We start from the raw sequence: 57,671 nt of genomic DNA, 5'->3' as shown, positions 1-57,671 counted from the left end.
AAAGATCATCAATACACAAAGGCTTGTAATAAACATTGCAAATATAATTTCCATGCTGCGTTTCATCTTTTATACTTTCTAAGTTTTTTGCAACATCTGATCTTGAAGGAATTCCCTTTGAAACGCTTTCTGTTAATTTTTTAATGCTTTCATCATCAGGGCTGAAACTTAGTCGTCGACTTTTAGCGGAATTTTGAGAAGTATTAACATGACTGGCAAGCTGTTTCCATTGGCTATCAAGACGCTTCCAAACCTTTTGGGCCAGCTTACTTTCATCTAAGCCATTATCTGAATCCGCAAGCGCAAAGCCAGTAGCAAAGTTTATGCGATTTTTAAATTCTTCTGGTAACTCATCCACTTCTTGTTGTAATTCTTGTCTGATTAGCGATAAGGTGGAGGTAAAGTTTTTTGCGAAGTTGTGGAGTTCTGATTGAACAGATTCTAAAGAAACAACTTCAGAACTTTGCGTTTCTTGAGTCAGTGGGAATTGTTTTGAAGAAGCTCTCTTTACTTTTCTGTCTATAAAATCAGAAGGTCCTGATTCAGTTTTGGTTGAAGAAATAGAAGAACGCCTATTTGCCGGAGGTTTTTGAGCACTAGCTTTACTCGATTGAGTTATTGGATTAACATTTGTAAAAATCGCTTCTGTTTTTTTTGTTGTCGAACTAGAGCTACTAGAAGGTTTGCTGAAGCCGAATGGATTAAAAATACCACCACTTTTCTTTGTTGCAGGAGCAGTAGGTTTTTTTGGCAAAGTTCTTTTCGGATCTAAAGTTGATGCAGGATTAGAACTTGACGGGGGCACAGGTTGAATATGAGGACTAGACATTTTTACCTATACTTTATTTAAAATTAAGCTTAATAATTGAATTTTTAAAATAAAATTTTAATATATTTAGATTTACAGTTGCAAAGCATATTTATTTTTTCATAAATATTCAATCACTATGATTGATCTTCTGTCATGTTTAATTTTCAAATATTTATTCTGTTTGTAAAAATTAATATTTTTTTATTCTAAATAGAAAATTAAATGTTAATCATATTTTTATATTTTTTATGAATTTCGCCATTAATCTGGAGTTGAATACAGAGAATATTAAATTTGAATTTTTTTTAATGACTAAAAAAATTGTTTATCGATTCAAATGAAAGAGCAAAAATAAATGAGCCTTTAATAGGAGAAAAAGATAAAGATTAAGGCTGATGATCCATTTTCTCGACATTTAAAAAACCCCAACGATCAAGAAGTTGTTGATATGTGTTATTGTCTCGAATTTTTTTCAATCCCCTATTAAATAATTTGATCAATTCGTGTCCATTTTCTGTTTTTAAGGCTACCAGGCGTAGACTCTCATTTGTAAGAGGAGCAGTAACAATTTTCAATTTTCCTTCATAAAAGGTTTGAGTATAAACATAAGCAGGGATAGCAGGAAAGATGGCTCCATCAATTCGCCTATCATCCAAATCTGATAAAGCATTTAAGATATTGTCATATAAACGTAGTTGAATGGTTGGATCTTTTTCCAAATTAAGTTTATCTGATGTGCCGGGTTGTATACCGATGAGCTTGATCGCTTTTTCATTCCAACCTTTCAAAGGACTTTGCGAAGAAATAATAAGCACAGGACCTAAAGGAAAATAAGGTTCTGAAAATGCGTATAAAGACTGATTAATTGGTGTAGGAGAAAGGCTGGAAATAATACCATCTAAATCCCCACTTTCAAGTCGCCTCAGCAAAAAGTTTCGAGGAGTAGATTGCAAACTGAAGAGAGTTCCTTCTTCTTTGGCAATTGATGTAAGTAAATCGAGATTGAAAGCCGATAATTGTCTCTCTTTATTCATCACATCAATAGTTGACCATTGTGCATCTTGACCGATGGAGTAAGTATGTTTTGTCAAATCAGAGGAAGAGCACCCTCGCATAAGAGAAAAAATAAAAATTAAAACGATTGCTAAAGCTAACCAATAAAGTCTTTTTACAGAAGCAAAAAACTGACTTATTTTATCTTTTAGCTTAGAAAAATCGAACATGAACACAGCCTATATCTCAATTATAAAACAAATTGTCATCATAGTTGATGAGTCAATTTTTTCCCTATAGAAACACGAGTTTTATATGAGATGAATAAAATACCAGACAAAAACATTTTTTACATTTTTCATTTCTCGTTTTTTGAAATTATTTTACATTTTACAGAGAGAAAAAAAAATTTAAACTTGATAGTCTTTGCTTTTAATAAAAGCTATGCTACGGTTCATTTTTTGACCGAACTTTACCCCATGGGCGAGAAAATGAATACATTAACAATGTTAAGGCAGCGTTCTTCTCAAGTTGTAGAAACTTCTGATTATCAATCAGTTGATATGCGTCAAGTGGCTAGTTTAATTTTAAGTGGAGGAGAAGGAACACGATTACACCCCCTAACTTTAGCACGCTGCAAGCCAGCTATTAATTTTGGTGGGAAATATCGTCTCATTGATGTTCCTATCTCTAATTCTTTACATGCAGGTTGCAAAAAAGTATTTCTACTGACGCAATTTCTTTCGTCTTCTTTGCATCAACATGTTTTTCAAACATACATGCAAGGACCAGGCGCCGGTTCTATTGAAATTTTAACAGCAGAACAAAAACCTTCCAAGAAGAATTGGTTTCAAGGAACCGCTGATGCAGTTCGTCAAAATATTGATTATCTTTTAGAAAGTCCTTTTGAATATTTTTTAATTTTATCGGGAGATCAACTTTATAATATAGATTTTCAGGAAATGGTTCATTTTGCTAAAAAAAATGATTCCGATGTTGTTGTTGCAACTATCCCAGTCAATACTCAAGACGCTAAACGGATGGGAATATTAAAAGTTGATGAACAAAATTCTATTACATCTTTTTATGAAAAGCCGCAAGATAATGATTTATTACAACAATTGCGAAGTCCATCGAATATTCTTGAAAAAGCAGGAGTCGCGCCAGCAGGCGAGCGAGTCTATTTGGGATCAATGGGGATTTATTTATTCAAACGAAAGGCATTAGTTGATCTTCTTTCTGAAGATATTCGAGAAGATTTTGGTAAACATTTGATTCCCACAAAAGTTGCCTCTGGGAAAATCTCAGCCTATCTTTACACAGGTTACTGGGAAGATATCGGAACGATTGAAACATTTTATCAGGCCAATCTTGCTTTAACTGAAACTAACCCTGTTTTTAACTTTCATAATGAAGCACGTCCTATTTACACATATCGATATGATTTACCACCTGCTAAATTTACTACTTGCCAAATTCAAAAAAGTATTCTCTGTGAAGGCTCTATTATCGAAGCAGACGAAATTACTCATAGCCTTTTAGGTCCGCGGACAGTCATTGGTTCTGGGGCAATCATTCGTGATTCTTATTTAATGGGAAATGATTATTATGTTTCTCCTGTAAATGATCATTGTAAACTTCCGTCTGAACCTCAGATTGGAGAAAATTGTATTATCAAAAAAGCTATTATAGATAAAAATGTTCGTATTGGAAAAGGCGTCCAGTTGATCAATAAACAACAGTTGACTCGCTACGAAAGTGAGTTTGTTTTTATCAGAGATGGTATCATTGTTGTTCCACGCGGATCAGTCCTTCCAGACGGATTTATTTTATAATTAATATTATCTATTTCATCACTCACCGAACGTATTTTTTTAAGTGAGTGATTAATTTTTTTTAGAGTTCATATGTTCTCAATTTGGGCAATTGCTGACCTTCATCTTCCTTTTGGTGCTCCTAATAAACATATGAGGATCTTTGGCCCACAATGGGAAGAATATACTGACAAAATTAAACAATCTTGGCTTGAATTGGTTGCTGAAAATGATTTGGTTTTAATTCCAGGTGATATTTCTTGGGCTATGCGCTTAGAAGAGGCTCGATTGGACCTTGATTGGATTGGTCAGCTTCCAGGGACAAAAGTATTGCTTAAAGGAAATCATGACTATTGGTGGGGATCATTATCCAAGATTCAGTCAATTTTGCCTCCTTCTTGTCATTTGATTCAAAATAATAGTTTTTTTTGGAATGGGGTAAATATTGCAGGAGCTCGCCTTTGGGATATTCCAGGAATCAGTTTTAATGAGTGGATTGATTTTAAGGATTTTGCGTGTATCAAAAAAATTAATGACGAAGATCGTTCAGAGGAAAGTCAAAAAATCTATGAACGTGAATTAAAGCGATTAGAAACAAGCTTGAAAACGATGCATTCTCAAGCAAAATTGCGTATTGCCATGACTCACTATCCTCCTATTGGAGCGAATTTAGAAGAAACAGAGGTAAGTCGTTTATTAGAAAAATATCACATTAATATTTGTGTATTTGGGCATTTACACAATGTTAAAGCTGACCGTGAAATTTTTGGTATGCATAACGATATCCGTTATCAGTTAGTTGCTTGTGATTATCTTCACCAATTTAAACCTATTAAAATAGCGGAACTTTCTTCTTTTTAACTATTTCAGTTTTAAAAAACGTATTTAATCATTGGCAAAAAAATCGACCTTCGGCTTGACCAAAAAAATTAACTTGAAGAAAGCGATTTTTTTCACATCTTATCTCTTCTCTTTGCCGCAATTGATAAAAAGCAAATTGGCTGCTTTATTTTAGATGAAGCCAAAAATAACCAAAAGATAGATGAGAGATGCATGTTATTGAAAAGGTTCTTATTCCTGATTAAAAATTGTTGAAATTCATCTATTTGAAAGTATCAATCAGCGAGCAAGTGTTTTTTGCGAGTGTAATATTATTAAGGTATGGGTACCATCTTGGGCAAATTTTAGATGCAAATAAATACGAATGAACTTTGAAAGATCAATTTTTTGAAATACGAAATACTGGCTTTTAGCTGAAGTTATATAAGATCAATTAAAATAAACAAATTAGACTAAAACTTAAAATAATACCGGCTTTTTCTTTTTTTTGTTTGTATATCGATAGACGATGCTGGTTTTGCAGCAGCATCGTCTAAAAGAATATTATCGAATAGGGCAGGCGCCATTAGCACAGGCTTCGGCTAAATCATCATCGCGAATATGAATACCGGAGTAATCAATATCTGACAATTTTGCGCAGTATGTTTCATATGCTTCTTTTGTGACAACTTCTTGAGGCAGATAAGCATAGCCTAAATCTTCAGCATTTTTAGTTGGATCGTTTCTAAATAAAAATGACACTCCAACGTAGCAGTCCCAATTTTTCATGAACCAGTCAATAATGGCGGGAACTTCAGATGGATCATAAGAAATGGTGTTCGAAACGTTTTGTTCGCACCAAGTCGTTTGAAGAATGCTGTATAGTTCTAGCTGAGCTACAGCTGAATCGGTATTGATTTCTACTTCTTCTATTTTTCCATTTTTTCTTGTCACCGTTGTGCGTGTGAAAGGCACATTTTCAAATTTAACGGGAAATTTGACTAACACAGATTCTGGTTCATAAGGTTTTTCAATAACGGTATAACCGGCTGCGCGGAATTTTGTGACTAGAGGGTCATGCTTAGAGTAAGTGATGTTATTAAATAAATACTTTCCAAGTGGCATGTGAATACCTTCAGGTACTTCTCCCCATTCTTCTGTTCCCATAATTTTGCTTATGGTTCCACTGGGTTTGATACAAGTCACATTTTTTGGTAAGGGGGAATTCAGCTCATTCGCCATGCTATATGCAGCACTAACTGTAATATTACGCATTCGTTTAAAATCATAAGCTGTCAAATCAGGACGTGCCCTTACACCAGTTAATCCTACCCCACAAAGATGTAAGAAGTCATTATTAAGATGCCAAGCTTCTTGTAGAATTTCGTCCCGTAGGTTAACCATCGTTTGGCGGTAGTTCATACGACCAGCAAGATAAAGAGCTCTTTCTAATCCAACTTTATCTCCTCTAAAAGCTAATACGTTGACTTCTGTCAAATTACAAAAACTTTTGTTACCCAAAAGTATTTCGACGCAAGGATTGCATCCTTTAAACCAGGGTGCTCTTCTTTCAGCTTCTGCAGCGTTGATAATACCAGGTTCAGATCCTCCTGAGTCCAACATTAATTGAAAAACTCTTTCTAATTCTTCTCGATTTGGTTTTGAGCGGAAAAGAAGGCTATTATTAGATTGTTGACGATGAGCATTGCCTTTTATCCACCATTCTTTTTTAGCGATGGCAAAATCTTCCCATTCTGGTTGATCATATTCAAATAAAGCAATTTGCGCTGAGCGCCGGCTAGATAAAATAGTTCCCAGCCAATTGACAATATCGAGGATATCCATACGGGTCAATAATTGATCCGATCGATCAGATAAAATTTTCGCAATAGCTTTAAAAGCTTTAGCAATTTGTTCATCTCCAGAAGAAATCCAACCATAACCTTTTAAACGGGTTCCCGCCGGACGGATTTCTGAAAAATCGAGAACAAGAGTTTGAGCAGGAAATTTACCAGCTACCAATTTACCGACAGCTTTTGCCCAAGCAATGGCAGAATCTCCAACTTTAATTGTCCATATATGTGTTTCTGGATCATAAGTTTCAACGTTATTTTGAATACCGCCTTTTTCAGTTCGATTTGAACGAATAACTTTGATTTCTTGAAGAGGTCTTCTAAAACCATTTAAAGTTCCTGTAATTGGTCTAAATCCAACACCACAACCTTGAAGAAGCAACCATAAAACATCCACTACATCATAAACTGTTTCGACATGTGTATATGAGCAATTAAACATGCTAGATTCGCGCGTGCGACTTAACTCAGTTCCACCTAACCACAAAGTACGGCCCGCAGGTGCGATTTGTCGGTTTGAAATGAGAGAGCGGATTTCTTCTAATTCGTCCTCTTGAGCTTCGTTAAGAGTGCGTCCTAGTGATCGTTCCCATAACCATCGTTGGTGAGAAATAACGCGTTCAACAACCTGATCCCAATTTTCTAGTTGTGTATCCCCTTCTTTGACGGGGCGATGATAAGTGCGTAAAGCGGTAGCCATCGCTCGAGCTGTTGGTTTGGTCATAGTGGTCCTCTATCTCTTTTAATTATTAATACAAGATCTTGTAGTTGCTTACTCAGAAAATTACAACGGGTTGTAGTAAAACTGCTTTTGTTATCTATTTTTTCAACTATAAAGTCAAGATACAGAATTTATTTTAACCTATTCAGAGTGTCTTCTGAAGCCTTTTTTAAGCTGTTGATTTTGAAGCATTTCGAATAAATGAAAAAAAAGTAAGATGATTTGAAAGCCTTGATAGCGAAGTAATTAGCAATTTTTGAGGGGTTTTATCATAATTATTTAAATATGAATTAGTTAAGAAAATTTAAGTTGTGAAAAAGTGATCCATCAATTTTCGAGGGCTGATCTCACAATTAAATTTAAAACTTGAATGATTACTCAAAAATATGTAATAAAATCTTTAGAGCAGGATCATTGGAATTGAAAGGATGGAGTAATTCTTTATTTGACCGTTGATGGATAAGAATATGAATAGATTTTTCTTTGTTTTCTTGATCGAGTCGGTGACAATAGTCTGCACAGATAAATAAAAAATCTTGAAAATCTTCTTCCGTCTGCAAAAGAGGAAGCGTGTTTTGTAAAACTTCTTTAAATGTATAGGGATCCCCAATTTCTGTCATAAATGAAAGCAGCTCTAAGTTAAACTCAAGGTCTTGCTTATCTAAATAATCTTCTAAAAGTTGAGAAAGTTGTTTAGTTGCGATTTTTCGATTAGAAAGACTCGAAAGTCTTGCCCGCAATAAATCAAACCACTTATTGGTTCCCAAATAGGTAGAAAAATCGTCTAATAAATCTAAAGCATAAGCTTCATTTTCTTCTTCAATTCTTTCAGAAATAAAATCGTAAAGGAAAGTTTCAATGTCATTTGCACAATAGGTAGAAACTCCGGTAAAAACTTCTTGAGGAGGAATTCCTTGATCTGCATTTTCATCTAAAAGAGTAATAAATTGATTTAGTTGATCTTGTAGTAACGTAGAGTTTTCAACTTTTCCTTGATCGTATTGATAAATGAGTTGATCAAGCTCATTACATATAATTGATAAAGAAGGTTTTTCACTTAAAAGCCTTCTCCAAAGCTCAAAAATTAATAAATAAACCTGATCTTCGTTTTGAGCTTTAAGCTCCCGATCTCCCACTAATTGTTCTGTCAAATCTTCGGGCGATTCGCACTCATCGGCATAAGCAATAAAACTACTTTTATCGAGATTAATGTTTAATTTCTTTAATCGTTCAAATAGTGTTTCAGTTGAAAAAATGCGATAATCGTCTACTTGCCAATGATCGACTTTCATCTGAGGATTATTAAGCCAGTTCATGCGTAATAGATTATATAATGCGCGTCTTTCTATTGCTGTCATATGATTAATTAATTTAAAATGTGAAGAAATTGAAATTAAAAAGATTCATTTTTCGATATGAAAAGATTTTAGATTATTTTAAGGCTAAGTATAAAATAATAAATAACTTAGCTGTAACTTGTTAACTCGAAAAGGTCCAAACTGATTATAACAAAACAGATAATAAAAATCTCATATTTATTAAGCTAAATTTTAAAAGAATTTTTAATTGTTCATCACATAATCAATTAAAAATTCTCTTAAATAATTCGAACGGATTGACTGGGTACGTAGCCAATTTGATGATTATCATCTATTACTTTTAGCCAGTAGCCTTGATGGACTATATCAATCACTTGGATTTTTTGCCCTGCAAGGAAAGGTATTGTAGACAATTGAGGTTCTTCCAAACTAGGAGCTCGATATAAACTAGTGGAAGTAATAAAAATAGCATAAATTGGAATAATATATAATGAAATAATTAAATTTAATAAGCTGTATAAGACGAAGCTACCTGTCAAAAAAGAAAGAATTTTAGTAAATTGCGTTCGAATCCAAATAAAAATTGTCATAAAAAGGACAAAAGAAAGAAAAGAGTAAAAAAACATATAGAATTTATCAGAAAAAGAAAGATAGGAAGAGAGTAAATAATCATTAATTCGAGAGTTTTTCATAGGTGATAATCCTAGCTTATTGTGGGTAATATAAAGATGCTCTTGAATAATTAAATTGCGAGGATTTTGTTCTTTAGCACGTTCATAGTACAAAATAGACCAAGGATATTCTTCGAGTTGGAAGTAAGTATCAGCAATTGCTTGGTTAAGTTTGCTAGAGCTTCCTTGTGCATTTTCGATGCTTAAATACAAATGAAGGGCTTGATTGAAAGCATTTTTTCTTTCTTGAAAAGTAGATGCTCGCAGGCCATTTTCATAATATTGATTGGCCTGTTGGAGCGAGGCCTCTTGATAAGCTTCTAAAGGAAAAAAGAAGAAAAGGAAACTTACAAGTAACATCATGGTTTATCTATAATAATCCAAAAGAGAATGAAAGAAAAAAGAACCAAAGCTGCTGTAATTAGACCTAAACCGAAGAATGAAGGATGGTCTGAAATAGGATTTGAAAAACTAATTTTTTTCAGACTTTTCCGATAACTATTTAATGCAAAAAGAAAAATACAGATTCCCCATAAAATAAGGAACTGTCCCATTAGGTGAGCTGTTTTTTTGTGAGAGGTAGTTTGAAAAAAAACAAATCGCGCAATTGCAATCCCTATTCCAATACCAGTTAACCCAGTCCTAAGCCATGCTAAAAAAGTCCTTTCAGCAGCTAAGCGAGTCCTTTCCTGAGCGAGAAGGTTTCGTTCATCTACAGAAGGTTGAGGATCAGTCATTTTTGTCCTTATCATCTCAATTTAGAATAAATGAATTCAAAACTTAACTTAATAATTTTTGGGCTTGTACTTTAATATCAGCTATTTTCATCCCTATACTTGGGCCATACTGTAAAGACTGCAACTGGTAAATAAACTGTCTCATTTTTCCGGCTTTCCCTTGAGTAGAAAGATCTTCTAAAGAAGTAACTTTTATAGGGAGAATGCCTTCTTCCCATACTTTCCACCAAGTAGCTTTTTCAAGCAACTGCAAGATTTCTTTTTCCGAGCTTTTTTTGGTTTTTAAAGCTTGCTCTAAAAGAATTAAACTTTGCTTTTTAATTTTTTTAGGCTTTAAATCCCATAATTTTTTCCAATATGATTGAAGGGTTAGCCAACTGATTCCCAAAGGAATTACTAATAAAATCCATGGAGTTTGCGTCCAATTATGGCCCAATCTAGGCAAATTTTGTGAATCTTTGATTTCAAGAGGACTAAGTGGCCATGAAGAAGAGTTCCACAGAATTTTTTCGTTGGGGATTTCATTTTCTTTTTCTAAAGAAATTGTGGGATAAGGTGCCATTGGCATTGTTTTAAGATCAATAGGAATAGGATCTGTTCTTTTAAGGATATAGCGGCTCGTTACAGGATCGAAAGAGGAAATTTCAAAAGAGGGAATCGTATTAATAAATGTAGAAACGGGAATAAGTTCGATTTGAAAATATTTTGAAGATTCTTTTATTTCTCCTGTCAGAGGGAGGTCATTGAATTGAAAAAAACCACTAAATCCAGGCTGACAATAAAAATCTGGAAGTTGAAAATCTTCTAGATTTTCGACGCCAGAAATATACATATCTATCAAAATTTTATCTTCTAATTGTCTTTCGGAAGATGTTCTCATTTTGATTTTAACATCAACGACACCCAATGCCCCATTAAAAGAATAGGGCTTGTTTTCCAAAGGAAAGGGCTTTACTTGCAAGTAGACAGCTGGAGCCTCCGCTTTGAGGAGTGGCTGTTGATAATTTTTCTTACCGAAAAAATTAGTTTGGTAACTATAACCCGAAATTGAAGAAGGCCCTAACTTAAAACTTCCTATTTGGTTTGCTTCCACTTCTTGAGAAATTTCTTGCACTGTGATCTCACCATTTTGAAAGTCTCTAATATGTGCATCCCCAATTTTTTTGAAGGCGTCAGCATGAATGAAAGGAAGAAGAGACTCTGTTAAATCAACACTTTGATTATAAGAAATGCGGTAAAATAAATTGGTACGTTGGCCTGGATACAGTAAAGTAGGGCCTTTAATACTTGCCTCTAATTTGAAAATCAAAGCATTAGAAGGAGAGGAGCGTTTTAATTGTATAGAAGCAGGGGAAAATTTAGAATTTTTTGGGTTTAAAAGTGAACTTTTCAGCCCTTTCACTTCATAAGAACTGGGAGGGCTACTTTGAATTTTATCTCTTATTTTAACTGAAATAGGAGGTAAAACATACAGTCCTTTAGCTTGCGGAGAAAGAGTGAAGTGATAAAAAGATACAATAGTTTTGGGTAATTCTCCAGAAACATTTACATTTTTAATAAAAGTAACTGAAAGAGGCTTTCCCTCTATTTGAAATGAATTAGAATCAATTTCGTCTTGAATTTGATGAGTAATACTAATTATTCCTGAAAGAGGATGATTTTCTTGATTGTTTTGAGAATCAATAGAAGCCTCAACCTTTATGTTTACGGCTGATAAAGTTGACATAAAGGAAAGAAAATAAATGCATAAAGCTCTAATCATTTTTTTACCATGAATGTCTCACTTTAGAAGTTTGACCTTTTTGGGGTTGATCATTTGATTGCATTTCTTGGAGAAGTCGAAGGGTTTCTTGAATGTCTTGACTTGTTTTTGGCTTACTATTGGAATGAGAAGGATCTGGATTAGGATTAGGGCTTTGCTCTGAAAATGAAGGAGAATTTTCTAATAATTTTAAAGCTTGTTGCCAATTAATAATGGTTTTTTGTTGCTCATTTAAAATAGCAAAAAATTGTAAAGGTAAACTTTTCATCCAAATTTCAGTTTGCTTAGCTGCTAGTAATCCATTTTCAAATAAAGGAATGACTTGTTCCCAGGGGTGTTTTTGACAAGCTATTTTAGAATCTCTTGCGTTAAAATTCATTTTTTCTTCTTTTAAAGCGTTTGGAATAAAAGATAAGGATTGCTGAATTACTTGATGTTGCTTAGCTTGAACATCTTTTAGCATGATTTCCTTGTTTGCAAAATCTTCAGATAATGTGACAAGTTGTGTGAGCTCATTTCCTCTGATAGCGGTTTGTAGAGCTTGTTGAAGAATTTGTTTGCAAGTTTTTTCTTCATTTTCCTCAGCTTGTAAGTTCTCAATCTCACTCAAAGCACGAATGACATAAAAACGGGAAATAAATGGACGATTAATTTGAATTTCTTCCATGGCTTTTTTTAAAAATTGTGAGGATGGCTTGAGGAAATCTTTTTTATCAAAAGAAGTTTGTGTATCTAGCAAACCTTTTAAAATGACTTCATCCATCCTATTCAAAAGCGTTAACTGGTAGCGTAATACAAGAGTTTCTAAATCGGATTGTGAAGCAAATTTTTGAAGAGAATCCTCTGAAAATTGGAGGTGATTCTGAACATTTTCCCAATTGCTGTTTAGTGAAGCATCTAAAGCATTTGTGAAGTTTTCGAAAGCAATTGTGATTATTTTTCGCTGATCATCAGATAAAGGAATTTTTTTTAAACCATCCCAAAGGGGTTCTATTGTTTTCATTTGAAAAGTAAAATATTTTAAATAAGCAGCATTAAATTCATGAGGAATTATCTGCTTAGTAAAAAATAAGGAAAAATGAAGAGCTGTAGCAAGACTTTGTCGCAGAATCGTCAATAAAGAAGCTAAATCAAGATTAGCAAAAAATTGATCTTTGAGCTCTTTATTAATCTGGTTGAGCGCTAACACCCCTTTATTTTGAAGAATATGAATATCTATTGGAACTAAGCAGTCAGAAAGATTTTGTTCAACTTTTTGGATACGACAATCAATATCTTTTGCGGTTTCTAATTCTTTTAAACTTTGCCAAATGAGGTAGCGTCTTTCTCCTAATGAATTTGTATTATTTTGTGCGGATAATAGCTTCGCTTGTCCTAAACGTGCAGCGGCTCGATTGAGAGTTACAGATCGTAAAAGTTGAGGAGAAGAAATTGAAGAAAGGGCAATTTGATTAAAAATTTTTAGGCCAGCCTCCCACTCTTGCTGAAGAACTTTTACTGTTCCCCAGTTGTATAAAATAAGAGCTTGTTGCCAATCAGGTAAGCCTTGTGTGGAAAGCTTTTCATAAAGTTGACTTGCTTGTTTTAAATCGCGTGTTTCGGCAAATGCCTTTGCCTGGCTCCCCAATTGCGAAATGGACTCATTAGATTCCAATCCTTGAAAATATAAGATTCCCATTCCCATATAAAGAAGAAAAATTCGTTTTTTCATGGTCGCCGTGCATCAGGTAAAATTAAGTATAAAAGAAGAAGAAAAATACTTATTCCTAAAGGAATTTGATAATATAAATCTGATAGAAGTTCATCTTGTTTTGCAAGACGAACTTTTCTTTCGAGAGATTGGGTTGGTTCGGTTTGTTTACGAACGGATTCGTTTAAAAGCTGTTTATTTAATTCTTCCGTTAAGTTTTTATTTGTCCAGGATTCAGCGAGATAGTATTTACCTTGATAGTGGGTAGCAAGCTGTTCTAACAAAAAGGGCTCTAATTTAGAATAAACAGGTTTACCTTCCAAAAGCACGTGTGGGATAAGTTGAGGTTGAGATGATCCCATGCCAACTGTCAAGAAATATAAATGATCTTTAATCGGATCGGGTAAAATACTTAAGATATTTTGAATCGCTTTTTGTTTATATGGATCTTCTAATTTTTCAAATTGTTCATCACCTCCGTCACTAAATAAAATCAATGTCAATAATTTTTCTTTTGGAAGTTCAAATAATTTTTTCTTGAGTAAAGTAAGAGCTATTTCAAAGTTTGTTCCTTCTACATCTCCTTCATTAATGGATAAGCCTTTAATCATCATCCGTGTAAATAAATAATCGTTTGTTGAAGGGACCATAGGAGTTAAAGTAGAGGTAAAAGCATAAAGGGATACCGTTTGTCCTGTTAATAAAGAAATAAGGTTATCCATGATATCTTTTGCACGTTCTAATCGCGTTTCTCCATTTGGATTATCTTTTACATCCATCGAAGCTGAGGTGTCTACTAATAAAATAATTTCATGCGAATGAATTTGTTTAGCCAAATCAATTGTTTTTGGTGAAGGAATTCCTCCTGCAAAAGAGAGGTAGCGAAGATTGCCTTGAGGATTCATTAAAGCTAAACAAGCAAATAGCCAACAAAGTAAGCAAATCATCATTTTGCAGAGATGGACAAATTTTGAACGAGGAATTAACAAAGATTTTAAGACTTTGTCAGAAGCAAACGCTATTGTTTGTTTTTGTCGATAGTAAAAGAGACAACCTTGCAAAAATAATAAAGGCAACAAAAATAGAATCAGAAAGCTTGCTTGGGGAAAATCAAAAAAGAGATTACGGATAGACATCATCACCTCTTTCAACACAAATTTTGAATAAACACTGAATCGTTACAAAATTTCTTTTTGAAATAGGAAAAAAAAATGCCATATGATCTTCATTTTTTTTATTCAAAATTTGTATATTCATGGAAATTTTCTCAACCAAGTACTCTCTAAAAAAATAGCTAAGAACAAACAACTTAATCCAGCGGCAATGAAGTAAGGATAAAACGATACTCGATGTTTAATCACCGGGGAAGAGATAAATGAATCCAGGGGTAATGAACTTTTTTCTAATCGATCAATAGTATCAAATACACGTTTTAAGTCTTTCTCTTGATTGGCTAAATAAAGTTGACCTCCTGTTGATTCTGCTAAAGTCTCTATTTGTCGCCTATGGGGCGCAAATTGTGGGGAAGAAAACTTTGGATCTACATTAATAATATAAAGATGAATTCCTGCATTTTTAGCATAAGCAATGGCTTCATCAAGCTCAATTGTGCGTAATCGATTACCATAATCCAATCGATTAGGATCTTGGAACCCATCAGTTAAAACAACCATAATAGCATTTTTAATTTCGTAGGCAGGCTTACCCTTTTTTTGTAATTCTTGTGCAAAATGTTTTGTAGCAACAATTAAATGAGCTGTTTTATAAATCGCATAGCCCATTGCTGTTCCATCTTCTTCCATGGAATTGATGGCTTTTAAATCATTTAATTGATTGATAAGCATTTCATGATCTAGGGTCAGAGGAGATAAAATTTTAGGGACTCTAGCAAAAGCAACGAGTCCGATTAAATCTGAAGGACGATGTAAAATAAACTGACCAGCCATTATTTTAAGTAGATCAATTTTAGTAAAAGACCTTCCTCTTTCAAAAAAACTGTTTGAAGAAATTTTTTCGTTCATAGAACTAGATTGATCGACGATCAAATAAATCGCAATTCCTTCTGTAGGAATTGGTAAAGAGGGTTGTGCTAATGGATCGTTTTTAATAAATAAAAAATGAGGATCTATAAAAGCTATGCACCAAAAAAATAAGGTTAATTGATAAAGTCTGTAGGGTAAATGAGAGAAATGGCGTCGTTTAGAAGAACGATTGATTGATTCTAAATCAGAAAATGCTAAAGAAGGAAGATAAGGAGTTTGCCATTTTTGCTGAAGCCAATATGCCATAAACAGGAAAATTCCTAAGATAACTAAAGCTAGATAGTCAATCGTCAATGGCAAAGATTCCTCCTTATTTTAAATTGTTTTTTTTATATCTGTTCTTTTTTCTCGAGTCTATTTGTTTTTTATATAAAGTATAAGCATAAGGGGCCATTCTTACAGTTTCTTTGCTTGAAATTTCAATTATAGTCAGACATACTATTTTTTTATCACAGAAAGTAACGTGGATAGAATTAAAGACAATTTCTGTGAGTTTATATTTTAAAACTTTCTTTTCTGGTTTTTCATGATTCATCCTTCGGTAGTAGCAGCTTTTGATTTTGACAAAACATTAACAAATCGGGATTCATTGCTTCCTTTTCTTTATGAACAGACAGGTTTTTTTCAAGCTTCATGGAAAATAATTCAATTAGCTCCCGTTTTCTTAAAATTTTTCTTTGGCAAACTTTCTAGACAAGAAATAAAAGAAAAAATTTTAACACAGTTTTTCAAAGGTATACCTATTCGACAGCTTAAGGCTATTTGTAAACGTTATGCAGACAAAAAATTAGATGTTTATTTAAACGCTCAAGCTATTGAAAGGCTAAGATGGCATCAAAGGCAAGGCCATCGTTGCATTCTTGTGAGCGCATCTATTGACCTTTATTTACGTCCTTGGGCAGAAAGATATGGGTTTGAAGAAATTCTTGCTTCGACATTAGAAGTAGATTCTAAAGGGAATGTGACAGGAAAATTAAAAGGAAAAAATTGTTGGGGAGTTGAAAAAACTAAACGCCTTACGAATTACCTTGGCCCTAAAGAAACTTATCAACTTTATGCTTATGGGGATAGTCTAGGCGATCAAGAACTTTTAGCATTAGCCGATTACCCTTTTTATAGAAGCTTTAAAACTAAAATTTTTTAATCTATTTTATCTGCAACCTGTATGATGTTTGTTTAAGTGAGTTGAGATCAAACACAAGGTTTGGCCAATTGTTTGACAAAATAGCATTAATTTTCTCCACCCAATTGTTGTAAAAGTTTAGCATTGTTGTAAAAGTTTGGCGATAAGAGCTGTCCATCCTGTTTGGTGATTTGCTCCATGCCCTTCTCCTGTATCCCCATGGAAAAATTCAAAAAAGAGAAAAAGATTCTGCCAATCCTCTTCGTGATTAAAGGGGCTATTTTTTGGGTAGATAGGACGCATTCCATCAGCACGTTTTAAAAATAAAGAGATAAGACGATTAGAAAGTTGTTTAGAAATTTCTCCTAGGTTCATGAGATTTCCCGATCCAGTCGGAAATTCGACTTTAAGTGAATCTCCATAGTAGTGATAGAATTTTTGTAATGATTCAATTAAAAGATAATTAATAGGAAACCAAATGGGGCCTCTCCAGTTAGAGTTACCTCCCGCAATAAGGCGAAATTCTGCCTCTCCTGGATGATAACTAATAAAGTGTTCTTGATTCCAAATTTTTAATGAGTAGGGATGCTTTTCATGATATTTAGAAAGAGAGCGAATCCCATATTCCGATAAAAACTCGTTTTCATCAAATAAATAGCCTAAAGTTTGAACCAGACGTTCTTTATCTAAAATAGATAAAAGATGTCTCGCTCCTGTACTCGTTTCTTCTACCGAAGCTAGTTTACTTGTATAGTCCGGCCTTTCTTTCAAGAACCATTCTAATCTCTGTTTGTAAATGGGTAAAGCATCAAGAATTCGACGGTCAATCGTTTCAACAGCTAAAATGGGTAATAAACCAACTAATGATCGAATACGCAAAGGAATGACATCACTACTTGTGTGAAGAGCATCATAGAAAAAACCATCTTCATTACACCATAGCGAATATCCCTTTTGCTCGGGTTTGATCATGGCACTGGCGATACGTAAGAAATGTTCAAAAAACTTTGTGGCAGAATCTTGATAAACGGGATTTGTTCTGGCCAGCTCGATAGAAATTTTCATCATTAAAATGCAGTAAAAACTCATCCAAGCTGTTCCATCCGCTTGATCAATGCGAGCATCATTAAGAGGGGAGCTTCTGTCAAAAATACTGATGTTATCTAAACCTAGAAAGCCTCCTTGAAAAACATTATTCCCTTTTTCATCTTTTTGATTAACCCACCAGGTAAAATTAAGCAAAAGTTTATGAAAAATGGCTTCTAGAAAATTTCGATCGGGTTTTCCTGTTTGTTTCCCGTCAATTTTATAAATCCTCCAGGCTGCCCAAGCGAGAACGGGAGGATTGACATCGCTAAAGTTCCATTCGTAAGCGGGAAGTTGACCATTCGGATGCATATACCATTCTCTTGTCATAAGAATCAGCTGACGTTTGGCAAAGTCTGGATCAATCAATACTAGTGAGATACAATGAAATCCAAGATCCCAACTGGCATACCACGGATATTCCCATTTGTCGGGCATTGAAATAACATCAAAGTTGACAAGATGAATCCAACCTTGATTACGGTCATTTTGACGCTCCAGAGGAATTTGCTTATCTCCTCTTAACCATTGTTCAATATCATAATAATAGAGTTGCTTGGACCATAAAAGTCCCGCAAAGGCCTGTCTTTGTAAATTTTTTGCATCCTTATCTAAGGCTTGATTTTGAACTTGTTCATAAAAAAGATCCGCTTCATGTTTTCTTAATGAAAAGATCTCATTAAATCCCTCAAATGGGTGTTTAAGAGAATTTTTACATAAACGGAGGTGAAAAATTTCTGTGTGTTTGGCAGGGAGGATCGATTTATATAATGCAGCGCCTTTGGAACCTTTTTTAGCAGGATTTACTGCTGTTTTGTCTTGATGGACTAAATAACGGTCAAAAGCATCTTTCACATAAGGTGTTGGGTTGGGTTTTCCCATTAAACGTTCAAAGTTTGTATCATTTTCTGTGAAAATCCAATCGGGATTGTCTTGAGCATAAAGATAATAGGTGCGTAAAGCAGGATGTTCGATTTTAATAAACGAACGATTGCCTTCTTGTTCTTGAAATAAAAAAGGCTTCGTCGGTACATCTTCCATGGGACCTTCAGGGTATCCCCAACTCCACGTATTTCGAAACCAAACAGTCGGTAATAAGTAAAGAGGAGCAGCTTCAGACGCTTGATTAGTAATTGATAGACGAATAAGGATATCTTCATGCCCTGCTTTTGCATATTCTATCTGGACATCGAAATAGCATTTATCTTGAAAGATGCCTGTATCGATTAGTTCATATTCGGGATCACGAGAAGAGCGTCTTTGATTTACTTGAATAAGCTGTTCGTACGGGTAAGCTTGATGTGGATATTTATAGAGCATTTTCATATAACTATGAGTCGGAGTATTATCTAGGTAAAAATAATACTCTTTGACATCTTCACCATGATTGCCTTCTTGAGGATTTAAGCCAAAAAAACGTTCTTTAATAATCGGATCTTTTCCATTCCACAAAGCAATTGCAAAACAAACGTATTGATGTCGGTCTGAGATTCCTCCAATTCCATCTTCATTCCAACGGTAGGCTCGCATTCTAGCATGATCATGAGGGAAATAGTTCCATGCATTTCCTGTTTCACTATAATCTTCACGCACAGTTCCCCAAGCACGATCACTTAAGTAAGGCCCCCATTTTTTCCAATTCGAATGACGTTGATGATGCTCTAGTAAACGTTGGTGCTCTGGAGATGAAGTCATAAATATTTGAAGCAAAAGCTTAATTTAAATTTAAATTTTTTTGAGTACATATTTGTCTTACTTGACTCATAACATTTATTGGAATTTATCAAATCAACATTGCGTAAATTATTTATTAAAAATTAACTTGTTTTTATTTTTTGACCAAATTTCTTCAAATTATTTTTTGAAATTCATAAAATTTTTAGAACTTTTTTAAGAATCAACTTTTTAAAAAGGAAAATTTAAGCATTTTTAGTTTCAACTGACAACTGCCCAATCAATTAATTAGGTCTTAGAAAATATCGCTGCCATTTTTCTTTTAGTAGGAGGAAGTTGAGATTATGAATATCACGCTAACAAACATATTTGAAAGCCCAGATAAAATTGAAATTAGGCGGCCGTAGGTACAAATGAAAAGCATATCCTGTCTCAGTTTCTAATAGAGAATTTATTATTGGTATTGGCGGGAGGCTCTGCTTGTTATATTTGTGGGGTTTCTTATTTTATCAATCAATTTTTACGTTTATTTAGTCATAAAAATTTAATTTGTGATGAGTGTTATTTTTTTGAATCAGCCTTAAGCTTGGAACTCATGAATTTTCTACTCTAAAAATTCGGTACTGAATTAATATCGTCTGCAACAAAAAGCGCTCAATAGCATTCACTATCGGTAGAAATTGTTAAGGGAGAAATATGAAAGGAATTGTTCTAGCCGGAGGAAGTGGCACAAGACTTCATCCATTAACATTGGGAGTGACTAAACAGCTACTGCCAGTTTACAACAAACCGATGATTTATTATCCCCTTTCAGTTTTATTATTAGCCGAAATAAAAGATATCTTGATCATTTCCACTCCAGAAGATATGCCTGTTTTTAAACGACTGCTTGGGGATGGATCTCACTTAGGTGTTCGTTTTACCTATGAGATGCAGCCAAAACCAAACGGTCTCGCCGAAGCTTTTATTATTGGTAAAGATTTTATTGGAAAGGATTCTGTTTGTCTGGTGCTGGGAGATAATATTTTTTATGGGAGCCATTTGAGCAATCTTTTAAAAAGTGCCAAGGAAAAAAAAGAGGGGGCTACTTTATTTGGTTATGAGGTAAAAGATCCTGAAAGATATGGTGTCGTTGAATTTGATGGGCAGGGTAAAATTTTGTCGATCGAAGAAAAGCCTAAAATTCCGAAATCTTCTATTGCTGTGACAGGTCTTTATTTTTATGATAATCAAGTCGTAGACATAGCTCATGGCTTAAAACCCTCTGCACGAGGAGAATTAGAAATCACAGATGTCAACCAAGAGTATTTAAATAGAGATCAAGCATGTGTTCATGTGATGGGAAGAGGATATACTTGGTTAGATGCAGGGACTTATGAAAGCCTTATGCAAGCAAGTCAGTTTGTTCAGGTGATTGAGCAAAGACAAGGACACTGCATTGCTTCTTTAGAAGAAATTGCTTACAATCAAAAATTTATTTCTCAAACCCAGTTAAAATTGTTGGGTGAAAAACTCGGGAAAAGCTTGTACGGACGTTATTTAATGGAAATTGCAGAAAAAGGACCTTACTATGGAAATCATTGATTTGCAACTTAAAGGGTTAAAATTGGTGAAGCCTAACGTATTTAAAGATAATAGAGGTTTTTTTCTAGAAAGTTTTCAGCAACCTCTTTATCAAAAAATGGGGATTCAAGAGATTTTTCTACAAGATAATCATTCTTTTTCTCAAAAAGGGTGTATTCGTGGAATGCATTTCCAATCTTTTCCAGGTCAGGCAAAACTTGTGAGAGTGGCTGTGGGAAAAATTTATGATGTGGCTGTTGATATTCGTCCTGAATCTCCTACATTTGGACAGTGGGAAGGGATTGTTTTAGATGATAAAAATCACCATCAACTTTTTATTCCAGTAGGATTTGCGCATGGATTTTGCGTTTTGAGTCAAGAAGCCCATGTAATGTATAAAGTGAGCACTCCCTATGATCCTCTCTATGAAAAAGGTTTTCGTTGGAATGATTCACAAGTAAATATTCAATGGCCTATAGAGCAACCAATAGTTTCTGAAAGAGATAAACAATCTCCTTCCTTTCGTGAAAGCATGCTTCAATTAACTGAGATTAGAAAATGAAAAAGATTTGGGTATGTGGCGCATCGGGTATGCTTGGTTCCCATTTTAAACGTTTATTAAACAAACGGCAACTGTCTTTTGTTGCCAATGATGATAAAAAAATTGATATTACCAATTTAGAAGCCGTTTTAGATTTTGTAAGAACAGAACAAATCACTCATATCATCAATTGTGCGGCTTACACACAAGTTGATAAAGCTGAAACAGATCTCAAACAAGCTTATCTCGTCAATGCCTGTGGACCACACCATCTTGGAATTGCAGCTCGGCATCAGAATGCACATGTCATTCATTTCTCGACTGATTATGTGTTTGATGGAAAAGAAAACTTGCCTTATACCGAAGAACATGCTTGCGCTCCCATTGGAGCTTATGGAATGAGTAAATTAGCTGGGGAAATCAAACTCTTAGATGAATTTGATCGCTCTTGTGTCATTCGCACATCTTGGTTATTTGGCTTACCAGGCAAAAATTTTGTTGAAACGATGTTAAGATTGATGAATGAAAAAGCACAGATCAAGATTGTTTGCGATCAGATGGGAAGACCGACTTATGCGCAAGATTTAGCTGAAGTTGCTTTACAATTTTTGGATAAGTCGGGAATTTATCACTTTGCTAACTCTTCTGAAACTAACTGGTATGAGTTTGCTAAAGAGATTTATAGACAAGGAAAGGAATTTCAATTGATTCAAAGAGATTGTCAAATAGAACCTATTATGACTCATGAATATCCAACACAGGCTAGACGACCTGCTTATTCTACTTTAAATACTCAAAAAATAGAATCTGTGCTTAGATGGAAACCACGTCCCTGGCAAGAGGCATTAAAAGATTACTTGACGATATATAAAAATTTCCAAGGTAAGCAACAGGTGAGCTAGTTATGCAACCAAGAAAAGTTCAAAATATTCTCGTGACTGGAGGGGCAGGTTTTATTGGATCAGCTTTTATTCGTTATTTACTTGCCCCTGAAACTGAATTTAAAGGAACTTGTATCAATTTTGATGCTCTAACATATGCGGGAAATCTAGAAAATTTAGCTTCCCTTTCAAGCGATCCTCGTTATATTTTTGAACAAGGCAATATCTGTAATGAAGCATTTATTGAACATGTCTGTCAAGAGCATGCAATTGATACAATTATTCACTTTGCGGCAGAAAGTCATGTAGATCGTAGTATTTTAGGGCCAAAAGTGTTTATTGAAACAAATATTTTAGGTACTTTTTCTTTATTAGAAGTAGTGAGAAAAAATCCTCACATTCATTTTCACCACGTTTCAACAGATGAAGTATATGGAACATTAGGGGCAGAAGGTTATTTTACAGAAGAAACAGCTTATCGACCTAACTCTCCTTACTCCGCTTCGAAGGCTTCATCTGACCATCTTGTTCGCGCTTATCATCATACCTATCATTTATCCACTTGCATTTCTAATTGTAGTAACAATTATGGACCTTATCATTTCCCTGAAAAATTGATTCCAGTCATGATTTTGAACTGTTTGGATCGTAAACCCTTACCTGTCTATGGACAGGGAGTTAATGTGCGTGATTGGTTGTATGTAGAAGACCACGCTAAGGCTCTTTACTTATTGCTTCAAAAAGGAAGAAGTGGGGAAACTTACAATATTGGTGGAGAAGCAGAATGGCGAAATATTGATTTGATACATGAAATCATCAGACAAATTGCAATTACTCAGCAAATAGAAGTTTCTGAACTTGAAAAGCTCATCACTTATGTTAAAGATCGGCCTGGCCATGATTTGCGTTATGCTATTGATTGTTCTAAAATCAAAAATGAGTTTGGCTGGTCTCCTTCCCACCGTTTTGAAGAAGGTCTCCATAAGACTATTCAATGGTACATACAAAATGAACAGTGGGTAAAAATATCCAAACGGGCAGTTATCGGAGATGGATAGAGCTTAATTACGCCGATCGTTAAATGAAGAAACTTTTTTTCGAAAGAGATCTCATTAATCCATGGCGACTTGCTGAGTTTTATTTGTGGTATTTTTTTTGCATAACCAAATTAAAGGAATGCAGGCCAAGAACACCCATCCTGTTAGCCAAAAGACATCATTAACAGCTAATAAATACGATTGAGCGGACAATAAATCTTCCAAAATAAGATTGGATTCAGGTTGACTTAAGCTAAGTGATTGTTTTAAATTTTCGTAAAATTCCCATGTTAAAGGATCATAAATTGTCGTTGCTTCTGTTAAACGGCTATGGTGAAAAATTTCTCTACGATCCCATAAAGTAACATACAAAGCCGTTCCGAATCCTCCTCCAGCAATTAATCGAATAAAATTAAAAATTCCTGAGGCGCCCGCTAATTCGTGATTAGGAATGGGAGACAATGAAATTGTTACAAGAGGGATAAAAAAGAAACTGAGACCGATTCCTTGAAAAAAGCGAGGAAGCATCAATTTAAATAAACTGACAGAAGGAGTCAATTCACTAAACCAAAAGAATGTTAGTCCAAAACTGATAAAACTAAATGTTGTCATGATTCTTGGATCAAATCGACTAACATTTTTTCCGATTGTAGAAGATAAAAATAGAGGAATTATTCCAATTGGCATAACAGCAACTCCTGCCCAAAAAGCCGTGTAACCCATTTCTGTTTCTAACCAAAGGGGAAGTAAGACAGCGCTTCCAAAAAACATGAGAAATCCTATCGCTCCCAAAATTGTTCCGATTGTAAAGTTACGATGTCTAAAATAAGAAAAATTCATGACTGGATGTTTCGCATAATAGTTCCAGGGAATAAAAAGTGTAAAAGCGATTACGCAAGTCACGATAAGGACACGAATAGTCAAAGAGTTTAACCAGTCTAATTCTTGCCCTTTATCTAAAAAAACTTGCAATGAGCTAATGCCAATGGTCAAAAGTAAAAGGCCAGTCAGGTCAAGAGGAACTTTAGATTTTCCTTCGTGAGGAGGATCTTGAATTAAAAGACCTGTCATCCAAGCCGATAAAAAACCAATGGGAATGTTAATATAAAAAATCCAGGGCCAACCATAATTATCTGTAATATATCCTCCTACAATTGGTCCTAAAATAGGGGCTACAATAACGATCATCGACCAAAAGCCAAGTGCGACCCCTTTTTTTTCTTCCGGATAATTTGTTAACAATAAAGCTTGTGATAAAGGAATTAAAGCCCCTGCAGATGCCCCCTGTAATGTTCGAAAAAGAATAAGTACATTCAAATCCCAAGCCAAACCACAAAGCCATGAAGTGATTGAAAAAAGACTAGTGGACCAAATGAATAAACGAACCCGCCCAAAACGAGCTGCTAACCAACCTGTGATAGCTAAAACGATTCCGTTGCTAATGGCAAATGAAGTAATTACCCATGTTCCTTGGTTAGGGCTAACGGCTAAATCACCGGCAATGTGAGAAATTGATACGTTAGCAATTGAACTGTCTAAAACCTGAATAAATGTTCCAAGACCTAATGCAAGTGTTAAAATAATTAATGCCGCTGGGCTTAAAGTTTTAACTGGCATATCAAGATTTGTGGTTTAAATTAGCTTGAATAATACTATCAATAAGTTCTTGAGCAGGCTGCATAGGAATATCGTAAACAGAAGTTGTGAGTATGGGGTTGTAAACAGGATTGGAGGCTAATCGATCGCCTAGTTGATTTTTCGTGTCGACAACAACATAGGTGGATAGACCTAAAAACAGGGGGAATTGTTTAAGTTCGTTAGAATCAAGAGAAATTCTAACTGGAACACGTTGAACAATTTTGATCCAGTTTCCAGTAGCATTTTGAGGAGGTATTAAAGAAAAAACACTTCCAGTTCCAGCTAATACTCCTAATACTTTACCATGATAAAGCACGGAAGAGCCATACATGTCACTTTTAACAGTGACGGGTTGTCCTATTCGAATATCACGCAATTCTGTTTCTTTGAAATTGGCATCTATCCAAATTTGATCGAGAGGAATAATACTCAATAGAGAGCGTGTTGTTGAGACCCATTCTCCTACTTGTATTTTTCTTTGAGAAATAAAACCTGAGACGGGAGCTAAAATTTTGCATCGCTTTAAATTAACATAGGCTTGCTTCAGTGCAATTTCTTTATTCTGAATATTGGGATGATTTTCCAATGATGTTGCGCCTATAGCAGCAATGGCGCTATTTAATTCATGTTTTGATAAGTTCGTCGCAGCTTGTGCAACAGTTAAATTAGCTTGTGCATGATTGAGATCTTCAATCGAAATAGCTTCAGTATTTCTTAAGGAATTACGACTTTCAAAATCTTCTTGAGCTCGTTTTAAATCGGCTTGTTTTAATTCAAGAGCGGCTTTTTTTTGTTGGACAGTTTCATAAAGTTGTTGAACTTCCCTGACAGCTAAAGCTAGCTCAACTTGAGCTTGTTCAAAAGCTAATTGATAGAGTGTTGGATCAAGTTCTATCAGTAGCTGGCCTTGTTTTACAAAATCTGTATTATCTGCATAAATAGCTGTAATGGTTCCTTGTTCAGGAGACATCAAATTAACAATGTTACCATTGACATAAGCATCATCTGTCGATTCATGAAAACGAATGAACAAATACCAATAAATAGTTGTTAGAATAGTTAATAATAAAAAAACAAAAAAAATCTTTAATAAAATTTTATTCCTTTTTTTCTTATTGAGAAGATCTAGATTAGGAGAAGAAAAATCTTGATTAGTTGTAGGTTCTTTTTCAGTCATATTTTTATTATCTTATATCTTTTTAAGAAAGGGGTAAAATTTCTAAATAAATTTGTAGTTGACTAATGTTCAAATTAGGATGTTTAGGGTTTTGAGAGCTAATTGGTTCAATACACACAAATGATGCGTCTTTAGGATGATAAAGTTGCCAACAATTTTCTTCACAAACAGATTGATAACGTGTTTTTAAAGAATAAGTATCTGTTTCTAATAAAATTTCTCCCATTAAAGGGTCTGGGAAAGGCCTAAAAGTAAAATCTGCTTCTTCTTTTAAATCAAAAACTAATTGTTGTTGCAAATCAAATGACCAAGATGAGGGAATCGATTGAAGGTAATTTTCTATTCTCACTTTATCTTGCACAAAACTAGTTATTTTCCCTCGATGATTGGGAAGAGAGTAGTAATAGTGAATACCTACGAGGGAATTTGTATCACTAATAATAGAAAGTTGTAGAGAAAGTCCAGTCGGCGTTAAATCAGCTTGTAATTCAAACTTAAAATTCTGTCCTTCTAATGTGGAAAGAAGAACCCCATTCCAGAGATCTTTTCCTGTTAGCAGGCCATTTAATTGAGTTTGAGTAAATGTCGTTTGCCAAGGAGCATAACGAGCAATGCCATGTGAAAATGGGTCTTGAGTCCCTTTTGCCTTGACTCTACCAATGTGGGGAAAAAGTGTTTCATCTGCAATTTTAGGAAGGCTTTCTGCTCGCCGGCGATGAAAGTGTGGACCAATTAATGCTCCTAAACCAGCAAAGCGCTCTTCAAAAAGATTCCAAGTCGATTGTTCAATGACTTCAATATTTCCTCTTTTGAAGCTGATGAGATTTAATCCATGGTCAGGAGTAAAAGTAGCCTCTAGTTTTTCTCCGTTTTCAGTTCGATTTTCTAGTTTAATTATATTCATGGAGCAATCAACTATCGGTTAGATTCTTTTAAATGTGCATCATGAATAAGAAATCTTTTTTAACAAAGTAAAAATTTAATTTTTATATAAAATTACTTGACGGTCAAGCCAAAGTAAGTAAAAGATAAGGACCCACAAAATGAGGGTGTAAAAAAATTTTTTGAAAGGAAAATTTTTTTCCAAAGTAGAGAAATTAGGAGTTGAAGAATCAAACCAAACTTGTAAATTAGCATTTGCTAGCCTATCAATAGCTTCTTTTGCTGCGAATGGATTGAGATAATGTTGTTGAAAAGAAGTGTAACCTGAAATTCTTTCTCCTTTGTAGGTGAATTGATAAAAACCTTTGGGAACAAATGTTTCATCATTAACTTTTTTTATTGACCATTTAATTTCGTTTGCTGGACGAGAGCAATTCAAGCGCTGATAATGATAGAAATCTAAAATAGCATTAATTGTGTAAAAAAACGTAACGATAATGATAAGACTAAAAAATGCAATCCAAATAGGGTTACGGTGTAAAATCATTTGGGAATCAATCGGTAAAATTCTTCGGGAATCGGGGATTCGATACGAATGATTTTTCTACTGATAGGATGTTTAAAAGCTAATAAATGAGCATGTAGACAGAGTCTTTTTAAAGGGTTGGTATGAGCTCCATATTTTTTATCTCCCACAACTGGATGTCCAGCAGATTGGCAATGAACGCGGATTTGATTTTTTCGTCCTGTTTCTAAAGTAAGTTCAACTAAAGAATATTTTTTTAATGTTTTCAAAGTTCGATAGTGGGTAATGGCTAGACGACCATAGGTTTCATCTTCGGTTTCATGAACGAAATATTGGCTATCTTCATAAAGATAGCTTTTCCAAATTCCCGAAGGGGAAAGTAATTGACCTTCTACAATAGCTGTATAAGAGCGGCTAATATCATGAACTTCAAATAAATCTTTCAACCCCTTACAAGTCTTTTCATTGAAAGCAAAAACCATGACACCTGAAGTATCTTGATCTAAACGATGAACAACAAAAACTTTTCTAGGTTTATAATGAGCTTTTAATAAAGCATGAGTAGTTTCACCCTTTTCGAAAGCTGTTGCTACACTTAAGAGTCCTGACGGTTTATAAATGATGGCCAAATCAGCATCTTCGTAGAGAATTTGAATGCCACTCCCGACGATTTTTTTTCTTTGGTTTAGGCTTATGACTTGTCCTTCTAAAACTTCAAAATGATTATTTTTTACAACAATTCCATCCACTTCAATTCGACCTTCCTTGATCCAAGAACGAAGAGTGTTTTTAGAACTTTGTGGGGAAAGAAGTGTTAAAGCTTCAAAAATCGGGAGATTGGTCTGACAAGTTAATTTCATAAATTCTTTAAATTTTTAGGTTGGTAAGGGCATCATTTTGCTAGGAATGAAACTTTTTTCCAAGATAATTGTATTTTAAGTTTCGACTATTTTATTTGCTTTATCATTTCTATTTGGAGAAAACAGATGAAATAAGCCAATGAATTAAAAAAAATATTTTAATAAGTATTGGAGGCAAATAAAATAAGCTTGATTTTTTGCAGCAACAGGGGAAAGTTGACTAATAACAACCGACTAAAAGAAGAATAGCTTTAATTCTGAGTACAGGGGAAATGAATTGCGATCTAAAAAATGATTTAGTTTGGGATTAATTCAATAAAAATGGCGAAAAGAAAGCTAAAGGGTTAACTAAGACATCTCTCGATGTTTTTGTGGCATTATTAACTCCTTATAAAGGCAGTTATTATATTTGGCCAATAAATTTTAATCTATCAACTCTGGAATAAATTAAGTAATCTTTGACGAATTAAGTTGCATTTCCTATAATTAAATCCTCCAAATGAAAAGTTATTAACCCTTAGAGGAAAAATGGCAAAACAAGAAGTAGCAGCAAAGAAAGTAAAGCGGCCAACAGCGCTTAAGCGCGATTTGCAAAACAAGAAAAAACGTCTTAACAACAAAATTTACAAATCACGTTTTCGAACAGCTGTACGTTCTTTTCAAGAGTCTTTAGTAAAAGGTGATGAAACTTTATCTAAAGCTAAACTAGATGAAGTGTATAGTATCCTAGACAAATGTGCGAAAAAAGGTGTTTTTAAGTTAAATAAAGTTAGCCGCACAAAATCTCGTTTAGCTGCTCGTGCTGCCGCTAAAGCGTAAGTTGCTGATTACTGATAACCCAAAACTTTAGACCTTAAAATATAAAATCTCTTGTATAACTTAATTTGGATAAAGTTGATGTTAAACAAGAGATTTTGTGTATTTATAGATTTTAAATTTATCTACAAAACAAGCTTGTGATGATGATTCGTTTATATACATGTATTTTTGTATTTCTTTTAAATATTTTAGGGTCTGAGGAGCTTAAACCAGATTTAACAATCATGGTTCCCATGAGAGATGGAGTATCTCTTCCCACAGATCTTTATTTGCCAACTCCGGAAGCTCGAAATCTTCCTTGCATTTTGATTAGAAGCCCTGCTGGTCGCGATTCGACATGGAAAAGTTTCGCCTCAATGGCAAAAGCAGGATATGTGATTGCAATTCAAGATACGCGTAGTGTATTAGATCTTGAAGGAAAAACATTTCCTTTTTTGTCAGATGGATGGGGAAAATTGCAAGATGGATATGATGCGGTAGAATGGCTGGCTAAAAGTCCCTATACGAATGGAAAAATTGGAACCTGGGGTTCTTCAGCTGTAGGAATCACGCAACTACTCCTGGCTCCCACTCAACCTCCGCATTTGGTTTGCCAATACATTATTGTAGCTGCAGCGAGTTTATATCATCATGGACTTTTTCCTGGAGGACTTTTGCTCAAGCATCAAGCTGAAAGTTGGCTTGGTTATTACGCTCGTGACACTGGTGTTCTTAATTACGTTTCTCAACGGCCTTTCTATAACGAGTTTTGGAAACAATTGAATACCTCTGAAATGGCCCATCGAGTAAAAATTCCCGGAATGTTAGTCGCGGGGTGGTATGATACTTTCTTACAAGGAACTTTAGATGCATTTGAAGCAAGGCAACGAGAAGGTGAAGAAGGGGCTAAAGGAAAACAAAAATTAATTATTGGCCCTTGGACACACTTTTGGCCTTTATCTAATCATTTTGGTGATTTTAAAATCCCTGTTGCAGGGGAAAATCCTCCTATGGATATTTCTCCAAAACGTTGGTTTGATCATTATTTAAAGGGAGAAGTAAATGAAGTTGAATCTCTACCGCCCGTCCTTTATTATGTGATGGGGCCATTTGATGGATCAACTTCAAGCGGAAATATTTGGCGTACATCTGAGGTATGGCCTGTACCCACTTTGGCTACAGCTTTTTATTTAACTTCTCAACACACACTTCAACAAACCCCTCCCTCTCTAGGCCTTTTAGCTTATACGTATGACCCAACTAACCCTATTCCCACTAGAGGTGGGCGTAATTTATTTTTAGAATCAGGTCCTGTAGATCAACAAAATATTGAAAAAAGAAAGGATATTCTTGTATTTACAACAAATCCTCTAAAGGAAGATCTAGAAGTAACGGGAAAGTTATCGGCAAAATTGTTTGTTTCCTCAGATCAACAAGACTCAGACATTGTTGTTCATCTTACAGACGTTTATCCGGATGGTAAAAGTGTTTTGATTTCAGAAGGGGGTATACGTTTAGGAGTGTTTTGTTATCAAAATGATTCAAAAATTGATTTGAAATCAGACCAACCAGTTGAAGTAGATCTCGACTTATGGTCCACAAGTTTAGTTTTTGCGAAAGGACATTCAATTCGGATTTCTATTAGTAGTTCTAACTATCCTCGCTACGAAAAAAATCTTAATGTGGGATTAATTGGCAGCCAGAGAGGAGAATTTAAATCTGCACACAATACCATTTATATGGGAGAAAAATACCCTTCACAACTTATTTTGCCTGTTGTACGTAAGGGAGAAACTTGGTTGACAAGAGAGCAACCATCTGTCAAGCTAATGGAAAACTCCTTATGAAAGTCGTAATTTTAGCAGCAGGAAAAGGAAGTCGATTAGATCATTCAGAAGGACATGATCCTAAAGCTTTAACTCGTTTAATCAATCGTCAAACAATTTTAGAATATCAATTAAATGCTTTAAAAACCTGTATTTCATTAGATCAAGTTTTCATTGTCGTTGGTTATCAGAAAGAAAAGATCATGGATATTTTTCCTGAACTTCTGTATGTTTATAATCCTGACTTTGAGCAAGAAAACACAGCTAAGAGTCTTGCAAGAGCCCTTAAAAAAATTGATGAAGACGTTTTATGGATAAATGGAGATGTTATTTTTTATCCTTCTATCTTAAAAACTCTTCTGGAATTTGATCAAACAGCCATGATTGTGAATCGTACGAAAGTAGCGGAGGAAGAAGTTAAGTATCGGACTCATAAAAACGGCCAGATTATAGAAATTTCTAAAACAGTCGAATTTCCTGAAGGGGAAGCTCTTGGCATTAATTTTTACAAAAAAAGAGACTTAAATTTGTTAAAAGAGTCTCTAAATATTTGTGAAAATCAAGATTATTTTGAAAAGGCTATTGAGAAATGTATAAAGAAAGGACAAATTGTTCAACCCGTCTTAATTGAAATTAATCAATGTGCAGAAATAGATTTTCCCGAAGATCTAGTTAAGGTTAATCAACTTTTGCAAGCTTGGCAAAATTTTTAAAATCTTCGTTTTTATTTAAGGATTAAATCGTGTCTCGCTTTCGTCGTCAAAAACGAATTGATTTTAATCATTATGATATTCCGACTAAAGCTAATCGAATTTTGAATTGTATTTTGATAGCGATGATTTTGATTATCATTAGAGTTTGGAATTTAGCTGTCATTCAATATGATCAAAAGTTGGAAGAGTCTCAAAAGCCGCAGCGGAAAGTTGTCATTGAACCTGCGACGCGAGCAACTATACGAGATCGATTCAACCTTCCTCTTGCTCTTAACCGCCCACAGTATCAAGCCACTATTCTTTATTCTCAATTAAAAGATATTCCATCTTTTGAATGGCAAAAAAATGAACAAGGAAAAAGAGTAAAGGTTTTCAAAAGAAAAATATATATTCGTGATTTAGCTCAATTACTAGCTTTTGAATTAAATTTAGATGCTGAACGCATTGAAGATTTGATTCACTCTAAAGCGTCTTATTATGCACAAGTTCCTTTTGTCATCAAAGAGCAAATAAGCGAATCGGAATTTTATCGCCTTAAAATGTTAGAAAAGGATTGGCCTGGGATACATACTCGTTTGTTATCTAAGCGATACTATCCTAAAGGAAAAGTAGGGGCTGATATTATTGGATATATGGGAGCGATTAATAAACAAGAATATGAAAAAATTTTTCACGAAATTAAAGGATTACAAACTTTTATTCGTGAACGTGAAGAAGGGATAGAAACTGAGTTACCCTTGGGTATTTCAAGCTCTTTTCATGCTCGAAAAAGACTTAAAGATTTAGAAGAAAAAGCCTATACGATTCATGATTATATTGGTAAAACTGGAATAGAAGGTATTTATGAAGAGGATCTTAGAGGTTTTTATGGCAAACGGAACTACTATTCTGATTCAAGAGGAAATTTTTTATGGGAACTCCCAGGTTCAAGAACCCCTTTGTCCGGTCACAGAATACTTTTAACGATTTCTGCTGAATTGCAAGAGTATGCCGAACAATTACTTGCACAAAACGAAGAATTAAGGTTAGTACGTAAATCAGCTTTAGGACCTGTAAAAAAAACAGTAATTGCACAAAAAGAGCCTTGGATAAAGGGAGGAGCTATTGTGGCAATGCAACCTTATTCTGGGGATATTATCGCATTGGCTTCTTACCCTCGTTTTGATCCTAATGATTTTATTTCATTTGGAAAAGGAGGTGATTTTAAGCAAAAAAAAGGAAACATTAATCGTTGGTTTGAAAATGACGTATATTTAGCTGATCTTTGGAATCAAACTTTACCGTTGCAAAGAGAGCGTTATGATCAATTGACGCAAACATTTTATGATGAAAAAAAAATATTAACTTGGCAAACGTACCTAGATTTTATTCTTCCAGCAAAGAGTCTGTTAAGATCTAAAATGGACCATATGCAAACCATTGGCCAAGCGATTCAACTCCAAAGATCAGTCGAAGCTTTGCGTGCTCTTTATCCTGACTGGAATCTTTATACTTTATTTAACTGTCTTTATGCAGATGAAAATCACGAAGCTTTTAAGCCTATTTTAAAGTTATCTGAAAAGCAAAAATTGTTAATTGATTTTCAAAAACATCAGGATGAAGTTGCGCTCATTAAAAAAGATTTAGATCCCTATTTAGAAGAGCTTTCACAAAATTATGATAAAGTTTTGTTTATAGATTTATGTCGGCTTGCTTTAGATGAAACTCGTTTTTCAGAAGATCTTTTAAGGGAAGTTAAAGATCAATCACTAGCCAATTTTCGAGATTGGACAGGAAGCTTTGTCAAAATTCAGTCAGTTGTCAAAGAAATGACAAAAGAATTATTCCATGATATCGATTTTAAAGATTGGCGTATCCACGAAGAAAAATCTTTTTTAAAACAGAAGCGGCTAGAGGAGAAGTCGGCAAAAATTTATCCAAGGCCTTATTTAGATTATTTAGATCAAAAAGAAAATAAACTTTTTCAGAATTTTTGGTTAACCTATCAGTGGGATTTAATCGAAGCTTTTTTAAATGGAAAACAATTTTTAACAGAAAATACGCATTTAATGATTTATCTTGACCATTTCCGAAAATGGCATCAAGAGTTAATCCAAGGGGCTCATCAAGCTGTTGAATGGAAAAAAGAATTTGATCATTTGCAAAAATTGCCTAACTTAACATCGGATAATTTTGTTAGTTATTTACAAACAATGCGTTCATATGACGAGCTTAAACGTCCTCTATTTGGTAAATATCGGTATTTAAGAAATCAAAAAGAGCTATTAGAAAAGCATTTAGCAATGGCTTTTTATCCAGTTTATGGATTTGGATATGCTCGTTCTCATGCTTATCGACAAGCAACAATTCAAGGATCATTATTTAAACTAGTGACAGCTTATGCGGCGTTAACTCAACGTTACCAAAAACTTGATAAAAAAGTTGTGACATTTCATGATTTAAATCCTTTAACAATGATTGATGAGATTTTTCATATTGGAAATACCCGTTATATTGGTTATACAGATGAGGGAAAGCCTATTCCACAATTATATAAAGGAGGACGGCTACCGCGAAGTTTAGCACATCGGCATACAGGCAAGTTAGACCTTATCAAAGCTTTAGAAGTTTCTAGCAATCCTTATTTTTCTCTTTTAGCGGCAGAACATCTAGATCATCCCACCGATTTGGCTGATGCAGCACGCCTTTTTTCTTTTGGAAGTCGTACTGGAATTGAATTATCTGCTGAAATTTCAGGCAAGGTTCCGACTGACCTGGAATCAAATCGAACTGGTTTATACGCTATGGCAATAGGTCAACACTCTCTTGTTGTAACTCCTTTGCAAACGGCTGTGATGTTAGCTGCTATTGCAAATGGAGGAAAGATTTTGAAACCTAAAATTGTGCATTTGACTGCAGGTAGAGAACCTTTGCGAGGAAATGATCAAATTTCATGCCCTCCCCATTTTCTTTATCAGAATAGTTTTGCTTTAGTGGGATTAGATTTTCCTCTTTTTACAGCAATTTCTAATCAAAATCAGGAAAGTTTAGTAAAAATTATTGCCACAGAAGTTAAACGAGAAATTTTTATGCCTGAAATTGTTAGACAGATGCTTTTAAAAGGATTGAAAGCCGCTGCTATGAAATCTCACCAAGACAATCTTTCTAGTTTGACAAGAATTTACAAACAGCATCCTGAAGCTATTCGACAATTTACTGAAATGAAAGACCAACTTCTTGGAAAAACAAGTACTTCTGAATCTGTAGAAAATATTGATTTAGATTTAACAGAAGGAACAAACATTTATACGCATGTTTGGTTTGGCAGTATAGCCTTTGACCAAGGGAAAAGTGAAAAACATAAAAATGTTTTTATTTTTAAAGATGAGTTCGGTCAACCAGAACTTGTTATTGTCGTCTATTTACGCTATGGGGGATATGGGAAAGAAGCGGCTCCTTTAGCTGCTCAAATGATTAAAAAATGGCGGGAACTTAAGCTGAAATATCAGAATTAAACTTAAGTTAATGATAAGAATTCGAAAAAAGCCTGTTGCATAAAAATAATTAAATAGGAATAATATTGCTCATTCCACGCGCCTGTAGTTCAATGGTAGAACAGTAGCCTTCCAAGCTACGAGTGTCAGTTCGATTCTGATCAGGCGCTATAGATTCGTACCAAACTGGTATTATAATCTTTATGAGCTTCAATCGAGGCCATATTTACCAATAAAAACATGTTTAACCAAGACCGAAATCTTGCGTATCAGCAAGATGCCGTCGTCAACATAAAGGGACAAGGCTTGGCTCAGAATAAAAACCAAACACTACCTATTTCCATTAAAGATTTGCTAGAAGCAGGGGCCCATTTTGGTCACCAAACTAGCCGTTGGAATCCGAAAATGAAGCGTTTCATTTTCGAAGAACGCAATGGTCTTTACATCATAGATCTTGCAAAAACATTACAACAAATTCGTAATGCGGTAGACATTGTAAGAGATGTTATTGCTAAGCATAAATCTATTTTATTTGTCGGAACAAAAAAACAAGCAAAAGCTGTTTTACGTGAATTAGCTGAACAATGTGGTGAGTTTTATGTTTGCGAAAGATGGTTAGGTGGAATGCTTACGAACCTTTCAACTATTCGCCAATCTGTTAAAAAACTAGAGCGTATTGAGAAAAGAATTTCTACTGGCGGCGAAGGTTTAACTAAAAAAGAAATTTCTTTGTTAACGAAAGATCAAATTAAGTTGGAAAAAAACTTATCCGGTGTACGATCTATGCGTAAATCACCTGGATTAGTCATTGTTGTTGATCCAAGTAAAGAACATTTAGCGGTAGCAGAAGCTAATAAATTGGGTATTCCTGTCATGGGATTAGTCGATACAAATTGTGACCCAGATCCAATCGAACATGTTATTGCTTGTAATGATGATGCTTTAAAAAGCATTAAGTTGATTCTTGAAACATTAGCAAAAGCTATTATTGATAAGAAAAATGATATTAAAGTTTATGCTAGTAAAGAAGAACAAACTGAAGAAGCTGAAGAAGAAACTTTATCTTCTAAGTATCGTGAACAAGATTTTCAAGAAGCTAAGAGTGGTGCAAGAGGAGAAAAATAATATGGCGGCTGTAACTCCTGCGTTGATTAAAGAACTGCGCGAACGCACTGGCGTTGGCATGGGAAAATGTAAAGAAGCATTAGAAGAAGCAAATGGTGATATGGAGTTGGCAATTGCCAATCTTCGTAAAGCTGGAATGGCTTCTGCAGTAAAAAAAGAAGGCCGCGAAACGAAAGAAGGTATGATCGGTACAGCTGAAAATGAAAAAACAATAGCAATTGTTGAAGTCAATGCTGAAACTGATTTCGTTGTGAAGAACGAAAGATTTAAAGAATTTCTTGAAAACATTGCTCATGAAGTAGCAAATACTAATCCTTCTTCTCTAGACGCATTTTTACAGCAAAAGTATTCAAAAGAACCTTCTTTGACTGTTGACCAATACAGAGCAACAATCGTTCAAACGATTGGTGAAAATATTCAGATCAAACGTATTATGACTCTACAGAAAAGCCCAGAGCGTTCATTTGGTATTTATTCGCATTTAGGCGGAAAAATTGTAACGATGGTGGAAATTACTGGTAGTAATCAAGAAGAAGCCTTAGCTAAAGATATTGCGATGCATATTGCGGCTACTGCACCTGACTACTTATCTCCAGAAAAAGTTCCGCAAGAAATTATTACAAGTGAAAAAGACATTGCAAAAGGTCAAATTCAAGGAAAGCCTGCTAATATTGTCGATAAAATCGTAGAAGGAAAAATTAATGCATTCTATGATACTAATTGTTTAGTGCGCCAAAAATACATCAAAGATGATAGTTTAAGCATTACAGATTTAGTAAATCAACGTAGCAAAGCGGTTGGCAAAGAATTAGCTGTTACAAACTTCATTCGTTGGAATGTGGGTCAATAATAATCATTTATCTTAATGATTTCATTCAAAGGGTTTAGATAAAAATTTATCTAAACCCTTTTTTATTTAAAGTGCCTTTATTCATCAAAATTTACTAAGCACATTTGAAACTTCTCTTTGTATAAACTAAAAGTTTATAAATTCGGTAAAAAGAAAAATAAGGGCGCTAATTTTAAAACGACCTTTTCAGAATCCAAAGATTACTTTGATTGCAAATGACATTAAAAATTAAATTTAAAAAAATCATTGCAAATAATTTTTAAAAAAAACTACAGTGAAAAACTGGTAATTATTTTGCATTTATTTTAAGTTTTTGATTATAAATCATTTATGTATTCAACAATAAAGTTTTTTATGAACACCAAAAAATTCTTTTTCAAAATCCTGATCCTTCTTACTGGATTTTACTCGTTAGAAAATAGTGCACAAGCGCAGACCGATTTTTTTTATGAAGATTTTTATACCAATGATACTGGTATTTTCCCTGCTTTGAACCAATCGGAAGAGTTTTTGGTTATCCATGAACCTGGCGGTAAATTAATCACCTATTATCATCCATCAGGGACTAACATTGTCATTAAAGAAATTAAGCAGCAGTCAGATAAACCTTGCTTAGCTAGTCTATATTTAATTGAAGATCAAGGTATCTATGTAAAAACTGTCACTGATGCCGATTCAGTTGAGACTTTAGAAAGAGATGATAAAATCATTTTGGCTCTTCACGAAGCTATTTATGCCAATTCATGTGAAAAATTAGAGTTATTATCTTTAACTAAAAATTTGGAAAAAGATCCAAGGACATTAGATAATGTTGTTAATCTTTTAAGAAATTCTTGTCATAGCAAAAAATGTCCTAAAGGTCCTCCTGGACCTCAAGGCGCAACAGGTCCACAAGGCCCTCCGGGTCCAACAGGTGAAGGTGCAGGTCTAACAGGCCCAACTGGTTTGACGGGAGCCACAGGTTTGACAGGAGCAACGGGATTAACTGGAGCGGATGGTTTCCCAGGATCTAATGGTATGTCAGGGTCTAATGGTTTGACAGGAGCCACAGGATTAACGGGAGCCACAGGTTTGACAGGAGCAACGGGATTAACTGGAGCAGATGGTTTCCCAGGAGCTGATGGTTTATCGGGGACTAGGGGGTTGACAGGAGCCACAGGGTTAACTGGTGCTAGTGGGCCAGCTTTTGGCAATAATTATGTTTTTGCCTATGGAATAGAGACACAATCGGTAAATCCATCTCCAGTTAATGTGAGCTTTAATGTTTGTCCAATTTTAGATGGTTGGGTGCGCCCAACTAACACAACGTTCACTTGTAAACAAACAGGAATTTATTTAGTTCAAGTGAGAGGACAATTTACTCTAAATGTAATGGATGCCACATGCGCTCTTTGGGCAACCTTTAATGGCTCCCAAGTTGAAGGAACCCAGGTTTTTGGGGAATTGAGTGGAGAACTAACAACAGACACCATTCCATTGACTACAAATTTTTTATTGAATGCGACAAGTGGCCAAGATCTTATTATCCAAGCTGTCGCTAATCCTGGTGGTCAGCTTATCACTCCAGTTGGACAAGGCAGCCCTCCAACAGCTTGTTCAATCACTATTATTAGGATTTTATAATTTAACTCCAAACTCAATATGACTATTGAGTTTGGAAGCTAGCTATATATAAATTCTGGGGTTTCTTTAGAAATTTTGATAAACAATTTTTTTATTTTTTATAGATTTAAAAAGTTGAATCTTGAGAAGGGAAATAAGAATATTTTCGAAATAAATCAGCTAGCTCTTGAAGTTTGAAATAGGCAAAAATAGGAGCCCCTGAGGGGCTAAGATAAGGCATATCGCACATAAAAAGTTGATCGACTAATCCTTGACCTTCATCGATTGATAATTGGATATTTTTAGAAAAAGAAGAACGGCTAGCAGTTAAAGCAAGCTTTTCTGTTATTTTTATCTGGAGTTGCTGACTCTGTTGTAAAGTTGACAAATCTTGAATCATTTCTAACAAACAAGTTTCAATTTCTTGTTCAGGGATTATAGAAGGAAAAGCATCTAATACGAATGTTTGATTTCCAAATTCACGCATCGAAAAACCTAACTGATTTAAACTTTCTAAGTGTGCCTTTAATAACGTAGTTTCTGGAATAGAAAATTGGAACGTCAGAGGGACAATTAATTGCTGAATAGCTTGCTTTCCTTTGAGATTAAAAAGCAATTTTTCATATTTAATACGCGAATAGGCTTGTTTTTGATCGAGCAATAGAAGTCCATTCAATTCTTGATTGCTACTAAATGTTTCTTTTACTTGACAAGCATCTAACAAACAATAGCCTGTTAAAGTTTGTAATACTTTAGGCGCTTTTTGTTGATGGGAAATAAAAAAAGTTGGTTCTTCTTTAGTAGGAAGAGATCTAGTTTGGATAAAAGAAGAGGGATTAAAAATTTCATTTTTTAAATCTAAATTTTCTATGTTTTTAATAAAAGTGGGGTTTTCATCGATCGGTGTAGAAAATTTGTGATTAGGTTTGAATTCCCATGACTCTTCTTTGACCTGAAAAGGAGTTTGAAAAGAGGGGGCTGACCAAGGATAAACGCAAGTTTCATTTTGAACTTGGCTAGCCATTTCGGAAAAGGCTTGATGGGGATTTTCTTGTCTTAAGGCTTTTTGAACAGCATTGATTAAAGTTTCTTTAAGTTTTTGCTCCTGTCTTAAGCGCACTTCTTTTTTTTGTGGGTGTACATTAACGTCAAAAAGTGAGCCTGGAAGGCGGAGATGTAAAATAAAAACGGGATACCTATTTGTACCGAGCATAGTTCCATATCCTTCTCGAATAGCTACCCCAATAAGAGGAGAATAAACAGCACGGCGATTAATGAATAGGTATTGACTGGTTCGGTTAGGTTTATGAATAGAAGGTAGTCCAATGTAGCCTTCTATTTCATAAGGAGGAGAAGAAAAAGTAAGAGGGCAGAGAGAATGAGAAAATTCTTTACCTAATAATGTTTCGATTTTTTTTAATAATTGCTGTTGATGATTAATATCGATTGAAATAAGAGGCATTTTCAAGATGGATTTTTGATCGCTAATTAGCTCAAAAGCAATGTTTGGATAAGCTAAACTCAAATTTGTCAGAATTTTAACGATTTCTTGTGTGTCATAATTAGGTGAACGTTGAAATTTACGTCTGACTGGCACATTAAAAAAAAGTGATTTAACTTCAATTGTTGTACCAGGAGAACGAGTCGCTTTCCCATGTGATTGAATACGCCCACCTTCGACAATTGTCAAAGACCCTTGCATTAATTTATCAATTGAACTAACGCCTGATTGGGGTGTTGTAAGAAGTGAAAATTTCGAAATCGAAGCGATTGAAGGGATGGCTTCTCCTCTAAATCCCATAGTAAGAATATTTTCAATATCGTCCACATTTTTTATTTTGGATGTAGCGTGTCTTTCTAAACACAAAAGAGCGTCATCTTCGCTCATTCCACATCCGTTATCAGAAATACGAATAAGTTGTCGCCCTCCTCCCTGTATTTCAACGCAAATCTCTGTTGCTCCAGCATCCATAGAGTTTTCAACTAATTCTTTGACTACCGAAGCGGGGTTTTCAATAACCTCTCCAGCAGCAATTTGATTAATAGTTTGTTCAGTTAAAACATGGATTTTAGGTAACGAAGCCATAAGCCTGCCTGATTCGATTGAAAATGGGCCTTTTAAAACTAAATCAGAAACTTTTAAATCTTATTCAAAAATCGCATTTTTTTAGAAAATTTTAGTTATCCAATGTAGCGAAAAATTTTTGAGGATTACTTTTAAATTGACATGATCAAATATCAGTGAAAAATGATCTTCAAAAAATAATAATTAAATGAATGGAATTTGCAGATTTATTTCTGATATTTGATATGATTATACTTTTATAATCATTAAATTTACACGTTTAAAAGATATAGATATTTCATGGACGTTTTTAAACAAGCTAAAATCATCGTAACTAAATTGGTGAAAGCAGGACATACAGCTTATTTTGCAGGTGGATGGGTAAGAGACTATGTGATGGGTCATCCGTCAGAAGATATTGATATTGCCACAGATGCGACTCCTGCACAAATTATGGATATTTTCCCTAATACGTTGTTGATAGGGCTCGCTTTTGGGGTGGTCATTGTTGTGTGGGAAGGTCATCAGTTTGAAGTGGCTACATTTCGCAAAGATTTAGATTATGTGGATGGAAGACACCCAACTGGTATTGTTCTTTCAACAGCACGAGAAGACGCTTTGCGGCGTGATTTTACAATTAATGGAATGTTTTACGATCCTTTGAAAGAAGTTATTTATGATTTTGTGAATGGACAAGAGGATATTCGAAGGCATCTTATTCGAGCGATTGGAAATCCTCATAAGAGATTCCAAGAGGATCGGTTAAGAATGCTACGAGCATTTCGTTTTTCTGCGCGTTTTGGATTCGCCATCGAACTTGAAACTCAGCAAGCTATTTTTGAAAATGCCGAGCAGCTTTTCCCAGCTGTAGCGATCGAAAGAATTTGGCAAGAATTTAAAAAGATGGCTATGTATCCACGTTTTGATCAGGCTATTGTAGAGATGCATAGATTGACTTTATTAGATGTCATTTTTCCAGAGTTAAAAGGATTACCAATTAATGAATTGAGGCATTTAGTAGAAGCCTATAAACGGTTCCCTAAAAATTGTGCGACTATTTTTTATTTGATAGTATTGATGCCTAGGCTGAATCGAGAAGAAAAGATAGAAGTGGCTAAACGTCTTAAGGTTACAAATCGTGATCTTAAGCTTCTTCACTATTTTGAAGATTTAAACCAGCTAATTAAAAAAGAAAAAGAAAACGGATTGGAAGATCTTTATCCTTGGGCTCATGCTTTAGCTAATCCTGACTTCTCTATTGTAGTAGAAGTGATTGCAGCAACTTTCCCCTCAAATAAGGGGAATGAATTGTTGATTCAACTTAAAAACCGTTTTGAAAAGTTAAAATCCCACATTAAACGAATTCAACAAAAAACACCTTTGATTTCTTCTGCACTTTTACAAGCTAATGGAATTTCGGCAGGTAAGCAGATGGGTATACTTTTAAAAGAAGCTGAGAAATTGGCTATTAATAATGATTATCAAGATTCACAAACGGTATTGAACGCTTTAAAACAAACAATGTTATGGAAAATATGACACCTCATTTTATCACTAGTTTACAACATCCTTTTGTCAAACATTTGGTTAAATTAAGGGAAAATAGTCGTTATCGTTTAGAACATAAAGCATTAATTTTGGAAGGAAGTAAGCCAATTCGAGAAGTTCTTTCTTTCGTTAAAAAGATCATTTACACTTCGGCCTATGCTCCGTATTTAACCTTTGAAGGTTTCGAAAAATGGCAAGTCACTGAGGGAATTATGAAAAAAATTTCTGGGAATAGTACTCCGGAAGGAGTGATTGCAGAGATACAAATGCCTCCTTTTTCTTCTCTTAAGCAAGCTCAAAATATTTTAGTTTTAGACGGAATTAATGATCCAGGAAATTTGGGAACTTTGATGCGAACAGCACTGGCTTTTGGTTGGAACGGAATTTATTTACTCCCTACTAGTTGCGATCCTTACAATGAAAAAGTTTTAAGATCAGCACGGGGAGCCCATTTTAAAATCCCGTTGAGAAGAGGAAATATTAACGAATTAGAATTGTTAGCGAAACAGGGTAACTTCCAAACGTTGGTTGCAGATTTGAAAGGCCAAATTCTTAAATCAACGGTCTCTAAAAAACGAAAAATTTTGATCATGGGTAATGAAGCTCATGGACCCTCTCCAGAAGTGTTTAAATTTGCTGAGCCTATCTGTATTCCCATGTCTGGAGAAATGGAGTCATTAAATGTCGCAGTAGCTGGCGGAATTTTATTATATGCTTTAAATCAAATGAATTTTTAGATAAAGAATGCAGTGTCATCTCTTATCCAAAATTCATGTTAACTTGGAATTGTTGAATGAGTAATGCAGATAATGATCGCTCTTATTGGAGAGATCCTGAAGAAGATTATTTCCAACCACGTAAAGAAAGCCGCATGCAAAGAAAGTTAGCGGTAGCGAAAGATCGGTCAAAATATAAAAAAACAGATCAAGAAAAATATTTAAAAAACCTTGAAAAAGGACATCAACAAAAAATTAGTAAGCAAGAATGGCTAGAGGGACGAGTTGTTTCTATTATTCCGCAAGGAATTTTAGTTGATTATCAAGGTGAACGAATTAGCTGTGTCTTGAAAGGTTTGCTTAAACGAGATAAGACACAAGTTAAAAATCTTGTTGCCGTAGGTGACTTTGTTTTATTTGAGAAAACGCACGAAGGAGAGGGAATCATTGCCAGTGTAAAACCTCGCAGAACAATTCTTTCTCGGGCAGACAATCTTTCTCGTCGAAAAGAACAATTAATTGCTGTAAATATTGATCAAGTAATTATTACGGTTTCCGTGGTTAATCCTCCTTTAAAACCCTCTCTAATCGATCGATATATTATTGCTGCTCATAAAGGAAACATGGATCCTTTAATCGTGATTAATAAAGTAGATCTTTTTGATGCGGATGATGAAGATCAAATATTAAGAGAACAAGAAAAAGATCTTTATCAAGAGCTATTAAAAGCTTATGCGGTAGCTAAAGTACCTGTCATTTCAGTTAGTGCCGCTAAAAATGAAGGTTTAGATCTTCTTCGTCAGGCTATGTTAGGAAAATCTTCTGTTTTTTCTGGGCAGTCTGGTGTAGGAAAATCTTCTTTAATTAATGCTATAACAGGTTTGCATCTGCGCGTAGGGGGAACTGTTGAACGAACAAAAAAAGGTTCTCACACAACGACAACGACTCAATTGATTCCATTGGAATTTGGAGGGTGGTGTATTGATACCCCGGGAATTAAAAGTTTTGGCATATGGGATTTGGATAAAAGTGAAGTAGAAGGTTATTTTCCTGAAATTCATGCATGTGGCTTAAATTGTAAATTTCCCGATTGCACCCATTCTCATGAAGAACAGTGTGCGGTTCGTCAGGCAGTTGAAGAAGAGCATATTTCTTTTGTTCGTTATATGTCTTATCAAGTATTAATGGAAACTAGTAATGAGAAGCATATTAGAAGATAACTGAAGAGGAATTATGTCATATATAAGATCTGTAAAAGGAAGAGAAATTTTAGATTCTAGAGGTAACCCAACTATTGAGGTTGAACTAATTACAGATCAAAATGTCATGGTTAAAGCGTCTGTTCCTTCTGGAGCTTCTACAGGAGAAAATGAGGCATTAGAATTACGTGATGGGGATCCCAATTATTACTTTGGTAAAGGAGTCTTAAAAGCAATTGCTAATATTAATGGTCCAATTGCACAAATTCTGGTTGGAGAGCATGTCTATGATCAAGAAAGATTGGATCGGATGTTAATTGAAGCTGATGGGACAGACAATAAAGGTCATTTCGGAGCCAACGCGATTTTAGGTGTTTCGCTAGCTTTAGCACGGGCGGGAGCGTTGACAGCAAATCTCCCTTTATATCGCTATATTGGAGGGGTTCATGCCCATCTTTTACCATGTCCCATGATGAATATTATTAATGGAGGGGCTCATGCTGATAACTCTCTTGATTTTCAAGAGTTTATGATTCGACCTGTTGGAGCTTCTACTTTTCGTGAAGCAGTTCGGTGGGGAGCTGAAATTTTTCACACGTTAAAAGGAATACTTAAAAAAGCTGGGCATGTGACAGCTGTTGGAGATGAAGGAGGTTTTGCGCCTAATCTTTCCTCAAATGAAGAGGCTTTAGAATTGATTTTATTAGCGATTGAAAAAGCTGGTTATCAACCTGGTAAACAAGTGATTCTAGCAATGGATTGTGCAGCTTCGGAATTTTATGATAAAACTACTAAGCAATATTTTGAAAAGAAAAAGAAACAAAAGAATCAAGTATTTGCGGAAAGAACCGCTGAAGAGCAAATTGCCTATCTTGAAACCCTTTGCCAAAATTATCCAATTGATTCAATTGAAGATGCGTTAGCTGAAGGAGATTGGTGTGGTTGGCAACGATTAACTGAACGATTAGGACGAAAAATACAAATTGTAGGAGATGATATTTTTGTCACCAACCCCAAATTTCTGGAAAAAGGAATTGAACTTGGTGTGGGGAATGCAATTTTAGTGAAAATTAATCAAATCGGAACACTAACTGAAACGCTGCAAACAATTCGTTTGGCTCAAACTAACAATTATGCTTGTATTATTTCTCATCGATCTGGCGAAACAGAAGATAGTATCATTGCCGATATTAGTGTAGCGGCTAATACAGGACAAATCAAAACAGGTTCTCTTTCTAGATCTGACCGAATTGCTAAGTACAATCGGTTATTAGCTATTGAGGCAGAGTTAGAATCGACAGCGCTTTATCAAGATAGTAATCGATTTCAGATTTTCTAAGGTAAATTGATGGATACAATTTATACAATTGTTTTATTTGGAGAGGCTGAACGCGGAGAGTTTCGCACGGCTTATCTTTGTCAAGAGTTAGAAGATTTAGATAAATATCTGGGAAATCCTCCTTATCAAAGTAAAGGGTTATATTGCGCTGTGCAAGCACTTCTTTTTAAACGTCGCCTCATTTATTTTCGCGTTTCGGAAGAGGGGTTTAGTATAAATGATTATCTCATTGGCTTGAAAATGTTAGAGCAGCAAACTTTCATTCCTAATTTGGATGCGATTTATATGCCTGGAATAGGAAATCAGGAGGTGTTAGATGCGGTGCAACCAATTTGTAAATTTTATCATAGTATTTTGTTGACTAATGAAGCCGATTTCTATGACTATCTTTATTATAAGTAAGTCGATGTAGATAGCCTACATCGACGACTGATTGAGAACTAACGACGATCGTTAAGTTTAGCAAGCAAACGTAACATTTCAATATAAAGCCAAACAAGCGTTACCATCAAAGCAAATGCCCCATACCATTCCATATATTTAGGAACGTTGGCTCGCGCTCCTTGTTCAATGAAATCAAAATCAATAATAAAATTTAAAGCAGCAATTCCTACGACAAACAAGCTAAAAAGAATGCTAAATAAACCACTTCCGTTAATAAAAGAAACATTGATTCCAAAAAATCCTAAGACAATAGCGACTAAATAAACAAGAGCAATTCCTCCTGTAGCGGCCATGACTCCTAGTTTAAAATTTTCAGTTGGTTTAACTAGTCCGGTTTGGTAAATAACTAACATGGCAAGTAAAGTAGCAAGTGTCAAACTTATTGCTTGCATGACAATTCCTGGATAAGAAGTTTCAAAAATACTTGAAATTCCTCCTAAGAATAGACCTTCCATAATAGCATATAAGGGAGCTGATAATGGAGCCCATTCTTTTTTAAACACAGTGACTAAAGATAAAACAAATCCGCCGATCAAGCCAACCATCATCCAAGTTTGAATAGCAGCTGGATTTTGTCCAGCATTAAAAAAGGTTTTCCAAACCCAGATGGCAGGAAGAAATACTAACAGAAGTAAAATAGCTGTTTTATTGATTGTTCCACGAATTGTCATGGCACTGGATTTGGACGCAATGCCAAATCCTGAAAATGGATTCCCAGCAAGAGCAGGATTAGAAGATCTCATAGGAGCACTCCTTATACTTTGGTTGTAAAAAAAAATAGATTACTTCTTCAGAGCCTTATTTGACAAGTCTTTACGAGAGGATTAAAAGCTTTGAAAGAAAAGATTTATTCTCTATTATTATTCATTTGATCTTTCTATGTCGCTAAGACATGTTTCTTTAGCGGATGTAAAAGATTTTTAAGATCTAAAAACCTGAATTTTGAGTTTTTCTCCTGAAAATGCAGTTTTTTTGGTAACTTAAAAGAATCGGTTCTTGAAAATAGTTGTTGCTATTCTTCTTAAACCACTTTTCCTTTTTATCGAACAAACGGTTGATTTTTTAGCAGAAATTTTCGAGATATCAGACTAAAAATAGCGTTTGTTTATATACAATGTCAATTTAAAAGAGATGTGTAGATATGTTTGGATTCCTCAAAAAAATCTTCGGCAGTGCTCATGACCGCCTATTAAATAGATACCGAAAACAAGTTGAAGAAGTCAACAAATGGGATCAGAAATTTCAATCTTTGAGTGATGAACAGTTAAAAGCTAAAACGGCTGAGTTTCGTCTGCGTCTCAAAAACGGAGAAATGTTAGACCAGCTTTTACCAGAGGCCTATGCGGTTGTTAAAGCTGTTTGTCGACGTTTAAACGGAACAGAAATTCATGTTTCTGGTTATAACCAACGTTGGGATATGGTTCCTTATGATGTGCAAGTTCTAGGTGGAATCGCTATGCATAATGGAGCTATTGCAGAAATGCACACAGGCGAAGGTAAAACTCTAACAGCAGTGATGCCTTTATATTTAAACGCCCTTACTGGTAAACCAGTCCATTTGATTACAGTTAATGATTATCTAGCGCAGCGAGATTGTGAATGGGTGGGAACTGTCCTTCGGTGGCTCGGATTAACAACAGGCGCTTTAACTAATAGTGTAGCTATCGAAAAGCGTAAAGAAATTTATGAGAGTGATGTCGTGTATGGAACTGCTTCTGAATTTGGATTTGACTATTTACGTGATAATTCGATGGCTATGTCAAAAGAAGATCAAGTTCAACGAGGCTATTACTTTGCAATTATCGACGAAGTGGATTCGATTTTAATTGATGAAGCTAGAACGCCTTTAATTATTTCAGGTCCAGTTCCAGATAGCCGCCAAATGTACGACGAGTTAAAGGAAGGAGTGGCGGAACTTGTTAGGCGACAGCGTGATTTATGTAGTCGATTAGCTTCTGATGCTCGTAAAGTAGTGGAGGAAGTGGAAGCATTAGGAAGTGGAAAAAAAGAGAAGAAATTAGAAGAGTCTGAACAAGAAGCTTATCGAAAACTTTGGTTAGTTGGAAAAGGAACACCGCAAAATAAAATTCTCAAACGTTTAAAAGAAAATCCAGATATTCGAGCCGCTATTGATAAATGGGATCTTTATTATCATGCTGAGCAAAATAAAGAGGAGCGTACTCAGACTTTGGCAGAACTTTATATGATTATTGATGAAAAAGGTAATGAGTATGAATTGACTGACAAGGGAATTAACGCTTGGCAGACTTATACAAATGGAATTGGAAATCCAGAAGACTTTATTATGATGGATATCGGTGATGAATACATCAAAGTTGACGAAGACTTATCTCTTGATGCAGAATCCAAGATGGCTCGTAAAATGCAAATTAAAGAAGAAGACGCAAAACGCAAAGAAAGAGCCCATAATCTTCGTCAGTTGTTGAGAGCTCATCTATTAATGGAAAAAGATGTCGATTACATTATTCATGATAATAAAATCGTTATTATTGATGAGAATACAGGACGTCCTCAACCAGGAAGACGCTTTTCAGATGGCTTGCATCAAGCAATTGAAGCAAAAGAAGGTGTGGAAATTCAAAAAGAAACGCAAACTTATGCGACAATTACTTTGCAGAATTTTTTTCGCATGTATGAAAAATTGTCTGGGATGACGGGAACAGCAACAACAGAAGCTAATGAGTTTAAAGAAATTTATAAGCTCGATGTTTTAGAGATACCTACGCATCGAGCTAATCGACGTGTTGATTTCAATGATGAAATTTACATGACTGAAAGAGAAAAATATAATGCTATCCTGAAAGAAGTCAGAGAAGTACATGAAAAAGAGCGTCCTATTTTGATAGGAACAGAATCTGTGGAAGTATCTGAAAAACTTTCTCGTATTTTTAAGCAAAATGGGCTTGAACATACCGTTTTAAATGCTAAGCAAAACGAACGAGAAGCTGAAATTATTGCTGAAGCAGGGAAACGTGCCGCTATAACCATAGCAACTAATATGGCAGGCCGAGGGACGGATATTAAGTTAGAACCGGGAGTCGCCGATTTAGGTGGTTTGTATGTTATGGGAACTACGCGTCATCAATCTCGTCGTACTGATAGACAGTTAAGAGGTCGTTGTGCGCGACAAGGAGATCCAGGGAATTCTAAATTTTATATCTCCTTTGAAGATGCATTACTCCGTTTATTTGCTTCTCCTAGGATCACGAGTGTTTTACAAAAGTTTCGTCCACCTGAGGGTGAGCCTATTTCAGCGGGAATGCTTAATAAATCTATTGAAACAGCTCAAAAAAGGGTAGAGCAACGTAATTATACTATGCGTAAACATACTTTAGAGTATGACGATGTCATGAATAAACAAAGACAAGAAATATATGCTTTCCGCAATGAAATCCTGGGAGTTGGTAATATTGAACCGGTCGCTATTGAAATTATTGAAAGCGTGTGTTCAATGGGCGCAGATCAATTTTTTAAAAGTCGCTCAGAAGAAGGGGGATGGAATCCAGAAGGATATCGTCAATGGCTTCTTCATCTTTTTCCTGTTACTTTTGATGAGTATTTTTTTGATAAGGAACATTTAGAGATAGAAGAAATAGAGCAAATGGCAGCCGATAAAGTAGTTGAGGCTTTAAAAGAAAAGATTGCAAGCGAAAATGCAAAAGTTCCAGGTCATTTAATTGCAATGGGAGAGTCTCCTTTTCCAGCTCATACTGCTATACGCAATTTAATGATCCGTAAAACTGATCAAATGTGGCAAGAGCATCTTTTACGTATGGACCACTTACGTTCTGACGTGACATTAAGAGCGGTAGGGCAGCGAGATCCTTTAACAGAGTTCAAACACGAAGCTTTTGCCTTATTTGATGAATTGAGTCGCAATTTAAGAACCGAAGTAGCGCGTTCTATGTTTAGGTTCGAAATTATTGCTCCTCAACAAACTTTGGAACAGCTTCTTCAATCAGGCCTTCGTTTAGAAACCAATCGTTCTCTTTTTGTAGACTTACAAAATGAGCAGCCCTCACAAGAAATGGCAGCGGATGAAGAGACGCAAGAAGAATCAAAGTTAGAAGAGAATAAGCCTGAACCAATTGTAGTAGGCCCACGTGTTGGTCGCAACGATCTTTGTCCCTGTGGAAGTGGCAAGAAATTTAAAAAATGTTGTAATAAGGTTGAAATTGTATAACATCAAAATAGAAAAGCTTTTTTAATTAATCGAAAAAGCTTTTCTATTTAAAAAAAATTATGTTTGTTGATTAGTGGAAATTACTTTTAAAGAAGAATTAAAAAGCTAAAAAAATGCAAAACAATTGTGCCTTTAAACCATCAGCCTGACAGGCATTTAAAAAGCTTAAAAATTCAATACATATTTCTTTGTTACCTTTTCTTAAAAATAAATAAGTTTTTAGTAAGAGCATCACAGCTTAATTTTTCATTACATATAGTGTTTAAAATTAAATTTTCATTCGAAAAGCTATTAATTTTATCAATGAAATCTATATCCTCAATAGAGGAATGTCATTGAGAATGTTTTTCTCAAAAGTTAGAATCACTTCAAATGAGAAACTTTCAGGAATTTGTTCAACAAATTTTGATGCCGCACTCATTAGACCTCATTCTTTCAGCATTAAATTTAAAGTGGAAAAGAGGACTTAGTAACTAATTTTTAAATGTTTCTAAAGGTCTTCTGAAGTCAATATACAAAATGATACGTTCTTCATTAGAATAATTCCAAGCGCTATGTTCTAAGTTGTCATTAAAAACAATCCCATCAGCTGGCTTTTTCCAAATAAAAGTTTGATCTTTGACTTTTAATCCGCATTGTTCTTCAGCAGGAATAATTAATCCTAAATGGCAAATAAATGAGAGAGGATTGTTGTGTCGATGAGGAGCTAAGTCGCTGTGGGGATGAAGCCTTGAAAGAGCGACGAAATTAATGCTAGGAAAATGTTTTAGAAGAGCTGTTGTTTTAGGAAATCGGATAGGAAGAGAATCTAATACTTGTTCCCTTTGCTCTTGAGTTAAGCCTGCACTGACTTCCATTCCGTGACCTGAATAGTTCCCAAAATAGATGGGAAAAACAGTCCAATTCCCATTTAAAAATTGACAATGACCTGATTGATCATAGGTATCACTACCCCATCGGAGCCAAACTTTATTTTCAATCAACTCATCTTGAATAATCGGAAGATTAATTTGAATATCATGAATTTCTTTAAAACGTTTGATTGGAAAAAAGGGAGTTTCTTCATCAAATTCAAATAAAATCATATATACCTTAATAGTAAAATCGTGGTTATAAGAGTATTTTTAAAACATCGGATGACAATTTATGTTTTAATCAAGAAGTGATTTTGTGTATAACAAATTTTTATTAATTGATTGAGGCATGATGATTTCTTTGGTGATCTTTGTAGCCTGCTATATTAGCTTTGTCTTAGTTCCTCAGCATAAAGCGATGATTTCATTAATAGGCGTTGCTGCTTTAATTATTTTACAACAAATAGGGTTGTTAGCGGCTTTTCATGAAATTCACTGGAACGTTATGGGACTTTTCATGGGGACATTGATTTTGGCAGAGTTATTTCTGTATTCGCGAGTCCCAGCTGTGTTTGTGGAATGGTTAGTTGACCGTTCAAAAACAGTAAGAAGTGCTTTAATTAGCATTTTTCTTTTATCGAGCATTATTTCTATGTTTGTTGAAAATGTTGCTGTTGTTTTGTTAATTGCTCCAGTTGCCTTGGCGCTTTGCGAAAAATTAAAAATTTCACCTGTAAAACCGCTGATTTTATTAGCCATGTTTTCCAATTTACAGGGAACTGCAACGTTGATTGGGGATCCGCCTAGTATGATTTTAGGCACTTATATGAAAATGACTTTTGATAATTTTTTTGTTTATTTAGGAAAGCCTGGTATTTTTTTTATTGTGCAAGTGGGTGCTTTTTTTACACTGTGGTTGGCTTTTTATCTTTTCAAAAATTTTAAACAACCTGCTGAATTGATCAAACTCGAAAAAGTGAAATCTTGGATTCCTTCATTATTGTTAGTGATTTTGATTGTAGGATTATCTATTGGCTCCCCTTTTGATCCAGATTCTTCTTGGATGGTAGGATCTTTTTCAATGGGTTTGGCTATAATAGGATTGATCTGGCACCATTTAGGCCCTAAATGGGTATTTACAGAACAGATTCTTAAGACGTTAGATTGGAAGACAACTTTTTTTCTGATGGCTCTATTTATTCTAGTCGGAGCTGTTCGTTTAGAGGGGTGGATGGACGCTTTAGCTAAGTGGATTGTGAGTCATGTTCCTCCTAATCTATTGATGGTTTATTTTTTTTTAATTTTTATTTCTTTAATCATATCAGCATTTGTCGACAATGTTCCTTATCTTCTCGCCATGATTCCTGTCGTGCAACAGGTAGCGGATAATACGGATTTTTCTTTGTCCCTCTTAATGTTTGCTTTATTTATTGGAACTTGTTTGGGAGGAAATATCACTCCTGTTGGTGCATCAGCAAATATAGTCGCAGTGAGTTTTTTGGAAAAGAATGGGTATTCTGTTACTTTTTCAACTTACACGTACTACGGACTTTTATTCACAGGAATGGCTATTATTCCGTCAACCATAACCTTGTGGGTCCTATGGTCTTAATAATCAAGCTTGAATGAGTTTTTATAAATTTATTCAGGTTTATTATCTGCAAAATAATAAAATTTAGAGAGAGTCATTTGAGGAAATACTACTCATTTTCCAGCGTCTGTAAAAATCTCCAACCTAAAAAAATAAAAGGAAGGCTAAGACCTAAAAAAACACTCCAGTAATGGCTCTTCCATTGGAGGGTAAGAGTTCCTTCTTGTGAAAAAAGAAGCAGGACGATTCCAAACAAGAAAAAAATAGATCCGGACATCAAAAATAAAGTAGGTAAAATGTCTTTTTTGAAAAGAGTCCAAGACATTTCTACCGTAACAAAGGATCCTTCAGCTAATTCGGTCTGTTCCTTAGATTGAAATTCGTTTTGTTCATTTTCTTGGATTTGGTAGAGAGGAGTCGGAATTTCTTCTTCTTCTTCCGATGAGTGGTAAGATGGTCTCCAACCTGAGTTTTCTTCATCTAAAGCGTGAATATATACTCCGCAGTAGGGGCAATTATCTACGTTTTTTGCGACATTTCCTTCACAATTCCAACATAACTTTTTTTTAGGTACTGCGCTCATTAAAACGCCCTATTAATCTTATATAAATATTCAATTTTTAACTTATTATTGGGATGCTCCGATCTCCATGTAGAAGGATTATAAACACCTATTGACATATTATCTTTTTCTTTATCAAAACGCAAGCATTAGAGAAAAATTTCATATAAATTTTGTCAAGTCCAAATTAAATAGAATTGCATATCTAACTTAAGTTGTTATTATTTAGTAGATAGTGATTTTTAACTTAATTTAATTTAAGTAAATAAAAAAGTTGTTTTTAGCCTTTAAAGATTGTTGAAAACAGCAAAAATAGCTAATTTTTAGAATTATTTTTTATGAAAAAACGAATTCTAATATTATTATTTAGAAAAGTCTTTTAAATGCACTTTTAAAAGACTTTTTTTCTTTATTTTTTTGTTTTTATTAACTTAGAAGCAGGTTTAGATCCTTATTTTATTTGAATAATAATTTTTTTATATAGGAACGACTATTTGAGAACTTATTTTCCTCTTGCTTGGTGCATTTGTTTCCAAATTTTTCAAAGAAGTATGATGATTCTGAATTGACAATTGTATATGCTAAACATCTCATTTTGGAGTTTATGCTAATTAAAAATTTAAGAAGTTTAACTCTAGTGACAAGTTTATCGAAGGAGAGAATGATGGAAATAAAAAAATTCGATGTGGCTGTTCTTGGAGGAGGCCCTGGCGGCTATCCAGCAGCGATTCGAGCAGCACAACAAGGTAAATCTGTTGCATTGATTGAAGCCAAAGAATTGGGTGGTACTTGCTTAAATAGGGGGTGTATTCCTTCAAAAGCTTTAATTGCTGGAGCAGAAGTTGTTGATCGCATCCATGAAGCGAAAGAATTTGGAATTCATGTGGGTGAAGTTAATATTGATTATGCTCAACTTGCTTTCCATAAAGACCGAGTGGTTGAACGGATGCGTAAAGGCTTAGAAGGGCTTATGGCAACTAATAAAATTACTATTTTTAAAGGATTTGGACAATTTATTTCCCCTCGAGAAATTAAAATCAAAGGTCAGGATAATACAAATATTACCGCCGATCAAATTATCATCGCGACAGGATCAGAACCGCGTAATATTTCAGCTTTCCCATTTGACCATGAACGCATTCATGACTCTACCTCACTGTTAGCCATGAAAACTCTTCCTGAAAAACTTATTATCGTTGGAGGGGGAGTCATTGGCTGTGAATTTGCCTCTCTTTATGCCACACTTGGTGTCCATGTGACAATCTTAGAATTGTTGCCACGTTTAATTTCGACCGAGGCTATTGAGGTATCACAAGCATTGACAAAAGCATTTATTAAGCGAGGTATTCAAGTAGAAACAGGTGTAAAAGTTCAAAAAATTGAACAAGTTGAGATGGGAATACAAGTTCAAGTAGAAGAAGGAAAACTTTACGTTGCTGACTGTTGTTTAGTCGCAGTAGGTCGTTCTCTCAATACTAAAAATATTGGGCTTGACAAAGCAGGTATTTTAGTTCAAGAAAATGGGATGATTGCTGTCAATGATAAAATGCAAACAAACGTTGATGGCATTTACGCGGTAGGGGACATTGCATCGAAGTGGTGGTTAGCTCACGTTGCTTCTCACCAAGGCCTTATAGCAGCAGACCAAATTTGTGGAAAAAGTAGTCGTATGTATTATCACGCGATTCCTTCCGTAATCTTTACTCATCCTGAAATCGCAACAGTTGGATTATCACTTGAAGAAGCGATGAAAAGAGGATATAAAGCTAAGTTGGCGGGCTTTCCTTTTCAAGCGCTTGGAAAATCTCAAGCTGCTTTACAGGCAGAAGGATTTGCCCAAATTGTTGTCGAAGAAAAATCAGGACAGATTCTTGGCGCTCAAGTTGTTGGTTATGAAGCTTCTGTGATGATTGCAGAAATGACTCTAGCTATTACGAACGAATTGACCGTGGAATGTGTGGCAGAAACTATCCATGCCCATCCTACTCTACCGGAAGCTTGGCTAGAATCAGCACTACTAGGGGAAGGCTTACCTTTGCATTTACCCCCTAAAACGCAAAAAAAGGGATAAGATTCAATTTTTAAAGGACTGCTGTGATGGAAAACTCCCCAAAAATTCGTCGCTTAAATATCCTACCAGATAATCCTGAAAATACTGGAGATGGCGTGGTAGGGCTTGGCCGCTTTCCTTCATGGTTGCACCGGCCACTTCCTAAAGGAAATCAACTTCAGATTACTGGGCAAGTCATCAATCAAAATCGCTTACACACTGTTTGTGAAGAGGCTAAATGTCCCAATCTCTTAGAATGTTGGACTAAAAAAACTGCCACATTTCTTGTAATGGGTAAAGAGTGTTCACGTAACTGTGGTTTTTGTGATATAGACTTTTCAAAAAAACCTAAACCCCTAGATCAAAGTGAACCGTCGAGAGTTGCTTTATCTGTCCAGCAGTTAGGATTAAAGCACGTTGTAATCACAATGGTAGCACGGGATGATTTGCCTGATGGAGGAAGTTCTCATCTCGTCGAGGTTATTGACGCAATTAGGCAAACCAATGAAGATGTAACTATTGAGGTCTTAACTTCAGATTTTGAAGGAAATCGAAAGGCTCTAAGCCTTGTTTTACAAGCTAAACCTGAAATTTTTAATCATAATATTGAAACAGTTCGTCGTTTAACTCCACGTGTTAGACATAAAGCCACCTATGAAAGAACTTTAAATGTACTTGAACAAGCGGCTCAAAAGAAATATCATTCCCAGCTTAAGGTTAAATCGGGGATAATGGTGGGGTTAGGTGAGACTGAGGAAGAAATTTTTGAAACATTATTTGATTTAAAAAAAGTAGGATGTGAAATTGTCACCATCGGACAATATTTACAACCTAATCGGCAAAAACTTCTTGTAAAATCTTTTGTTCATCCTGATTCTTTTAAAAAATATGAACAATATGGATTGAGTATAGGAATACCTCACCTTTATTGTGGACCTTTTGTTAGATCTAGCTATAATGCAAATTTAGTTCTTATGCGTGCAAATCAAAAAGAAGCAATTGTTAACAGCGAATAGTAATTAGGTGAATGATGCAAGAATCAGGCGAACCATTTGAACATTATCCTTTAGTAGATGCAATGGATCATGAAATTTTAATGCATCGAGACGCCCATTTTGGCGGTCTCTTTTCTGTCATGTTAGATTATTATAAAGGAGAAGGAAAAGGAATTCAGCCTGATTTTACAATTGAGAGGATTGAGCGATTGGCAACTCTCGAAGCTGAAATGAAAGAAAATTTAGCAGCTTTATTTTTTACAGCATCGGAAGCGCAAAAAGTGGCTGACGCGAGAGCAGCGTATCAAAATTTACGTTCTATTTATGAAATTCAAAATCAACAAAATCGTTTTCCTCGATTGATTGCTGATTTAATTTTATCTGAAGACGAAGAAGCAGAAAAAGAAGTGAATGCCATTGTGACGGAGAGAGATAAAATTGTTCCTCTTCTTATTGAATGTTTGGGCAATGAGCAATTTTATGATCCAATTTTTCCTGGCTATGGATTGCTACCCTCTTTGATAGTTAAATGTTTAGGTAAAATTGGAGACAAACGAGCCATTATTTCTTTATTTGAAGCGTTTGGTCAAGGAGATTTTTTTGCAGATGAACAAATACTTAGAGCGCTCAAAGCAATTGGGGATCCTGCAAAGGCTTTTTTATTAAAAGTTGTTTGTGGGAAACCTCTGAATGAAGATAATGAACGTGCTGCGATTGGCTTACTTGCTTTTAAAGAAAGTCCTGAAGTTGCAAATACATGTTTTAATCTATTAAAAAACGAAGATATTCAAAAAAAATCTTGCCTCTCCACTTATTTGACTTTAGCTTGCATAGGTTTACAAGATGAACATTTAAGACAAGAATTTCGGCAGATGGTTACCCAGCCGCAACTCAACGCAATGTTGAAAGAGGATATGAAAGGAATTCTTCACAGTTGGGATCAACCCGAATAATAAATCCTAGTATTTTGATAATCAATAGGTTAAAAAAATAAAGCTAAAAATCATTAACGGACAAATAAAGAAAATTGTCAGAAAAGCTTTTTGAGTAAGAGTATCTCTTCATAAAGTTTGTAGAATGTTTGATGCAAGGATGCCAACATGTCTGCTAGATTTTATGGATTTCATTATCAACGATTTATCTGAGAATTTAAATGCACAATTCGCCTGTCATGAGAACGATGAGTTGGAAATGATCAGTGGCTATGGCTTGTCTTTCATAAAAAATTGCCAAGTGCTTGCTAGGCTAGTGGATCCTCGAGATAAAAAACCGCTGGACTTCTTTTTGCCAAACTGCCTGAATCCTTAAAAATAAGCCCTCTATTTCGCTGATAAATTTATGTTTATTGGGAAACCATTCCTTGGAGCCAACATCAACCAGTTAGCAAGCCATCTGGTCAGACAAGCGACATTGAAAGGTTAATTGTGCTTTCAGACAAAGATGTGCAAGACTGGTGAGAAAAACACTTTCATTTTCTAAAAAGCTAACTAATCCCAT

At 34.9% G+C, this 57,671-nt stretch carries 43 protein-coding genes, 1 tRNA gene and 2 pseudogenes (1 of these 46 running past the window's edge); 26 read left to right on the top strand and 20 right to left on the bottom strand.

Annotated elements, in window-relative coordinates:
* Window positions 1-829: the 5' end (the start) of a hypothetical protein gene (locus BU804_RS04655; protein ID WP_075883169.1), read on the bottom strand. The gene continues 1,220 nt to the left of window position 1, outside the view; 829 of the gene's 2,049 nt are visible here — the first part of the coding sequence; it begins with the start codon at window positions 827-829; its stop codon lies off the left edge, out of view.
* 368 nt (window positions 830-1,197) lie between these two features.
* Entirely contained in the window at window positions 1,198-2,034 is an 837-nt protein-coding gene (locus tag BU804_RS04650) for an ABC transporter substrate-binding protein (RefSeq protein ID WP_075883168.1), read from the bottom strand.
* A 261-nt stretch (window positions 2,035-2,295) separates the two neighbouring features.
* Between BU804_RS04650 and BU804_RS04645 the strand changes: the two genes are divergently transcribed.
* Complete coding sequence (locus BU804_RS04645) at window positions 2,296-3,639, top strand: sugar phosphate nucleotidyltransferase (protein ID WP_075883194.1); 1,344 nt, start codon at window positions 2,296-2,298, stop codon at window positions 3,637-3,639.
* A gap of 72 nt (window positions 3,640-3,711) precedes the next feature.
* Window positions 3,712-4,479: a metallophosphoesterase gene (locus BU804_RS04640; protein ID WP_075883167.1), complete on the top strand. Its 768-nt coding sequence runs from the start codon at window positions 3,712-3,714 to the stop codon at window positions 4,477-4,479.
* A gap of 522 nt (window positions 4,480-5,001) precedes the next feature.
* On the opposite strand, the gene nrdJ is transcribed toward BU804_RS04640, so the two are convergent.
* The 8 genes from nrdJ to BU804_RS04600 form a co-directional block, all read right to left on the bottom strand.
* Window positions 5,002-7,014 carry a ribonucleoside-triphosphate reductase, adenosylcobalamin-dependent gene (nrdJ, locus tag BU804_RS04635; RefSeq protein ID WP_075883166.1) on the bottom strand — a complete coding sequence of 671 codons (2,013 nt, stop codon included), beginning with the start codon at window positions 7,012-7,014 and terminating at the stop codon, window positions 5,002-5,004.
* A gap of 371 nt (window positions 7,015-7,385) precedes the next feature.
* Window positions 7,386-8,369, bottom strand: a complete 984-nt coding sequence (locus BU804_RS04630) for a hypothetical protein (RefSeq protein WP_143298931.1) — start codon at window positions 8,367-8,369, stop codon at window positions 7,386-7,388.
* Between the two features lie 239 nt (window positions 8,370-8,608).
* The gene (locus BU804_RS04625) at window positions 8,609-9,364 is read right to left on the bottom strand and encodes an SH3 domain-containing protein (RefSeq protein ID WP_143298930.1); all 756 of its coding nucleotides are present in this window, start codon (window positions 9,362-9,364) and stop codon (window positions 8,609-8,611) included.
* Window positions 9,361-9,738: a YidH family protein gene (locus BU804_RS04620; RefSeq protein WP_075883164.1), complete on the bottom strand. Its 378-nt coding sequence runs from the start codon at window positions 9,736-9,738 to the stop codon at window positions 9,361-9,363. The genes BU804_RS04625 and BU804_RS04620 overlap by 4 nt, the downstream gene beginning before the upstream one ends.
* A gap of 43 nt (window positions 9,739-9,781) precedes the next feature.
* Window positions 9,782-11,500, bottom strand: coding sequence for a BatD family protein (locus BU804_RS04615; RefSeq protein WP_075883163.1), 1,719 nt, complete (start codon window positions 11,498-11,500; stop codon window positions 9,782-9,784).
* A gap of 4 nt (window positions 11,501-11,504) precedes the next feature.
* Window positions 11,505-13,211, bottom strand: a complete 1,707-nt coding sequence (locus tag BU804_RS04610; RefSeq protein WP_075883162.1) for a hypothetical protein — start codon at window positions 13,209-13,211, stop codon at window positions 11,505-11,507.
* Window positions 13,208-14,329: a vWA domain-containing protein gene (locus BU804_RS04605; RefSeq protein ID WP_079988607.1), complete on the bottom strand. Its 1,122-nt coding sequence runs from the start codon at window positions 14,327-14,329 to the stop codon at window positions 13,208-13,210. The genes BU804_RS04610 and BU804_RS04605 overlap by 4 nt, the downstream gene beginning before the upstream one ends.
* Before the next feature lie 114 nt (window positions 14,330-14,443).
* Window positions 14,444-15,532, bottom strand: coding sequence for a vWA domain-containing protein (locus BU804_RS04600; protein ID WP_075883160.1), 1,089 nt, complete (start codon window positions 15,530-15,532; stop codon window positions 14,444-14,446).
* A 226-nt stretch (window positions 15,533-15,758) separates the two neighbouring features.
* On the opposite strand from BU804_RS04600, the gene BU804_RS04595 reads away from it, so the two are divergent.
* A complete protein-coding gene (locus BU804_RS04595; protein WP_075883159.1) occupies window positions 15,759-16,376 on the top strand; it encodes an HAD-IB family hydrolase in 618 nt (205 codons plus the stop codon).
* A 117-nt stretch (window positions 16,377-16,493) separates the two neighbouring features.
* On the opposite strand, the gene BU804_RS04590 is transcribed toward BU804_RS04595, so the two are convergent.
* The gene (locus BU804_RS04590; protein WP_226996135.1) at window positions 16,494-19,136 is read right to left on the bottom strand and encodes an MGH1-like glycoside hydrolase domain-containing protein; all 2,643 of its coding nucleotides are present in this window, start codon (window positions 19,134-19,136) and stop codon (window positions 16,494-16,496) included.
* Window positions 19,137-19,811: 675 nt separating this feature from the next.
* On the opposite strand from BU804_RS04590, the gene rfbA reads away from it, so the two are divergent.
* The 4 genes and pseudogenes from rfbA to rfbB all read left to right on the top strand — a co-directional run bounded on the left by rfbA (window position 19,812) and on the right by rfbB (window position 23,181).
* The gene (gene rfbA, locus BU804_RS04585) at window positions 19,812-20,699 is read left to right on the top strand and encodes a glucose-1-phosphate thymidylyltransferase RfbA (protein ID WP_075883157.1); all 888 of its coding nucleotides are present in this window, start codon (window positions 19,812-19,814) and stop codon (window positions 20,697-20,699) included.
* On the top strand, window positions 20,686-21,240 hold the full coding sequence (rfbC, locus tag BU804_RS04580; RefSeq protein ID WP_075883156.1) for a dTDP-4-dehydrorhamnose 3,5-epimerase: 555 nt from the start codon (window positions 20,686-20,688) through the stop codon (window positions 21,238-21,240). Before rfbA ends, rfbC begins: the two co-directional genes overlap by 14 nt.
* Complete coding sequence (rfbD, locus tag BU804_RS04575) at window positions 21,237-22,121, top strand: dTDP-4-dehydrorhamnose reductase (RefSeq protein ID WP_075883155.1); 885 nt, start codon at window positions 21,237-21,239, stop codon at window positions 22,119-22,121. Before rfbC ends, rfbD begins: the two co-directional genes overlap by 4 nt.
* 2 nt (window positions 22,122-22,123) lie before the next feature.
* Window positions 22,124-23,181 (top strand): annotated as a pseudogene (gene rfbB / locus BU804_RS04570) (dTDP-glucose 4,6-dehydratase).
* Window positions 23,182-23,212: 31 nt separating this feature from the next.
* On the opposite strand, the gene BU804_RS04565 reads toward rfbB, so the two are convergent.
* The 5 genes from BU804_RS04565 to BU804_RS04545 all read right to left on the bottom strand — a co-directional run bounded on the left by BU804_RS04565 (window position 23,213) and on the right by BU804_RS04545 (window position 28,220).
* Window positions 23,213-24,754: a DHA2 family efflux MFS transporter permease subunit gene (locus tag BU804_RS04565; RefSeq protein WP_075883154.1), complete on the bottom strand. Its 1,542-nt coding sequence runs from the start codon at window positions 24,752-24,754 to the stop codon at window positions 23,213-23,215.
* Window position 24,755: 1 nt separating this feature from the next.
* Window positions 24,756-25,952: an HlyD family efflux transporter periplasmic adaptor subunit gene (locus tag BU804_RS04560; protein ID WP_075883153.1), complete on the bottom strand. Its 1,197-nt coding sequence runs from the start codon at window positions 25,950-25,952 to the stop codon at window positions 24,756-24,758.
* 22 nt (window positions 25,953-25,974) lie between these two features.
* Window positions 25,975-26,856 carry a hypothetical protein gene (locus BU804_RS04555; protein ID WP_075883152.1) on the bottom strand — a complete coding sequence of 294 codons (882 nt, stop codon included), beginning with the start codon at window positions 26,854-26,856 and terminating at the stop codon, window positions 25,975-25,977.
* Window positions 26,857-26,931: 75 nt separating this feature from the next.
* Window positions 26,932-27,381 (bottom strand): hypothetical protein, encoded by a 450-nt coding sequence (locus BU804_RS04550; RefSeq protein ID WP_075883151.1) that lies wholly within the window; start codon window positions 27,379-27,381, stop codon window positions 26,932-26,934.
* The gene (locus tag BU804_RS04545) at window positions 27,378-28,220 is read right to left on the bottom strand and encodes an RluA family pseudouridine synthase (RefSeq protein WP_075883150.1); all 843 of its coding nucleotides are present in this window, start codon (window positions 28,218-28,220) and stop codon (window positions 27,378-27,380) included. The genes BU804_RS04550 and BU804_RS04545 overlap by 4 nt, the downstream gene beginning before the upstream one ends.
* 528 nt (window positions 28,221-28,748) lie before the next feature.
* Between BU804_RS04545 and rpsT the strand changes: the two genes are divergently transcribed.
* The 8 genes from rpsT (at window position 28,749) to BU804_RS15780 (ending at window position 38,628) form a co-directional block, all read left to right on the top strand.
* On the top strand, window positions 28,749-29,039 hold the full coding sequence (gene rpsT / locus BU804_RS04540) for a 30S ribosomal protein S20 (protein ID WP_075883149.1): 291 nt from the start codon (window positions 28,749-28,751) through the stop codon (window positions 29,037-29,039).
* A 140-nt stretch (window positions 29,040-29,179) separates the two neighbouring features.
* Window positions 29,180-30,865 carry a CocE/NonD family hydrolase gene (locus BU804_RS04535; protein WP_075883148.1) on the top strand — a complete coding sequence of 562 codons (1,686 nt, stop codon included), beginning with the start codon at window positions 29,180-29,182 and terminating at the stop codon, window positions 30,863-30,865.
* On the top strand, window positions 30,862-31,557 hold the full coding sequence (locus BU804_RS04530; protein WP_075883147.1) for a phosphocholine cytidylyltransferase family protein: 696 nt from the start codon (window positions 30,862-30,864) through the stop codon (window positions 31,555-31,557). Before BU804_RS04535 ends, BU804_RS04530 begins: the two co-directional genes overlap by 4 nt.
* A gap of 29 nt (window positions 31,558-31,586) precedes the next feature.
* Entirely contained in the window at window positions 31,587-35,051 is a 3,465-nt protein-coding gene (locus tag BU804_RS04525; RefSeq protein ID WP_075883146.1) for a penicillin-binding transpeptidase domain-containing protein, read from the top strand.
* A gap of 78 nt (window positions 35,052-35,129) precedes the next feature.
* A tRNA-Gly gene (locus tag BU804_RS04520) sits at window positions 35,130-35,200 on the top strand.
* A 136-nt stretch (window positions 35,201-35,336) separates the two neighbouring features.
* Complete coding sequence (gene rpsB, locus BU804_RS04515; protein WP_075883193.1) at window positions 35,337-36,155, top strand: 30S ribosomal protein S2; 819 nt, start codon at window positions 35,337-35,339, stop codon at window positions 36,153-36,155.
* 1 nt (window position 36,156) lies between these two features.
* On the top strand, window positions 36,157-37,005 hold the full coding sequence (gene tsf / locus BU804_RS04510; protein ID WP_075883145.1) for a translation elongation factor Ts: 849 nt from the start codon (window positions 36,157-36,159) through the stop codon (window positions 37,003-37,005).
* A gap of 354 nt (window positions 37,006-37,359) precedes the next feature.
* Complete coding sequence (locus tag BU804_RS15780; RefSeq protein ID WP_075883144.1) at window positions 37,360-38,628, top strand: hypothetical protein; 1,269 nt, start codon at window positions 37,360-37,362, stop codon at window positions 38,626-38,628.
* 106 nt (window positions 38,629-38,734) lie between these two features.
* Here the strand turns inward: BU804_RS15780 and mutL are convergent, their stop codons facing one another.
* Window positions 38,735-40,693, bottom strand: a complete 1,959-nt coding sequence (gene mutL, locus BU804_RS04500; RefSeq protein WP_075883143.1) for a DNA mismatch repair endonuclease MutL — start codon at window positions 40,691-40,693, stop codon at window positions 38,735-38,737.
* A gap of 279 nt (window positions 40,694-40,972) precedes the next feature.
* Here mutL and BU804_RS04495 point away from each other — a divergent pair, with 279 nt between their 5' ends.
* From BU804_RS04495 to BU804_RS04475, 5 genes are read left to right on the top strand one after another with little or no spacing between them, the layout of a single operon-like run.
* The gene (locus BU804_RS04495) at window positions 40,973-42,211 is read left to right on the top strand and encodes a CCA tRNA nucleotidyltransferase (protein WP_075883142.1); all 1,239 of its coding nucleotides are present in this window, start codon (window positions 40,973-40,975) and stop codon (window positions 42,209-42,211) included.
* Window positions 42,208-42,957, top strand: a complete 750-nt coding sequence (locus tag BU804_RS04490; protein ID WP_011174691.1) for a TrmH family RNA methyltransferase — start codon at window positions 42,208-42,210, stop codon at window positions 42,955-42,957. The genes BU804_RS04495 and BU804_RS04490 overlap by 4 nt, the downstream gene beginning before the upstream one ends.
* Before the next feature lie 56 nt (window positions 42,958-43,013).
* On the top strand, window positions 43,014-44,156 hold the full coding sequence (gene rsgA / locus BU804_RS04485) for a ribosome small subunit-dependent GTPase A (RefSeq protein ID WP_075883141.1): 1,143 nt from the start codon (window positions 43,014-43,016) through the stop codon (window positions 44,154-44,156).
* A 13-nt stretch (window positions 44,157-44,169) separates the two neighbouring features.
* The gene (gene eno, locus BU804_RS04480) at window positions 44,170-45,474 is read left to right on the top strand and encodes a phosphopyruvate hydratase (protein WP_075883140.1); all 1,305 of its coding nucleotides are present in this window, start codon (window positions 44,170-44,172) and stop codon (window positions 45,472-45,474) included.
* A 9-nt stretch (window positions 45,475-45,483) separates the two neighbouring features.
* Complete coding sequence (locus BU804_RS04475) at window positions 45,484-45,876, top strand: hypothetical protein (RefSeq protein WP_075883139.1); 393 nt, start codon at window positions 45,484-45,486, stop codon at window positions 45,874-45,876.
* Window positions 45,877-45,914: 38 nt separating this feature from the next.
* Here BU804_RS04475 and BU804_RS04470 read toward each other — a convergent pair whose 3' ends face one another.
* The gene (locus BU804_RS04470) at window positions 45,915-46,661 is read right to left on the bottom strand and encodes a Bax inhibitor-1/YccA family protein (protein WP_011174695.1); all 747 of its coding nucleotides are present in this window, start codon (window positions 46,659-46,661) and stop codon (window positions 45,915-45,917) included.
* A 398-nt stretch (window positions 46,662-47,059) separates the two neighbouring features.
* Here BU804_RS04470 and secA point away from each other — a divergent pair, with 398 nt between their 5' ends.
* The gene (secA, locus tag BU804_RS04465) at window positions 47,060-50,122 is read left to right on the top strand and encodes a preprotein translocase subunit SecA (RefSeq protein ID WP_075883138.1); all 3,063 of its coding nucleotides are present in this window, start codon (window positions 47,060-47,062) and stop codon (window positions 50,120-50,122) included.
* Between the two features lie 473 nt (window positions 50,123-50,595).
* Here the strand turns inward: secA and BU804_RS04460 are convergent, their stop codons facing one another.
* Window positions 50,596-51,207, bottom strand: a complete 612-nt coding sequence (locus tag BU804_RS04460) for an aspartyl/asparaginyl beta-hydroxylase domain-containing protein (RefSeq protein WP_075883137.1) — start codon at window positions 51,205-51,207, stop codon at window positions 50,596-50,598.
* Window positions 51,208-51,325: 118 nt separating this feature from the next.
* Here BU804_RS04460 and BU804_RS04455 point away from each other — a divergent pair, with 118 nt between their 5' ends.
* Window positions 51,326-52,588 (top strand): ArsB/NhaD family transporter, encoded by a 1,263-nt coding sequence (locus BU804_RS04455; RefSeq protein ID WP_226996133.1) that lies wholly within the window; start codon window positions 51,326-51,328, stop codon window positions 52,586-52,588.
* Window positions 52,589-52,676: 88 nt separating this feature from the next.
* On the opposite strand, the gene BU804_RS04450 is transcribed toward BU804_RS04455, so the two are convergent.
* Window positions 52,677-53,150 carry a hypothetical protein gene (locus BU804_RS04450; RefSeq protein ID WP_075883135.1) on the bottom strand — a complete coding sequence of 158 codons (474 nt, stop codon included), beginning with the start codon at window positions 53,148-53,150 and terminating at the stop codon, window positions 52,677-52,679.
* A 640-nt stretch (window positions 53,151-53,790) separates the two neighbouring features.
* On the opposite strand from BU804_RS04450, the gene lpdA reads away from it, so the two are divergent.
* The 4 genes and pseudogenes from lpdA to BU804_RS14660 form a co-directional block, all read left to right on the top strand.
* On the top strand, window positions 53,791-55,200 hold the full coding sequence (lpdA, locus tag BU804_RS04445; protein WP_075883134.1) for a dihydrolipoyl dehydrogenase: 1,410 nt from the start codon (window positions 53,791-53,793) through the stop codon (window positions 55,198-55,200).
* Window positions 55,201-55,226: 26 nt separating this feature from the next.
* Window positions 55,227-56,195, top strand: a complete 969-nt coding sequence (lipA, locus tag BU804_RS04440) for a lipoyl synthase (protein WP_079988606.1) — start codon at window positions 55,227-55,229, stop codon at window positions 56,193-56,195.
* Between the two features lie 11 nt (window positions 56,196-56,206).
* Window positions 56,207-57,127: a HEAT repeat domain-containing protein gene (locus BU804_RS04435; protein WP_226996132.1), complete on the top strand. Its 921-nt coding sequence runs from the start codon at window positions 56,207-56,209 to the stop codon at window positions 57,125-57,127.
* 46 nt (window positions 57,128-57,173) lie between these two features.
* Window positions 57,174-57,671: pseudogene (locus BU804_RS14660) on the top strand (IS1 family transposase); the annotation flags it as partial.

Origin of the sequence: Candidatus Protochlamydia sp. W-9 (assembly GCF_001950615.1) — a bacterium.
Taxonomy (GTDB): domain Bacteria; phylum Chlamydiota; class Chlamydiia; order Chlamydiales; family Parachlamydiaceae; genus Protochlamydia; species Protochlamydia amoebophila.
Note: the sequence above shows the minus strand (reverse complement) of the source record. Positions and strands in the feature narration are given on the sequence as shown.

Bases quoted from the DNA above. Each gene is read 5' to 3' on its own strand.
- BU804_RS04650 (WP_075883168.1), bottom strand. From the start codon at position 2,034: ATGTTCGATTTTTCTAAGCTAAAAGATAAAATAAGTCAGTTTTTTGCT.
- BU804_RS04645 (WP_075883194.1), top strand. From the start codon at position 2,296: ATGAATACATTAACAATGTTAAGGCAGCGTTCTTCTCAAGTTGTAGAA.
- BU804_RS04640 (WP_075883167.1), top strand. From the start codon at position 3,712: ATGTTCTCAATTTGGGCAATTGCTGACCTTCATCTTCCTTTTGGTGCT.
- nrdJ (WP_075883166.1), bottom strand. From the start codon at position 7,014: ATGACCAAACCAACAGCTCGAGCGATGGCTACCGCTTTACGCACTTAT.
- BU804_RS04630 (WP_143298931.1), bottom strand. From the start codon at position 8,369: ATGACAGCAATAGAAAGACGCGCATTATATAATCTATTACGCATGAAC.
- BU804_RS04625 (WP_143298930.1), bottom strand. From the start codon at position 9,364: ATGATGTTACTTGTAAGTTTCCTTTTCTTCTTTTTTCCTTTAGAAGCT.
- BU804_RS04620 (WP_075883164.1), bottom strand. From the start codon at position 9,738: ATGACTGATCCTCAACCTTCTGTAGATGAACGAAACCTTCTCGCTCAG.
- BU804_RS04615 (WP_075883163.1), bottom strand. From the start codon at position 11,500: ATGATTAGAGCTTTATGCATTTATTTTCTTTCCTTTATGTCAACTTTA.
- BU804_RS04610 (WP_075883162.1), bottom strand. From the start codon at position 13,211: ATGAAAAAACGAATTTTTCTTCTTTATATGGGAATGGGAATCTTATAT.
- BU804_RS04605 (WP_079988607.1), bottom strand. From the start codon at position 14,329: ATGATGTCTATCCGTAATCTCTTTTTTGATTTTCCCCAAGCAAGCTTT.
- BU804_RS04595 (WP_075883159.1), top strand. From the start codon at position 15,759: ATGATTCATCCTTCGGTAGTAGCAGCTTTTGATTTTGACAAAACATTA.
- BU804_RS04590 (WP_226996135.1), bottom strand. From the start codon at position 19,136: ATGACTTCATCTCCAGAGCACCAACGTTTACTAGAGCATCATCAACGT.
- rfbA (WP_075883157.1), top strand. From the start codon at position 19,812: ATGAAAGGAATTGTTCTAGCCGGAGGAAGTGGCACAAGACTTCATCCA.
- rfbC (WP_075883156.1), top strand. From the start codon at position 20,686: ATGGAAATCATTGATTTGCAACTTAAAGGGTTAAAATTGGTGAAGCCT.
- rfbD (WP_075883155.1), top strand. From the start codon at position 21,237: ATGAAAAAGATTTGGGTATGTGGCGCATCGGGTATGCTTGGTTCCCAT.
- BU804_RS04565 (WP_075883154.1), bottom strand. From the start codon at position 24,754: ATGCCAGTTAAAACTTTAAGCCCAGCGGCATTAATTATTTTAACACTT.
- BU804_RS04560 (WP_075883153.1), bottom strand. From the start codon at position 25,952: ATGACTGAAAAAGAACCTACAACTAATCAAGATTTTTCTTCTCCTAAT.
- BU804_RS04555 (WP_075883152.1), bottom strand. From the start codon at position 26,856: ATGAATATAATTAAACTAGAAAATCGAACTGAAAACGGAGAAAAACTA.
- BU804_RS04550 (WP_075883151.1), bottom strand. From the start codon at position 27,381: ATGATTTTACACCGTAACCCTATTTGGATTGCATTTTTTAGTCTTATC.
- BU804_RS04545 (WP_075883150.1), bottom strand. From the start codon at position 28,220: ATGAAATTAACTTGTCAGACCAATCTCCCGATTTTTGAAGCTTTAACA.
- rpsT (WP_075883149.1), top strand. From the start codon at position 28,749: ATGGCAAAACAAGAAGTAGCAGCAAAGAAAGTAAAGCGGCCAACAGCG.
- BU804_RS04535 (WP_075883148.1), top strand. From the start codon at position 29,180: ATGATGATTCGTTTATATACATGTATTTTTGTATTTCTTTTAAATATT.
- BU804_RS04530 (WP_075883147.1), top strand. From the start codon at position 30,862: ATGAAAGTCGTAATTTTAGCAGCAGGAAAAGGAAGTCGATTAGATCAT.
- tsf (WP_075883145.1), top strand. From the start codon at position 36,157: ATGGCGGCTGTAACTCCTGCGTTGATTAAAGAACTGCGCGAACGCACT.
- BU804_RS15780 (WP_075883144.1), top strand. From the start codon at position 37,360: ATGAACACCAAAAAATTCTTTTTCAAAATCCTGATCCTTCTTACTGGA.
- mutL (WP_075883143.1), bottom strand. From the start codon at position 40,693: ATGGCTTCGTTACCTAAAATCCATGTTTTAACTGAACAAACTATTAAT.
- BU804_RS04495 (WP_075883142.1), top strand. From the start codon at position 40,973: ATGGACGTTTTTAAACAAGCTAAAATCATCGTAACTAAATTGGTGAAA.
- BU804_RS04490 (WP_011174691.1), top strand. From the start codon at position 42,208: ATGACACCTCATTTTATCACTAGTTTACAACATCCTTTTGTCAAACAT.
- rsgA (WP_075883141.1), top strand. From the start codon at position 43,014: ATGAGTAATGCAGATAATGATCGCTCTTATTGGAGAGATCCTGAAGAA.
- eno (WP_075883140.1), top strand. From the start codon at position 44,170: ATGTCATATATAAGATCTGTAAAAGGAAGAGAAATTTTAGATTCTAGA.
- BU804_RS04475 (WP_075883139.1), top strand. From the start codon at position 45,484: ATGGATACAATTTATACAATTGTTTTATTTGGAGAGGCTGAACGCGGA.
- BU804_RS04470 (WP_011174695.1), bottom strand. From the start codon at position 46,661: ATGAGATCTTCTAATCCTGCTCTTGCTGGGAATCCATTTTCAGGATTT.
- secA (WP_075883138.1), top strand. From the start codon at position 47,060: ATGTTTGGATTCCTCAAAAAAATCTTCGGCAGTGCTCATGACCGCCTA.
- BU804_RS04460 (WP_075883137.1), bottom strand. From the start codon at position 51,207: ATGATTTTATTTGAATTTGATGAAGAAACTCCCTTTTTTCCAATCAAA.
- BU804_RS04455 (WP_226996133.1), top strand. From the start codon at position 51,326: ATGATGATTTCTTTGGTGATCTTTGTAGCCTGCTATATTAGCTTTGTC.
- BU804_RS04450 (WP_075883135.1), bottom strand. From the start codon at position 53,150: ATGAGCGCAGTACCTAAAAAAAAGTTATGTTGGAATTGTGAAGGAAAT.
- lpdA (WP_075883134.1), top strand. From the start codon at position 53,791: ATGATGGAAATAAAAAAATTCGATGTGGCTGTTCTTGGAGGAGGCCCT.
- lipA (WP_079988606.1), top strand. From the start codon at position 55,227: ATGGAAAACTCCCCAAAAATTCGTCGCTTAAATATCCTACCAGATAAT.
- BU804_RS04435 (WP_226996132.1), top strand. From the start codon at position 56,207: ATGATGCAAGAATCAGGCGAACCATTTGAACATTATCCTTTAGTAGAT.